The 44,783-nt window shown below is 71.2% G+C and carries 31 protein-coding genes, 1 tRNA gene and 3 pseudogenes; 24 read left to right on the top strand and 11 right to left on the bottom strand.

The window, feature by feature from the left end; all coding sequences use genetic code 11:
* Window positions 1-66: 66 nt before the first annotated feature.
* A pseudogene (locus tag AC08OQ_RS01380) lies at window positions 67-390 on the top strand (recombinase family protein); the annotation flags it as partial.
* A gap of 465 nt (window positions 391-855) precedes the next feature.
* Here the strand turns inward: AC08OQ_RS01380 and AC08OQ_RS01375 are convergent.
* Together AC08OQ_RS01375 and AC08OQ_RS01370 are read right to left on the bottom strand one after the other, a co-directional pair.
* Window positions 856-990 (bottom strand): hypothetical protein, encoded by a 135-nt coding sequence (locus tag AC08OQ_RS01375; protein ID WP_462202632.1) that lies wholly within the window; start codon window positions 988-990, stop codon window positions 856-858.
* Window positions 991-1,142: 152 nt separating this feature from the next.
* A tRNA-Leu gene (locus tag AC08OQ_RS01370) sits at window positions 1,143-1,215 on the bottom strand.
* A gap of 247 nt (window positions 1,216-1,462) precedes the next feature.
* On the opposite strand from AC08OQ_RS01370, the gene AC08OQ_RS01365 reads away from it, so the two are divergent.
* The 5 genes from AC08OQ_RS01365 to AC08OQ_RS01345 all read left to right on the top strand — a co-directional run bounded on the left by AC08OQ_RS01365 (window position 1,463) and on the right by AC08OQ_RS01345 (window position 10,541).
* Window positions 1,463-2,062, top strand: coding sequence for an ANTAR domain-containing response regulator (locus AC08OQ_RS01365; RefSeq protein WP_009399419.1), 600 nt, complete (start codon window positions 1,463-1,465; stop codon window positions 2,060-2,062).
* Window positions 2,063-2,105: 43 nt separating this feature from the next.
* Window positions 2,106-3,731, top strand: a complete 1,626-nt coding sequence (locus tag AC08OQ_RS01360) for a branched-chain amino acid ABC transporter substrate-binding protein (protein WP_476604265.1) — start codon at window positions 2,106-2,108, stop codon at window positions 3,729-3,731.
* Window positions 3,732-4,034: 303 nt separating this feature from the next.
* Window positions 4,035-5,240, top strand: coding sequence for a branched-chain amino acid ABC transporter substrate-binding protein (locus tag AC08OQ_RS01355; RefSeq protein ID WP_462186173.1), 1,206 nt, complete (start codon window positions 4,035-4,037; stop codon window positions 5,238-5,240).
* Window positions 5,241-5,463: 223 nt separating this feature from the next.
* Window positions 5,464-8,226 carry a DNA polymerase I gene (gene polA, locus AC08OQ_RS01350; protein ID WP_476604264.1) on the top strand — a complete coding sequence of 921 codons (2,763 nt, stop codon included), beginning with the start codon at window positions 5,464-5,466 and terminating at the stop codon, window positions 8,224-8,226.
* A 254-nt stretch (window positions 8,227-8,480) separates the two neighbouring features.
* A complete protein-coding gene (locus AC08OQ_RS01345) occupies window positions 8,481-10,541 on the top strand; it encodes a putative bifunctional diguanylate cyclase/phosphodiesterase (RefSeq protein WP_476599175.1) in 2,061 nt (686 codons plus the stop codon).
* Window positions 10,542-10,568: 27 nt separating this feature from the next.
* Here AC08OQ_RS01345 and AC08OQ_RS01340 read toward each other — a convergent pair.
* Window positions 10,569-11,407: pseudogene (locus AC08OQ_RS01340) on the bottom strand (M4 family metallopeptidase); the annotation flags it as partial.
* A 719-nt stretch (window positions 11,408-12,126) separates the two neighbouring features.
* On the opposite strand from AC08OQ_RS01340, the gene coaE reads away from it, so the two are divergent.
* Window positions 12,127-12,798, top strand: a complete 672-nt coding sequence (coaE, locus tag AC08OQ_RS01335; RefSeq protein WP_476599173.1) for a dephospho-CoA kinase — start codon at window positions 12,127-12,129, stop codon at window positions 12,796-12,798.
* A 25-nt stretch (window positions 12,799-12,823) separates the two neighbouring features.
* On the opposite strand, the gene uvrB is transcribed toward coaE, so the two are convergent.
* Both uvrB and AC08OQ_RS01325 read right to left on the bottom strand, forming a co-directional pair.
* A complete protein-coding gene (gene uvrB / locus AC08OQ_RS01330; RefSeq protein ID WP_476599171.1) occupies window positions 12,824-14,953 on the bottom strand; it encodes an excinuclease ABC subunit UvrB in 2,130 nt (709 codons plus the stop codon).
* A gap of 96 nt (window positions 14,954-15,049) precedes the next feature.
* Window positions 15,050-16,552, bottom strand: coding sequence for a PucR family transcriptional regulator (locus tag AC08OQ_RS01325; RefSeq protein WP_476599169.1), 1,503 nt, complete (start codon window positions 16,550-16,552; stop codon window positions 15,050-15,052).
* A 198-nt stretch (window positions 16,553-16,750) separates the two neighbouring features.
* Between AC08OQ_RS01325 and AC08OQ_RS01320 the strand changes: the two genes are divergently transcribed.
* From AC08OQ_RS01320 to AC08OQ_RS01310, 3 genes are all read left to right on the top strand, one after another.
* Window positions 16,751-18,070 (top strand): peptidase M50, encoded by a 1,320-nt coding sequence (locus AC08OQ_RS01320; RefSeq protein WP_476599167.1) that lies wholly within the window; start codon window positions 16,751-16,753, stop codon window positions 18,068-18,070.
* A gap of 168 nt (window positions 18,071-18,238) precedes the next feature.
* On the top strand, window positions 18,239-19,225 hold the full coding sequence (locus AC08OQ_RS01315; protein WP_476599165.1) for a TerC family protein: 987 nt from the start codon (window positions 18,239-18,241) through the stop codon (window positions 19,223-19,225).
* Window positions 19,226-19,750: 525 nt separating this feature from the next.
* The gene (locus AC08OQ_RS01310) at window positions 19,751-20,713 is read left to right on the top strand and encodes a glycosyltransferase family 2 protein (RefSeq protein WP_476599163.1); all 963 of its coding nucleotides are present in this window, start codon (window positions 19,751-19,753) and stop codon (window positions 20,711-20,713) included.
* Between the two features lie 165 nt (window positions 20,714-20,878).
* Here AC08OQ_RS01310 and AC08OQ_RS01305 read toward each other — a convergent pair whose 3' ends face one another.
* Entirely contained in the window at window positions 20,879-21,577 is a 699-nt protein-coding gene (locus AC08OQ_RS01305; protein WP_476599161.1) for an MBL fold metallo-hydrolase, read from the bottom strand.
* Window positions 21,578-21,821: 244 nt separating this feature from the next.
* Between AC08OQ_RS01305 and uvrA the strand changes: the two genes are divergently transcribed.
* Window positions 21,822-24,761, top strand: coding sequence for an excinuclease ABC subunit UvrA (uvrA, locus tag AC08OQ_RS01300; RefSeq protein WP_462186163.1), 2,940 nt, complete (start codon window positions 21,822-21,824; stop codon window positions 24,759-24,761).
* Here uvrA and AC08OQ_RS01295 read toward each other — a convergent pair.
* Window positions 24,704-25,117, bottom strand: a complete 414-nt coding sequence (locus AC08OQ_RS01295; RefSeq protein WP_462186162.1) for an SsgA family sporulation/cell division regulator — start codon at window positions 25,115-25,117, stop codon at window positions 24,704-24,706. The genes uvrA and AC08OQ_RS01295 overlap by 58 nt on opposite strands.
* A gap of 250 nt (window positions 25,118-25,367) precedes the next feature.
* Here AC08OQ_RS01295 and uvrC point away from each other — a divergent pair, with 250 nt between their 5' ends.
* From uvrC to AC08OQ_RS01230, 13 genes and pseudogenes are all read left to right on the top strand, one after another.
* Window positions 25,368-27,494, top strand: a complete 2,127-nt coding sequence (gene uvrC / locus AC08OQ_RS01290) for an excinuclease ABC subunit UvrC (protein ID WP_476599382.1) — start codon at window positions 25,368-25,370, stop codon at window positions 27,492-27,494.
* On the top strand, window positions 27,491-28,360 hold the full coding sequence (gene rapZ, locus AC08OQ_RS01285; RefSeq protein ID WP_462186159.1) for an RNase adapter RapZ: 870 nt from the start codon (window positions 27,491-27,493) through the stop codon (window positions 28,358-28,360). Before uvrC ends, rapZ begins: the two co-directional genes overlap by 4 nt.
* A 7-nt stretch (window positions 28,361-28,367) precedes the next feature.
* Window positions 28,368-29,450 (top strand): gluconeogenesis factor YvcK family protein, encoded by a 1,083-nt coding sequence (locus AC08OQ_RS01280; RefSeq protein ID WP_462186158.1) that lies wholly within the window; start codon window positions 28,368-28,370, stop codon window positions 29,448-29,450.
* Between the two features lie 5 nt (window positions 29,451-29,455).
* A complete protein-coding gene (gene whiA / locus AC08OQ_RS01275; protein WP_476591645.1) occupies window positions 29,456-30,442 on the top strand; it encodes a DNA-binding protein WhiA in 987 nt (328 codons plus the stop codon).
* Between the two features lie 453 nt (window positions 30,443-30,895).
* On the top strand, window positions 30,896-31,903 hold the full coding sequence (gene gap, locus AC08OQ_RS01270) for a type I glyceraldehyde-3-phosphate dehydrogenase (RefSeq protein ID WP_476599384.1): 1,008 nt from the start codon (window positions 30,896-30,898) through the stop codon (window positions 31,901-31,903).
* A 112-nt stretch (window positions 31,904-32,015) separates the two neighbouring features.
* Window positions 32,016-33,218, top strand: coding sequence for a phosphoglycerate kinase (locus AC08OQ_RS01265; protein WP_476599386.1), 1,203 nt, complete (start codon window positions 32,016-32,018; stop codon window positions 33,216-33,218).
* A gap of 33 nt (window positions 33,219-33,251) precedes the next feature.
* Window positions 33,252-34,190, top strand: a complete 939-nt coding sequence (tpiA, locus tag AC08OQ_RS01260; RefSeq protein ID WP_476599388.1) for a triose-phosphate isomerase — start codon at window positions 33,252-33,254, stop codon at window positions 34,188-34,190.
* Window positions 34,108-34,443: an oligopeptide/dipeptide ABC transporter ATP-binding protein gene (locus tag AC08OQ_RS01255; protein WP_476599390.1), complete on the top strand. Its 336-nt coding sequence runs from the start codon at window positions 34,108-34,110 to the stop codon at window positions 34,441-34,443. Before tpiA ends, AC08OQ_RS01255 begins: the two co-directional genes overlap by 83 nt.
* The gene (gene secG / locus AC08OQ_RS01250; protein WP_462187980.1) at window positions 34,444-34,674 is read left to right on the top strand and encodes a preprotein translocase subunit SecG; all 231 of its coding nucleotides are present in this window, start codon (window positions 34,444-34,446) and stop codon (window positions 34,672-34,674) included.
* 74 nt (window positions 34,675-34,748) lie between these two features.
* A complete protein-coding gene (locus AC08OQ_RS01245; protein WP_476599395.1) occupies window positions 34,749-36,518 on the top strand; it encodes an ABC transporter substrate-binding protein in 1,770 nt (589 codons plus the stop codon).
* 257 nt (window positions 36,519-36,775) lie between these two features.
* Window positions 36,776-37,111: an RNA polymerase-binding protein RbpA gene (locus AC08OQ_RS01240; protein ID WP_011436081.1), complete on the top strand. Its 336-nt coding sequence runs from the start codon at window positions 36,776-36,778 to the stop codon at window positions 37,109-37,111.
* A gap of 124 nt (window positions 37,112-37,235) precedes the next feature.
* Window positions 37,236-38,713 (top strand): annotated as a pseudogene (locus AC08OQ_RS01235) (serine/threonine-protein kinase).
* A 236-nt stretch (window positions 38,714-38,949) separates the two neighbouring features.
* On the top strand, window positions 38,950-39,339 hold the full coding sequence (locus tag AC08OQ_RS01230) for an SHOCT domain-containing protein (protein ID WP_462187982.1): 390 nt from the start codon (window positions 38,950-38,952) through the stop codon (window positions 39,337-39,339).
* Between the two features lie 98 nt (window positions 39,340-39,437).
* Here the strand turns inward: AC08OQ_RS01230 and pgl are convergent, their stop codons facing one another.
* The 4 genes from pgl to tal all read right to left on the bottom strand — a co-directional run bounded on the left by pgl (window position 39,438) and on the right by tal (window position 44,149).
* Entirely contained in the window at window positions 39,438-40,235 is a 798-nt protein-coding gene (gene pgl / locus AC08OQ_RS01225) for a 6-phosphogluconolactonase (RefSeq protein WP_462187983.1), read from the bottom strand.
* The gene (locus AC08OQ_RS01220) at window positions 40,232-41,326 is read right to left on the bottom strand and encodes a glucose-6-phosphate dehydrogenase assembly protein OpcA (protein WP_476599391.1); all 1,095 of its coding nucleotides are present in this window, start codon (window positions 41,324-41,326) and stop codon (window positions 40,232-40,234) included. The genes pgl and AC08OQ_RS01220 overlap by 4 nt, the downstream gene beginning before the upstream one ends.
* A 20-nt stretch (window positions 41,327-41,346) precedes the next feature.
* A complete protein-coding gene (zwf, locus tag AC08OQ_RS01215) occupies window positions 41,347-42,879 on the bottom strand; it encodes a glucose-6-phosphate dehydrogenase (RefSeq protein WP_462187985.1) in 1,533 nt (510 codons plus the stop codon).
* A 130-nt stretch (window positions 42,880-43,009) separates the two neighbouring features.
* Entirely contained in the window at window positions 43,010-44,149 is a 1,140-nt protein-coding gene (gene tal / locus AC08OQ_RS01210; protein WP_476599393.1) for a transaldolase, read from the bottom strand.
* Between the last annotated feature and the right edge of the window lie 634 nt (window positions 44,150-44,783).

The following is a 44,783-nucleotide window of genomic DNA, read 5'->3' as shown; positions in this document are numbered from 1 at the left end:
CGGCCGCCCACCGTCAGCCCACGGGCCGCAACTGATCACAAAAGTCGGGTTGGAGTACTAACTTCGATGCGGGCCTCCCGCTCGGTGCGGCGGATGCCGTCCGCGCCGCGACCGCGTTCGTCCGGTCCGACCGTTTCATCGAGGGCAACCTGGGCGGGTGTGTGGAGAACGGCCAGTGATGATCTGCTGGCCGAGGTCGCGTCGCCGGGCCGCCGGTTCGATGTCGTGATCTGCGAGTCGATGTCCCGGATCGCCCGGCGGATGTACGAGAACCTCTCGGTCGAGCGGGCGCTGGAACGCGCTGGGGTGCCGCTGTTCGCCTGGAACGAGCCGATTCGGCTTGATGGCCCGCAGGCGTCGCTGCTGCAGCGGCGGATCAACCAGTCCGTGGCCGAGTACGAGGTGTGGCCGCCGGATGGCCGGCACCCTCCGGCACGGCAGCCCCTATTACCAGTGCCGGCCGCGCCCGAACGACCGCGGCGGCGGACCCGACGCGTACGACGGGCATCCCGGACGTTCTACATCCGCGAGGACGTCATCCTCTACGCCCTCACCGAGTTCTACGCCGACCGGCTGTTCGGCCCCGACAGGACGAAGACCTACCTCGCTGAACTCGCGACGACGGGCGACCGGGAAACCGAGGATCGGCAGGCACGCCGCGTCGCCATGGAGCGCACCCTCGCGGACCTGCCCCGCCGCCAGCAGAACATTCTGCGCCAGGCACAGGACGCCGACCCCGACGACCCGTTCAGTCAGGGGCTGCGGAAGTCCTACAACGGGCTCGAGGAACAGCGGCGCGCCAAAGCCGCCGAACTGGAAACCCTCGACGCTGCCGCTGCGGACGACGTGCAGACCTCAAACCGGCCCACCGTCGACGGCGCCGCCCTGCTCGGCGCGCTGCCCCGGCTGCGCCTGAGCCTCCACGACGCCCCCGAGGAGATCCAGCGCGAGTTCTACGAGTTGACGCAGCTCACCGTCCAGGTACACCACGAGGCCCAGGAAGCCAGCATCATGATCAGACTTCAGGCCGACCGGATCGAGGCGGTGGCCGCTGTCGCCTCGGCGGCGCCGCCACCGGCACCAGTCCGGCTCACCACACGGAATGCATCCGCGTCGTCACTTCGGCGTGTGGATGCTGTACGTACCCCGGGTGGGATTCGAACCCACACTGTCGGTGGTTTGAGCACCGTCTCTCTGCCGTTGGAGTACCGGGGCCGGCGGGTGGAGCGTGTTGGATCAGACGTAACAGGGGCGAGTTGGGGCAAGTGGAACGGGCGGAGGAACCGGGCGGGACGAGGGCGAGGAGATCGCCGTCGAACCTGGCCGGAACCTCTCCTTGAAGACTCTATCCGGGTAGGGTGCGTTTCGACCTCCCGCCCTCCGTGCCCGGGGCGGGGCGGCCACCCCGATCGTCCGTCCTGTCACACTAGGGACGCACCTCCGAGACCAGGAGTCCGACTCGATGAGCCAACCCTCCTCGAACCCGCGCCGGGTTTTGATCGCCGAGGACGAAGCGCTGATCCGGCTCGACCTCAGGGAGATGCTCCAGGAGGAGGGCTACGAGGTGGTCGGGGAGGCGGGCGACGGCGAGATGGCCGTCAACCTCGCCGGCAAGCTCCGCCCCGACCTGTGCATCCTCGATGTGAAGATGCCGAGGATGGACGGCATCGAGGCCGGCGCGAAGATCGCGAAAGACCGTATCGCTCCCGTCGTCATCCTCACCGCCTTCAGCCAGCGGGAGCTGGTGGAACGTGCCCGTGAGGCCGGCGCCATGGCCTACGTGGTCAAGCCGTTCCAGAAGAAGGACCTGCTGCCCACGATCGAGATGGCGATGAGCCGGTTCACCGAGATCGTGAGCCTCGAGGCCGAGGTGGAGGACCTGCAGGGGCGCCTGGAGGCTAGGAAGATCATCGAGCGGGCCAAGGGCGTGCTGCAGACCGAGCACGGCATGACCGAGCCGGATGCCTTCCGCTGGATTCAGCGCACCTCGATGAACCAGCGCCGGACGATGCGGGCGGTCGCCGAGGCCGTGCTGTCGGGTGAGGCGTTGCCGGGCTCGTGACCTCCGTGTCCGTGACCTCCGTGTCCGTGATCCCGGAAGCCGGGTGAGCGATTCGTCGCGGGCGTCTCTCGCGTCGATGGCCGGTTCGATCGGGCGGTGGACCCGGGCCAGATCGCGCACCGGTCGCGGGCGCGCGGCGCTCGCGGCTCTCGCCGTCCTGATCCTCGCGGTGCCCCCGGTCCTGGGGTTCACGCTGGCCGCCAGCCTTGGCGCCGGCGATGACGCCGGCGTCATCCGGGTCGCCACCCTCGGTGTGATGGCGCCGCTGTCCGGGGATCTCTCCACGGACGGGGTGAGCGCGCGCAACGCCGTCACGCTCGCGGTCGACGAGGCCAACAAGTCCGGGGCCATCCCGGGCTGGCGCATCGAGCTGTCCGCCCACGATGACTTGTCCCGTCCGGACAGGGGAGCGCAGGCCGTGGACGCCTTCGTGGCGAACAATCAGGTCATCGGCGTGGTCGGGCCGCTGAGCTCACTCGTCGCGAAGGTGTCCTTGCCCACGCTGAGCGCCGCGGGCATCCCCGTCGTCTCCCCGTCGAACGCGGACCCGACACTGACCGATTCCGGTTCCCGGCCGCGCACCCGGCCCTTCCCGTCCTACTTCCGCCTGGCCGGAACGGACGAGCGCCAGGCCCGGGTCGCCGCCGAGTACGCGGTCAGGACGTTCGGCCGCAAGCGTATCGCCGTCGTCGACGGCGAACCGAGATACGGCACGACCCTGGGCGCCCGCTTCGCGGCGCGCGCCGCCGCCCTCGGCGCGTCGGTGACATCGGTATACCAGGTCCGGGGGGACGAGACGGATGGATCCGAGATCGCCGGCACCGCGCGGGCGATTGAGGAGGACGCCCCCGATCTGGTCTATGTCTCGATGGGTGCGGCCTTCGCCGGGAAACTGCGGGCCCGGCTCGCCGACGCGGGAACGTCGATCCAGGTACTCGGTTCGGACGCGTTGCTCCAGTCCCGCTACACCGACGAGGCGAGGTCGGCGGCCGACGGCGACCTGATCATCGGTCCGCTGGTCCCGCCGACTCGGCTGCCGTCCTCAGGCGCCTTCGTCGCGGACTACTCCGACCGCTTCGGGGGACCGGCGGATGACGAGGGCAGTACCCGCCCAGGGGCCTCGGGCGGCGTGGAATCGCCTGGCACGAGTGGGCGGCCGAGTGGGACCCTGGGCCCGCGGGGCCAGGAGGACCCTGCGGACCTGCGGAGCCAGGAGGATCCAGCGGAGACCGCCTCGCCCGGCCGGGGCGCCACCACCACCCCGAGTGCGGTCCACGGCATCTTGACACCGGCATCGGCACCGGCATCGGGGTCGGGCCTGGAGGAGGGGCCCCACGGGCCGCCGGCCGCCGGTACCCGCGGCACGTCCGGGGTGAACGAGCCAGCCGCGGAGCTGGAGCTGCGGCGGGCCGAGGCCATCCCCGCGGTCGCGGCCTATGCGTACGACGCCGCCAGGGCGATCATCCGCGCAGCGGCCACGGTGCTGCCGGGCCGGACGACCGTGGACGCGGCCACCAGGCACGACCTCGTGACGGCGATCGGGAGCGGCTCGTTCGCGGGGATCACCGGCTCCGTCGCCTTCGACCGCTGGGGGGACACCCGATCGCCCACGGTCGTGCTCTACACGGTACTCGGCGGCAGATTCGTCCCGTTGAAGACGGAGAACTGACCGACCGGCGATGACGCTGCGGCGGCTGCCGCAATGGCTGCGGCGACCGGCATCCTCCGACCAGGCCGTTGCGGGTTCTGCCGGGTCGTTCGCTTCTCCGATCAGGTCGTTCGTTTTCGGACCCACCGGCGAAACCTCCTTCAAGTTACGACACGCTCACGTTGCGCTTCCCTTCCACCCCTCCGAAGGTTACGTTTTCGTCACTATCCGATTTCGATCGGTTGCCAAGATGCGGTGGCGGCGGACCGGGTTCTGACGCCGAGGGGGCGGTGGCGGCAGCGATGTGCTGTGGGAGGGCGTGTCATGACGGGTCCTGGACGGCGACGGGGCGTGCCCCGACCGAGCGTGACGCGGTGGGGGGCCCTCGGATCCGTGGGTGTGCTGACGGCCGCGGCCGTCCTTGCCGGCTGCGGCGGTGGTGCGTCCGGTGACGACGGGAAAAAGGAATACGTCATCGGCTTTCAGGGGCCGCTCTCCGGCGACAACCAGCAGCTTGGCATCAACGCCTACGACGGGGTGCTGACCGCCGTCGAGCTGGCGAACCGGCGCAAGGATCTGCCGTTCAGGCTGCGCCTGGTCGCCTCGGACGATCAGGGTATGGCCGAGCAGGGGCCCACCGCCGCACAGAAGCTGATCGACAATCCGAAGGTCATCGGCGTCGTCGGCCCCGTCTTCTCCGGACCGACGAAGTCGAGTGAGCCGCTCTACAGCAGGGCCGGGCTGCTGTCGGTCAGCCCGTCGGTCACCAATCCGGCGCTTACCGACCTCGGGTTCACCAGCTTCTACCGGGTCATCGCCCCGGACACCGTGCAGGGATCCGCCGCCGCGGAATACCTCGCCAAGGTCGTGAAGGTGGACAAGGTCTACTCTCTCGACGACCGGAGCGAATACGGCACCGGCTTGTCCGGATCGCTCGAGAAGGCCCTGACCGGCCGAGGAATCCGCGTGATCCACGACGGCATCAATCCGACGAAGGACTACACGTCCCAGGCCACGAAGATCCTCGCCGAGAATCCGGATGCCGTGTATTACTCGGGCTACTACGCGGAACTCGCGTTGCTGACCAGGGCGCTGCGCAGCAAGGGGTACACCGGGAAGGTCGTCAGCGGCGACGGCGCGAACGACGACCAGCTCATCCGCCAGGCCGGTGCCGGCAACGCCGAGGGAATGCTGCTGACCTGCCCCTGCGGTGACCCGAACAGCGATCCTGCGGCGGCGGGGTTCGTCGCCGACTACAAGACGATCAACGCCGATGCGCGGCCTGGAACCTATTCCGGCGAGGCCTATGACGCCACGAACGCCGTCATCGAGGTGCTGCGCGGGCTCGGTAGCGGCGCGACGCGGGAGGCCGTGCTCGCCCGGTTCGGCTCGGTCGACGTTCCCGGGGTCACCAAGCGCATCAGATTCCGGAAGAATGGTGAGGTCGAGGGTTCGACGGTCTACGTGTACGAGGTCCGGGCCGGGAAACGGACCGTGCTCGGCCCGGTCAGCTCCCTCGTCAAACCGTGACCCTCGTCAAACCGTGACCGGACGAACCTGACCGATCGGCGGACCTGACCGATCGGCGGACCTGACCGATCGGCGGAGCGACGTGACGGAGCGACGTGGTCGACGCGTCGGTCCGCCCGCTCGCGGCGAAACTGTCCGACCCACGGCCTAAACTCGCCGCGTGTCCGTCACCACTTCGTCCCCCACCTCGTCCCCGTCCGGGAGCCCGGCAGCGTCCGCCACTGTGGCCACCGCGGCCACTGTGGCCACCGCGGCCGGCCCGGCCGCGCCCTCGCCGAGTCCCGCGCCATCGAGCCCCGCGAAGCCGACCCCGGCGACGCCCCGGTTGTTACTGCTTGACGGGCACTCGCTGGCCTACCGCGCCTTCTACGCGCTGCCGGTGGAGAACTTCTCCACCACCACGGGCCAGCCGACGAACGCGGTGTACGGATTCACCTCCATGCTCATCAACGTCCTGCGCGACGAGCGGCCGACCCATGTCGCCGTGGCGTGGGACCTGCCGACCCCGACCTTCCGGCACACCCAGTACGCCGAGTACAAGGCCGGTCGGGCTGAGACCCCGGCCGACTTCGTCGGCCAGGTCAGCCTCATCCACCAGGTGTGCGACGCCCTCGCGGTGCCGGGGGTCAGCGCGCCGGGATACGAGGCCGACGACGTGATCGCCACGCTCGCGACCCTGGGCGCGGCCGAGGGGATGGACGTGCTGGTCGTCACGGGTGACCGTGACGCGCTGCAGTTGGTCGACGAGCGGGTGACGGTGCTGATGACCCGCAAGGGCATCAGCGACATGGTCCGCTTCACCCCCGACGAAGTGCAGGCGAAGTACGGCCTGTCCCCGGTGCAGTACTCGGACTTCGCGGCCCTGCGCGGGGATCCCTCCGACAACCTGCCGTCGGTGCCGGGGGTGGGGGAGAAGACCGCCACCAAGTGGATCCAGCAGTTTGGCTCGCTGGCCGAACTGGTCGACCATGCCGACGAGATCGGCGGGAAGACCGGGGCGTCGCTGCGCGCCCACCTGTCCGAGGTCATCCGCAACCGTTCCCTGACGGAGCTGTCCCGTGACGTGCCGCTCGACGTCGTCCCCGCCGGCCTGCGGATGCGGCCCTGGGACCGGGAGGCCGTCCACCAGCTGTTCGACACGCTGCAGTTCCGGGTGCTGCGGGAGCGGCTCTACGCGGCCCTCGCGATCGCGCCGCCTCCCGCCGACGAGGGGTTCGAGATCGAGCTGACCGTGCTCGGGCCGGGCGAGGTGGCCCGGTGGCTCGCCGAGCACGCCCACAGAGCCGGCCGTACCGGCCTGCACGCCCGGGGCACCTGGGGGCGCGGCACCGGCCTGCTCGCCGGTCTCGCGCTGGCCGCGGCCGGCGGTGCCGCGGCCTGGCTCGACCCGACGCTGCTCACCCCCGCGGACGTGGCGGCGCTGGGCGCCTGGCTCGCCGACCCGAACCAGCCGAAGGCCGCCCACGACGTGAAGGGGCCGATGCTGGCCCTGACCGAGCTCGGCCTGCCGCTCGCCGGCGTCACCAGTGACACCGCGCTCGCGGCCTACCTGGCTCTGCCCGGCCAGCGGTCCTTCGACCTGGCCGATCTCGTCGCCCGGTACCTGCATCGCGACCTGTCCGCCGACCCCGTCCCGGGCGGCCAGCAGCTGACCCTCGACGGCTCCGGCGAGGCCGACCAGGCGCACGCGGACGCCGTGCGGGCCCGGGCCTGCCTCGAGCTCGCCGACGCCCTCGACGCGGACCTTGAACGCCGCTCCGCTGCCACCCTGCTGCGGGACATCGAACTCCCGCTGGTCACGGTCCTGGCCGGCATGGAGCGGGCCGGCATCGCCGTGGACTCCGAGCACCTGGCCGAGCTGCAGAAGCGCTACGGCGGCGAGGTCAGCGCGGTCGCCGCGCAGGCCCACGAGATCGTCGGCCGGCCGTTCAACCTGGGCTCCCCCAAGCAGCTGCAGCAGATCCTCTTCGACGAGCTGGGCCTGCCCAAGACCAAGAAGATCAAGACCGGTTACACCACGGACGCCGACGCCCTCGCCTGGCTGGCGGTCCAGTCCGACCATCCGCTCCTGCCGGTGCTGCTGCGGCACCGTGACGTGGCCCGCCTCAAGACGGTCGTCGACTCGCTGATCCCCATGATCGACGACGCCGGGCGCATCCACACCACGTTCAACCAGACGATCGCCGCGACCGGCCGGCTCTCCTCCGCGGACCCGAACCTGCAGAACATCCCGATCCGGACGGCCGAGGGGCGCCAGATCCGCCGGGCCTTCGTCGTCGGCGCGGGCTACGAGACGCTGCTGACGGCGGACTACTCGCAGATCGAGATGCGGATCATGGCTCATCTCTCGGGTGACGAGGGCCTCATCGAGGCGTTCGGCTCCGGCGAGGACCTGCACACCTTCGTGGCCGCCGAGGCGTTCGGCCTGCCGGTCTCCGAGGTCGACCCGGAGTTGCGCCGGCGGATCAAGGCGATGTCGTATGGCCTGGCCTACGGGTTGTCCGCGTTCGGCCTCGCCGGGCAGCTCGGCATCGCGCCGGACGAGGCCCGGGAGCACATGGACGCCTACTTCGCCCGGTTCGGCGGGGTCCGCGACTTCCTGCGTGGGGTCGTGGAACGGGCTCGCAAGGACGGCTACACCGAGACGATCCTCGGCCGCCGTCGTTACCTGCCCGATCTGACCAGTGACAACTCCCAGCGGCGGCAGATGGCCGAGCGGATGGCGTTGAACGCGCCGATCCAGGGTTCCGCCGCGGACATCATCAAGATTGCGATGTTGGGGGTCGACCGGGCGTTGCGTGCCGGGGGGTACGCCTCCCGGCTGCTGCTCCAGGTGCACGACGAACTCGTCCTCGAGATCGCGCCCGGCGAGTACGAGGCGATCGAGCGGCTAGTCCGGGCCGAGATGACCTCCGCGTACACCATGTCGGTGCCGCTCGACGTGAGCGTTGGCGCCGGCCGCACCTGGGACGACGCGGCACACTGAGCGTTCCTGTCACTGAGCGTTTCTGTACCCCGGATGTCATTTTTGTGCCGAATTATTCCGCTGGTTTCCCGGATTTCCCGTCGTATCCGGTATCGGTCGAGGAATTGTACCGAGCCGTGAAATTGTATCGGTGCCGTGAAATCGCATCGGTGCCAGGAAACTGCTGGCCGTGATGTCGGTCACGCCGGATCGACGGCTATGTTGGAAGGAAACCTGACCCGGTCCTGTCGCCGTCGTGCACCGTGATCTCTCGGATGCGGGGTCGCCGCGACACCCGGGGCGACGTCCCGCTCGGTGCGGTTCGTCTCCGTTCGGCCCGCCTGATCCGCTCGGTCCGTTCGGTCGGGCTCATCGCGGGTCAGTGCGGGAGGAAGCTGTTTTTGATCAGCGGGCGTACGTTCGCCGGCCGTCGGCGTTTTCTCGTGGTCACCCCTGCGATCGCGGCGGTGCTCTTCCTGCTCGCCGGGTGCATTCCGGGCTCCCCGGGTTATCTGCGCTGGGGAAGCTGGCTGGGTCTGGTGGTCGCGGTCGGCAACACTGTCGTCGGGCTGGTGGCTAACCCGAGAGGGCGCTGGATTCCGCCCGTCGCCGTCGCCTCGCTCGCCGCCGCGCTCGCCTTCGCGCTGGCGAGCGCGGCGCCCGGCCGGAACGCGGACACCTACCTGACCTGGTTCCCGGTGCTGTGCGCCTATGCCGCTCTGGTCCCCGTCGGCTGGGCCGTCGCCGGCACCGCGGCCGTCTGCGGTGCCGTCGTCGCCGGCGTCATCGCCCACGACGGACTGGCCGAGGCCGCCGCGCCCATGTTCTCCACCATCGCCGCCGTCGTGCTCGTGGGCGCGGTGGCGAAGGCCCTGTTCCGTGAGGGCCTGCTGCAGACCCGTTCCGATCCCCTTACCCGCCTGGCCAATCGGGGCGGGACGATGGAAATCGGGCAGTCCGCCGTTGCGAAGATCAACGCCGCGGGGAACGAGGCTGTCCTCGTCCTGGTGGACCTCAACCGGTTTCACGAGGTCAACGATGCGCTTGGTCACCTCGGCGGCGACCAGCTGCTGAGGATGATTGCCGAGACGTTGCCGACCCTGACCCCGAGGCCGGTGTTCGTCGGTCGGGCCGGCGGGGACGAGTTCGCGCTGGTGTTCCGCGGACCCGAGATCACCCCGGCGCCGCCCCCCTCATCCGCCTCGCCTCCCTCATCCGCTTCACCCGTCCCGCTCGGCCCGTCGGGCGCGCCGGCCGTCCGCGGCCCCCTGCCCGCGGCCCTAGCTGCCGGGCGGCGGCGCACCCTGGGTCGGCGGGTCCTCCGCCAGATCCAGGGGCCCTTCCAGGTCTGCGGGGTCGACGTCGAGGTGGACGCCTCGGTGGGCATCGCGGTGGCCCCCCGCGACGGCGCGACCATGGCCACCCTGATGAGCTGCGCCGATGCGGCTCTGCTGCGGGCCAAGCGGGTCGGGGAGAGCGTGGGCCTGTGGGAGGCCGGCATCGCCGGGGTGCGGCCCGAGGAGATCGCGTTGAACGCCCAGTTGCGCGCCGCGATCGGCCGCGACGAGCTCGTTCTGTACTACCAGCCGGTCCAGTCGGCTCGGACCGGTGGGATCGTCGGTGCCGAGGCGTTGCTGCGGTGGCGGCACCCGAGCCGTGGGCTGCTCCCCCCCGGCGAGTTCCTGCCGATCGCCGAGCGGTCCCCCCTGATCGCGGACCTGACCCGGTGGGTTCTCGACGAGGCGCTGCGGCAGTGTGCCGCCTGGGACGTGGGAGGCCTGCACCTGCCGGTGTCGGTCAATCTCTCCCCCCGGATGCTGGTGCTCGACGACCTTCCCCGGGTGGTCTCGGACTCGATCGCCGCGCACCGGCTGGCCCCCGACGTCCTCACCCTGGAGATCACCGAGAGCGCCCTGGTCACCCAGCCCGCGCGTGCGGCGACGATGCTGGGTCAGCTGCGCTCCCACGGCGTGGCGCTCTCCCTCGACGACTTCGGCACCGGGTACAGCTCGATGGAGATCCTCAAGACGTTGCCGTTCGACGAGGTCAAGATCGACCGGGGGTTCGTCACGGACGTCCGGGGGAGCCTGCCCGACGCCGCGATCGTGCGTTCCGTGCTCGATCTGGGACATCGCCTGGGGCTGCGGGTCGTCGGTGAGGGCATCGAGGACGAACGGACCTTGACGATGATGGTCGACCTCGGCTGCGACCTGCTGCAGGGAGAGGCGATCTCGCCTCCGCTGCCGGCGGAGCGCATCCGCGAGCTGCTGCGGGCCCGGGCCGCGAAGGCGGGCAAGGTGGTTCCGGGCGGTGACGTCCGATGCCGCCGGGCGTGATGGTCCGAATTACCCGGATGCGCGGAATTACCCGGATGCGCGGACGGCGATGCCGACGGCCTGCCACGCCTCGGAGACGGCCTTCCGCGCGTCCGCACCGAACAGCAGGCCGGCCTGGCGCACGGTCACCGAGGCGAATGCGCGGAACGTCGTGTTCGGCCGGATCTGCGGTGCGCGCAGGGTCTCGTACCAGATGTGGCCGGCCTTCTCCCAGGCGTATTCACCAAGAGCCGTCGCGGCGAGGTAGAACGCCTTGTTCGGGATGCCCGAGTTGATGTGGACGCCGCCGTTGTCGGCGGTCATCCGGACGTAGCGGTCCATGTGGTCCGGGCTGGATGTCGTCGCCGAGCACCGGATCGTCGTAGGCGGTCCCGGGGGCCTTCATCGACCGCAGCGCGACGCCTTGGACGGCGTCGGTGAGCAGCTCGTCGCCGATCAGCCAGTCGGCCTTGCTCGGCGGTCTGGCCGCGGACGTACTGCTTCACCAGGGAACCGAAGACGTCGCTGATCGACTCGTTGAGCGCGCCGGACTGGTTCACATACATCAGCGCCGCCTCGTCCTCGGTGACGCCATGGGTCAGTTCATGACCGATGATGTCGAGTGACACCGTGAAACGCTTGAACAGCTCACCGTCGCCGTCGCCGAACACCATCTGGCGGCCGTTCCAGAAGGCGTTCTCGTAGTGGTCGCCGTAGTGCACGGTGGCGAGCAGAGCCATCCCCTCGTCATCGATGGAGCTCCGGCCGAGGACGTCGGAGTAGAACGCGAACGTCGAGCCCAGGCCGTCGTAGGCCTCGTTGACCGCCGTGTCGTCGATCGCGGCGCCACCCTCCTCGCGAACCACCGCACCCGGCAGGATCTCGGTTCGGATGCAGCGCGGAGCCGACCCCGACGGCGCAGGACCGTCCGCGCCCCCAGCTGGATGATCGCTAACGTGAGGCTGCCGAGGATCAGGAAGGTCATGTTCTCGTCGAGCCAGGTGACAACGCCGTGCGTCCATGGCGTCACGGCACGCGCCGCCGTCAGGTAGAGGGCCGAGGACAGCAGGGAGCCGGGAACCAGGAAGCGCAGGAACCGGCGCAGCGGGACGTCGCCGGCGCCGAGCACCGCGTCCACCGCCGCGTTGGTGTTCAGCAGGCAGAACCACAGCAGCGGGCGCTGGGTGCCGCGGCGGGACAGCGCCGCCACGACGCGGCCGGTGCTGAGGCGCCGTAGGAGCACCGAGCGGATGTTGTTGCGGGCCAGATCGAAGTAGCCGACGTCGATCAGCCCGCGGAAGAACGCGGCGATCAGCAGGGCGGGGACGAACGGCACCGTGCCGCCGACCAGCAGCAGGATCGCCCACGTGGGTCGCAGCGCGACGAGCAGCAACGGCGCCGAATCGGCGAGCGCCGGTGCCAGGGCGAGGCCGAGGGCACCGAGACCGAGCAGCGTGCCGGTGAGCAGGACCGGCCAGAGCCGGTGCGCGACCGGGGCAGCTTCCATCCGCACAGTCTGCCAAGTACGCGAGCTGCCAAGTACGCGAGGGCGCAGACGGGCGGACCGGTCGGGTGGCTGGCTCCGGGAGCTGGCAGACTCGGCGATGTGTTCACAGTAGGTCTGACGGGTGGCATTGGTTCGGGCAAGAGCGCGGTGTCGGCGCGCCTCGCGGCCCGGGGCGCCCTGCTGATCGACGCCGACCAGGTCGCCCGGGACGTGGTGGCGCCCGGCACCCCGGGGCTCGCCGCGGTCCTGGCGGAGTTCGGCACCGAACTGGCGAACGCGGACGGTGGCTTGGACCGCGAGGCGCTCGGCCGGATCGTGTTCGCCGATCCCGCCGCCCGTGGCCGGCTCGAAGCGATCGTCCATCCGTTGATCCGCGAGGAGACGGCGCGGCGCATGGGGGAGGTGCCACCGAGCGGGATCGCCGTGCACGACATCCCGCTGCTCGTCGAGGTGCACGCCGAGGGGACCTACGACGTGGTGCTGGTCGTCGAGGCGCCGCGGGAGCTGCGACTGCACCGCATCGAGGCCCGCGGCCTGCCCCGCGACCAGGCGCTGGCGCGGATGGCGAACCAGGCCACGGACTCCCAGCGCCGGGCCGTCGCCGACATCGTGGTGGACAACGGTGGGAGCCTGGACGACCTCGACGCCCGCATCGAGGAGGTCTGGCAGGACCTGCTGGCCCGCCGCGACGCCAAGGCCGCAGCCAAGACCGGGACCGTCGCCACGGATACCGTCGCCAGCGGCACGGATACCGCCGCCCCAGCCGGCTGATCGTGGCAGGCCGGCGCTCACGGCATCACTGCACGCCGGCGGCGCCCATGCCACGCAGCTCCTTCTTCAGCTCGGCGATCTCGTCGCGCAGCCGGGCGGCCAGCTCGAACTGCAGCTCCTTCGCCGCCTCGTGCATCTGGTCGTCGAGCTGGCGGATGAGCTGCGCGAGTTCGTGGGAGGGCAGGCCGGCGAGTTCGGCGGCGTACCGGCCGGCGGCACCCTCCCTGCCGGCGCGCGACTTCATCCCCGGAACCGGGGCCTTGCCGCGGGACTGCGACCGGCCGCCGCCGATCAGCTCGCCGTCGGCCGACTCGCGAACCATGTCGTCGAGGATGTCGACGACCTTCTTGCGCAGGGGCTGGGGGTCCAGCCCGCGTTCGGTGTTGTAGGCGATCTGCTTCTCGCGCCGCCGGTTCGTCTCGTCGATGGCGCGGCGCATCGACGGGGTGATCGCATCCGCGTACATGTGGACCTGCCCGGACACGTTACGGGCGGCCCGGCCGATCGTCTGGATCAGTGACTTGTCCGAGCGCAGGAAGCCCTCCTTGTCGGCGTCGAGGATGCTCACCAGCGACACCTCGGGCAGGTCGAGACCCTCGCGGAGCAGGTTGATCCCGACGAGCACGTCGAACTCGCCGCGGCGCAGTTCGGTGAGCAGCTCCACCCGGCGCAGGGTGTCCACCTCGCTGTGCAGGTACCGCACCCGGATGCCGAGCTCGAGCAGGTAGTCGGTGAGGTCCTCGGCCATCTTCTTGGTCAGCGTGGTGACCAGGACCCGTTCGTCCCGCTCGGCGCGCAGCCGGATCTCGTGGACGAGATCGTCGATCTGCCCCTTCGTCGGCTTGAGCACGACCTCGGGGTCGAGCAGGCCGGTAGGCCGGATGATCTGCTCGACGACGCCGACGGACCGGCCCAGCTCGTAGGGGCCCGGGGTCGCCGACAGGTAGACCGTCTGGCCGATGCGACCGAGGAACTCCTCCCACCGCAGCGGGCGGTTGTCCATGGCGCTGGGCAGCCGGAACCCGTGCTCGACGAGGTTGCGCTTGCGGGACATGTCGCCCTCGTACATCCCGCCGATCTGCGGGACGGTGTTGTGCGACTCGTCGATCACCAGCAGGAAGTCGTCGGGGAAGTAGTCGAGCAGGGTGTGCGGCGGGCTCCCGGCCTCGCGGCCGTCGATGTGCCGGGAGTAGTTCTCGATGCCCGAGCAGAACCCGACCTGGCGCATCATCTCGATGTCGTAGGTGGTGCGCATCCGCAGCCGCTGCGCCTCCAGCAGCCTGCCCTGCCGCTCCATGGTGGCCAGCCGCTCGGCGAGCTCCGCCTCGATGCCGGCGATCGCCCGCTCCATCCGCTCCGGCCCGGCGACGTAGTGCGTGGCCGGGAAGACGTAGATCTCCTCCGCCTCGCGGACGACCTCCCCGGTCAGTGGATGCAGGTAGGTGAGCCGCTCGATCTCGTCGCCGAACATCTCGGCTCGGACGGCGAGCTCCTCGTAGACCGGGAAGATCTCCACCGTGTCCCCCCGGACCCGGAACGTCCCGCGGGTGAAGGCGAGGTCGTTGCGGGTGTACTGCACGTCGACGAAGCGGCGTAGCAGCAGGTCCCGCTCGATCTCGTCACCGACCCTCAGCCGCACCATCCGGTCGATGTACTCCTGAGGCGTGCCGAGTCCGTAGATACAGCTGACGCTCGCGACCACGACGACGTCCCGGCGGGTGAGCAGGCTCATCGTCGCCGAGTGCCGCAGCCGCTCCACCTCCTCGTTGATCGAGGAATCCTTCTCGATGTAGGTGTCCGTCTGCGCGATGTACGCCTCGGGCTGGTAGTAGTCGTAGTACGAGACGAAGTACTCGACGGCGTTGTGCGGCAGCAGCTCCCGGAACTCGTTGGCGAGCTGCGCGGCGAGCGTCTTGTTCGGAGCCATCACCAACGTCGGCCGCTGCAGGCGCTCGACCAGCCACGCGGTGGTCGCGGACTTCCCAGTGCCAGTGGCGCCGAGGAGAACGACGTCGGACTCGCCGGCCCCGACCCGCCGGGCCAGCTCGTCGATGGCGGCGGGCTGGTCGCCCGACGGGGAGAAGTCGGACACGACCTGGAATGGCGCCCGCGTCCGCTCGATGTCGATGGTGGGCCGTTCGAACGTTGTGCTCACGGCTCCTAGCACACCACAGGCCTCCGACAGTTTCCGCCCGGTCCCCCGCGCGCCCCCCCGGGACCGCGGGACCAGCCGCTGTCAGCCGGGGTGCGGTCAGTCGGCCGAGGGATCCCAGCCGATCAGCCGTGCCCCGAGCACGGCGGTCTGCAGGACGTAACGGTCGGTAGGCGAGGCCGGGTCGTGCCTGGTCAGGGCGTGGATACGGTCCAGCCGGTAGGTCAGGGCACGCACGGACAGGTGCAGCTGCCGCGCCGCCGCGAGCGCCACCCCGCCGGTGGTGAAGTAGGCGTCGAGGGTGTCGATCAGCGGACCGGCGCCGCCCCGCGCCGTGCGCAGCGGCGAGAGCACCGCGTCCACCAGTTCGGCCAGGGCCTCCCGGTCACGCAGCAGGACCTTGTAGATGAGCAGGTCGTCGGCGTGGACGACGTGCCCGTCGAGCCCGAGCCGCCCGGCGATGTCGACGGCGCCGCGGGCCTCCTCGAACCCGATGCGGATCCCGGCGACCCCGCTGCGCCCCCGGCTGACCCCCAGCCGCCAGACCAGCCCGGGCTCGGCCTGCAGCCGCCGGGCCAGCGCCGTCACCGCCGTCATCGTCGTCACCGCCGCGGCCGCTGTGGCCGCCGTGGCCGTGCCCTCCGCCAGCGCGAACGCCGGCAGCGGGGAGAATCCCGCGTCGCCGGTCTTCGGCAGGTCCGGGCGGCGACGCCCACGCGGCCGGGCTCCCGGCGCCGGCCGGCCGGCCGGGGAGGTGAGGTTCGCGGCGGCACCGGCCGGGAACCGGGTCAGGTCGTTCTCCTCGGGCATGAGGCAGACGAGCAGACCGTTCCTGGTGGCGACCAGCGGGTCGGTCGGACAGTGCTCCCGCAGCGTCGCCTCCGCCGACCGGGTCAGGCCGCGGCCGTCGAGAAACCGGCGGTTGCCCGCGACGACGACGACCACGTGCGGCGCCTCCAGGCGCAGGCCGAACGTACCGGCCCGTTCCAGTAGTTGCCCCACCTCCGACGTGCCGGTCAGCAGGTCGTCGACGAGCTCGCGGCGCAGCGCCTCCTCGAAGCGAGCCCGGGCGGTGCGGGCGGCCTCGTAGCCCTCGCAAACGGCGGCGACCACGTCGTCGCTGGCCCGCAGCACCGCCGAGGCCGCCGCCCGGGTCCTCGAGACGGCGCCGACGGCCTCGGCCATGGAGCGCGGGGCATCCGTGGGCTGACCGGGCTGTGCCGGGCCACTCGAAGCCCGGCCGAGCTCGCGGGCCGCCCGGTCGGCTGCCCGGACGGCCGGCAGCGACGGCCAGATCCGCCAGGTCGCAGAGAGGTAGAGGTCGACGAGGGCACGCAGCGCGGCGCCGGACTCCGTCGCCGTCCGGCCGAGCGCACGGAACGTATCCAGCTCCGCCGCGGACAGCCGCCGTCCGCTGTCTGCGGCGGAGGCTAGGACGTCGAGATAGTCCCCGAGCAGGCCGGCGTGCAGCCGGGCGTCGGCGGCGGCCAGCACGGCCGCCCGGGGGAGCCGGGTGAGGCTTGTCCCGGGCAGTCCCGCCGGGGCGTCGTTGTCGACCGCGGTGATCTCAGCTGGCCGGGCTACTTCCTCTACTTTCTCCATCTGCCGGTCTCCTCCCTCGATGATGCCGAACTTCGATGTTGCCGAACCTCGGCAACGAGATCGTAGGCAAAGTCGCAGACTCCCTGCGGTGTCTGCCGGGACGTTGAAGGGCAGGCTAGGCGTTGAGCATGTGTGACACCTGGTCGTGACCGCGGCCAGGTGAAGGGTGAAAGAACTCATTAGGAGCTCTGAGCGGACATGACCACCCATGACGCCACCCGACGGGGACATCTCCCGCCGATCACGGTGCGTCCGGGATTGGCTATCTCGGTGGCGATCGTCACCGTCCTCCTCTCCGCGATCACGCTGCCGGCCACCGTGCCCGGCCGGCCCGGATTCGCCTACCTGTCCGGCGGCCTGATCGGGGCGGGCCTGCTCGTGGGCGTCCTGCTGGCCGCCGATCTGATGCGGGCCCGGTCGGCCCGCCGGTCGGGGGTGACCGCTCTCGGCATCACCCTCGGCGCCTTCGGAAGCCGGCTGGTCCTGGCCGGCGCACCCGACCGCTCCGCGAGCGTGGTGGCTGCCCCGCGTCCGGCACCCCCCCACCCGGCATCCCGCGGCATCGATCTCGCGCCGCCGCCCGTGGTGGCCCTCGATCCCGCGCCGGGGATGGGCACCCAGGTCGGCACCCAGGTCGGCACCCAGGTCGAGGCGCGGATCGCGCGGGCCGGCCTGCTCGTCACCGCCGCCGCCGGGGCCCTGCTTGTCGTGCTCGGCGCCCTGGCACCCGCCGGCACCTGGGAACTGGCCGGGGAGGTGGCCCTGTGGGTGGGTACCTTCGCGCTGCTGGTGACCCTCGTCGACGTCCTCCCCTCCCCGCGCAGCTCCGGCGGTCGGTTGATTGCCGCCCGGGTGGAGCGCCGCACCGGCAGTCGTGCGCGCGCCGAGCAGGCCGCGGCCCGCGCCGGTGTGATCACTGGCTGGTCGCTGATCGCCGTCGGGGTGGTCGGGTCGTTCCTGGTTGGGCTCGTCGCGCTGTGGGCCGTCCTGCTGGGTTGGTTGGCGCTGGGCACCTCCCGGTTCGCCCAGGCGCAGCAGCGGGCCTACGTCGCGCTGGAGGGTCTGACCGTCCGGGACGTGATGAGCCCGCCGCCGCCGCCGTTGTCCGCTTGGACGACCGTCGCGAGCGCGCTGGACGAGGTCGTCCTGCCTTCGCGGAGGGCGGTGCTCGGGGTCGAGGACTTCGACGGATCCCTCGCCGGGGTGGTGCTGTTGCGTGACCTCGCCGCCGTGCCGATGGACGATCGAGGTCTCGCCCGGATCAACCGGGTCATGATTCCGCTGGAGATGGTTGCCACCGCCCGTCCGGACGAGCAGCTGACGGGCGTCACCGGCCGACTTCTGGAGCGGCCGGCCGCGGGCTGCGTCGTCGTCCTCGACGCCGCCCCGGATGACGGTCGCCTCCGCTTGGTCGGAACGGTGGGCCCGGTGGAGCTGAACCAGGCGGTGGAGACCGCCCCGCTGCGCGGGCGCGCCACCACGGTCCGCCCCGCCCACCCCGGCGGCTTCTGGCGCTGACCGCCCGCCGCGGCGGGCACCCGGCTCCCCTCCTACTCCTCGGCGTGACCATCGCCGGGTGAAGTGTGCTCTGACCGACTGCTGGCAACGGGGCCCGGTCGGTCAGGGCGACACCGTTTCGCGCCGCGTGCCCGCGGCGCCGCGTTCCGACACCACTGGAGATCACCTGTGTACGTGCCCCCCTGGGCCTGGGCCGCCTTCGTCGGCGTCCTGCTCACACTCCTGACCATCGACCTGCTGGCACATCGTCGGGCTCACGTCATCGGCTTTCGTGAGGCCGCGTGGTGGAGCGTTCTGTGGGTCTCGCTGGGCATCGGATTCGCCGGTGTCATCTGGGCCTGGCAGGGCCCGGGGCCCGCCGGCGAGTACGCCGCCGCGTGGCTGCTGGAGAAGAGCCTGTCCGTCGACAACCTCTTCGTCTTCGCGCTGATCTTTTCTTATTTCAAGGTGCCTCGCGCCTACCAGCACCGCGTCCTGTTCTACGGTGTGCTGGGAGCGCTCGTGCTCCGTTTCCTGTTCATCGCGGCCGGTATCGCGCTGCTCGAACGCTTCAGCTTTGTCATCTACGTCTTCGGGGCTTTTCTGCTCTACACGGCAGTCACGATGCTCCGGGGCAACGGCGTCGAGATGGATCCGGGCCGGAGCAGGGCGATCGCGCTGCTGCGCAAGGTCATTCCGGTCACCGACGACTATCAGGGGCAGCGTTTCGTGTTTCGGCGTGCCGGGAAGCTGGTCGCCACGCCGCTACTGGCCGTCCTCGTCATGATCGAGACCGCCGACGTCCTGTTCGCGTTCGACTCGGTGCCCGCTGCGCTCGGTGTGACCGACAAGGTGTTCCTGGTCTACACGAGCAACGCCCTGGCCATCCTGGGGCTGCGGTCGTTGTTCTTCCTGCTCTCCGGTCTGATGGATCGTTTCCACCACCTGGCGACGGGGCTCGCGTTCATCCTGGCCTTCATCGGCGTGAAGATGTTGCTCACCGACGTGTGGCACCCGCCGATCGCGCTGTCGCTCGGCGTCATCGCGGTGACATTGATCGTGGCCATCGTCTGGTCGCTGCGTACCACCCCGCCGGCCCCGCGGTCCGTGGCCGAGCCGGAGGGGGTGGCCGAGCCGCGGTCCGTGGCCGAAGGCTCCCAGGCGGCGCCCCGATGATCAGCGGGCGATGGGCCGGCGGGGTCGTCGCGTCGAGCGGCTTCTCTAACGCCGCCGCCCCGTCTCGGGTGAGCGGACCGTCCGGGGCGGTGGCCAGCGCCACGGCACTCGCCGTGGCCTGGCCCTCGGTGAGCATGATCGGCGCAAGGGCCGTGGTCTGGTCGGGAAAGTGCGACTGTTCACCCGGAGGCGGGCCGCCCGTGACGTCAGGCGGGTGACGAACCGGGCCCGGTTCGCCGCGCGTCCGGAAACATATCGAGGAATAGTGTCGCGACGCGCCGGGAACGAGGATGCCGGACAGCCCTGGCTCAGCGGTTATGCTGGTTCCGGCGGGTACTGCGGTACATCGGTGCACGTCCAGCCGCCGGGACGTATCTCTCTGACGCGGGCGAGGAGACGCGCGGGCGGGAATACTCGACGTTCCAGGGCCGATCGTGTGTACTCGTTCGGTGTGAGCTGTGGTCCTTCCTCGCCGATTCTTCCCGAAATTTCGCAGCTCGTTGCGGGCGCACTAGCCGAAGGCGGATGATGCACAGGCTGTTGGCGGTCGTCGTTTCTCACGGGGGATCGACGTCTCTGTACCGGTTGCTGACCACACTGGATGCCATGGAGGAATGCCGGGTATTTCTGGTGGAGAATGACGGGAAATCCCGGCATGATGCGTTGCCGGACGGTGTGCGCGTGATCCAGGGGCACGGGAACGTCGGATACGGTACCGCGGTGAACCTCGCTGTCCGCCGTGCCGTGGAGGACGGGCTGCGGCCGGAGTGGATCCTGGTGGTCAACAGTGACGTGACGGTCCCTGCCGACACCGCGACGATGATCCCGAAGCTGCTCGCCTGGGCCGCGTCGTCCGCCGACGTGGTCGGCTTCCCGATCCGCGGCATGGCGGGCGAGCGGGGGCGGGCGAGTGCCGTCCTGCCGCGCCCGCGGACGAACGCTTACACGGCGGTACGGGGCGAGATCGCCGCGGTGGAGAGGTGGCCGGAACTGCGCTATCCGGTCGGCGCCTTCTTCGCCGTCCGTTCGGAGATTTTCCTACGGCTGGGCGGATTCGACCCGTCGTACTGGATGTACTACGAGGAGACGGATCTGTTCGCCCGGTTGCACGCCGCGGGCGGGCGCATCGTCTGGGCGGACGACGCCTGGCCGGTCGTACATGTGGGCGGGGAGACCGTCGGGCGGTCCGGGCTGCTGTACGCCGAACTCGGCCGGTCGGCCGCCACCTATGCCCGGCGGCACCGTCACGACGTGGGCCGGTCGTGGACCGCGGTGCACGCGGCCCAGCTGACCGTCCTCGCCGCGCGCAAATTGGCCGTGGGCCGGTCGCATGACGCGTTGCGCGCGGTCCGGATCCTCTCCGGGCTGGTGAGCGGGCTGGCCCGGCCAGGCTGGGAGCCCGCGGTCAGCTCACGGTGGCGCGCCGTCCCGGCCGAGACGCGGCTGCGTCTCGGCCATCTCCGCCCGGTACCGCGGACGCCGCAGTAGCGGCAGGATGATCCGATCGGTGATCTTGCCGACGGCTTCCCCGGACAGTAGGCACAGCGTCAGCATCACCTCGTTCCGGAGGAGGTCTCAACGGACTGAGCGCATCCGTGGCGTGAGCGCGTCGAGGCCGAGCTCGCCATACCGGAGCCGGCCTCACCGCCGCCGTCACCAGCCGCGGGTGCGCCATTCCGCCAGGTGCGGGCGTTCGGCGCCGAGGGTGGTGTCGTGTCCGTGGCCCGGGTAGATCCAGGTGGTGTCCGGCAGTGGGCCGAAGATCTTGCGTTCGAGGCCGTCCATCAGCGTCGTAAAGGCCTGTTCGTCACCGAACGTGTTTCCAGGGCCGCCAGGGAACAGGCAGTCTCCGGTGAAGAGGTGGGGGGCGGCGGGATCGGCCTCGTAGAGCAGGGCGATGGATCCGGGTGTGTGCCCGACCAGGTGGATCACCCGAAGGGTGGCCGTCCCGACGGCGACCTCGTCTCCGTCGCGCACCTGCCGCGCGGTGGGCACCGGAATGGCCGGGGCGTCGTCCGGATGGGCGACCGTGCTGGCCCCGGTGGTGGTGACCACATCTGCGAGGGCCTGCACATGATCATCGTGCTGATGGCTGGTGACCACCGTCGCCAGCCCCGCGTCCCCGACGAGCCGCAGCAGCGTGTCGGCCTCGTTTGCCGCGTCGACGAGCAGCTGCTCCCCGGTGACCGGGCAGCGCAGCAGGTAGGCGTTATTGTTCATCGGGCCGACGGCGATCTTGGTGATCGACAGGCCTGGCAGGGTCCGTACGTCGGCCGGACCGCCGACCGTGACTTTCCCGGTGTACTCGGTGTAGCCGGTGCGGCTGGTGTCGCCGCCGTCGGCGTCGCTCATGGTGATCCTCTCCGGAGCGGATGGCGCGGATGGGACGGGAGCAGGGGATAGCTGCCGGTCGTTACGGTCCGTCAGGTGGCACCGGGAGATCTGATGCCTCTGACGCCTCCGAGGTCTCTACCGGATTCGACGGATTCGTCCGGCTGGTGGTAGGTGACCGCCCCCGGAAAAGTGCCGGTCCTCATCCGTAGCATGGCCACACTCGCCCAGGTCCGGTCTTACTGAAGATCATGAGGGTTTGTCGATGGCCGATCGTCTTGTCGTGCGTGGCGCGCGTGAACACAATCTCCGTGACGTCGACCTCGACCTGCCCCGCGACGGGCTGATCGTCTTCACCGGTATGTCCGGGTCCGGCAAGTCCAGCCTCGCCTTCGACACAATCTTCGCCGAGGGGCAGCGGCGCTACGTGGAGTCGCTGTCAGCCTATGCTCGGCAGTTTCTCGGGCAGATGGACAAGCCCGACGTCGACTTCATCGAGGGGCTGTCCCCGGCCGTCTCCATCGATCAGAAGTCGACCTCGCGCAACCCGCGGTCCACCGTCGGCACGATCACCGAGGTCTACGACTACCTGCGGCTGCTCTTCGCCCGCGCCGGCCGCCCGCACTGCCCGAAGTGCGGGCGGCTGATCTCCCGGCAGACCCCGCAGCAGATCGTCGACCGGCTGCTGGAGCTGCCCGAGGGCACCCGCTTCCAGGTGCTGGCCCCGGTGGTGCGTGGCCGCAAGGGCGAGTATGTCGACCTGTTCGCCGAGCTGCAGAGCTCCGGGTTCGCGCGGGCCCGCGTCGACGGCACGGTGGTGCCGCTCACCGATCCGCCGAAGCTGGAGAAGCAGCGCAAGCATACGATCGAGGTCGTCGTCGACCGGCTCGCGATCAAGCCGTCGGCGAAGCGGCGGCTCACCGACTCGGTGGAGACGGCCCTGAAGCTGGGCGGCGGGCTCGTCCTGGTCGACTTCGTCGACCGCGACGCCGACGACCCCGAGCGCGAGCGGATGTACTCCGAGCATCTGGCCTGCCTCTACGACGACCTCTCCTTTGAGGAGCTGGAGCCGCGGTCGTTCTCGTTCAACTCGCCATACGGTGCCTGCCCCGAGTGCACCGGGATCGGGACCCGCAAGGAGGTCGACCCGGAGCTCGTCGTGCCCGACCCCACCCTGTCGCTGGCGCAGGGCGCGGTGGCCCCCTGGTCGGGCGGCCACAACAAGGAGTACTTCGAACGGTTGCTCACGGCCCTTGCCGAGGACCTCAGCTTCAAGATGGACACCCCGTGGGAGGGGCTGCCCGAGCGGGCCCGCAAGGCCGTGCTGTACGGCAGCGGCGACACCGAGATCCACGTCGGCTACACCAACCGCTACGGCCGCAAGCGTTCCTACTACACCTCCTTCGAGGGCGTGATCGGCTTCCTGGGCCGCCGGCACCGCGAGGCCGAGTCGGACAGCAGCCGGGAGCGGTACGAGGGCTACATGCGCGATGTCCCCTGCCCGGGCTGCCGCGGCGCGCGGCTGAAGTCGGAGTCACTTGCGGTGACGCTGGGCGGTCGGTCGATCGCCGAGGTTTCGGGTATGGCGATCGGTGAGTGCGCCGTGTTCCTGCGCGGGCTCGACCTCACCGAACGGGAGCGGGCCATCGCCGGCCGGGTGCTCAAGGAGGTCGACGCGCGGCTGACGTTCCTGCTGGACGTGGGGCTGGACTACCTCTCCCTCGACCGGGCCGCCGGCACCCTGGCGGGCGGCGAGGCACAGCGCATCCGGCTGGCCACCCAGATCGGTTCCGGGCTCGTCGGGGTGCTGTACGTGCTCGACGAGCCGTCGATCGGCCTGCACCAGCGGGACAACCGCCGGCTCATCCAGACCCTGCTGCGGCTGCGCGACCTGGGCAACACGCTCATCGTCGTCGAGCACGACGAGGACACGATCCGCGCCTCCGACTGGGTGGTCGACATCGGCCCCGGCGCCGGCGAGCACGGCGGTCGGGTCGTCGTCTCCGGGCCGGTCGAGAAGCTGCTCGCCAGCGAGGAGTCGATGACCGGCGCCTACCTGTCCGGGCGGCGCCGGATCCCGGTGCCCGACATCCGCCGGGTGCCGACCAAGGGCCGGGCACTGACCGTGCACGGGGCCCGGGAGCACAACCTGCGTGACGTCACCGTGTCGTTCCCGCTGGGCTGTTTCGTGGCGGTCACCGGGGTGTCGGGCTCGGGGAAGTCCACCCTCGTCAACGACATCCTCGCCGCCGTCCTGGCGAACAAGCTCAACGGCGCCCGGGAGGTGCCGGGCCGGCACCGCACCGTCAGCGGGCTCGACCATCTCGACAAGGCGGTCCGGGTCGACCAGTCCCCGATCGGACGCACGCCGCGGTCCAACCCCGCCACCTACACCGGCGTGTTCGACCACATCCGCCGGCTGTTCGCCGAGACGACTGAGGCGAAGGTCCGCGGCTATCTGCCGGGCCGGTTCTCGTTCAACGTCAAGGGCGGGCGGTGCGAGGCGTGTTCCGGTGACGGCACCCTCAAGATCGAGATGAACTTCCTGCCGGACGTGTACGTGCCGTGCGAGGTCTGCCACGGCGACCGGTACAATCGGGAGACGCTGGAGGTGCACTACAAGGGCAGGAACATCGCCGAGGTGCTCGACATGCCGATCGAGGAGGCGGCGGAGTTCTTCGCCGCGGTGCCGGCCATCGCCCGGCACCTGCGGACGCTGAACGACGTTGGCCTGGGGTACGTCCGGCTCGGCCAGTCGGCGCCGACCCTGTCCGGCGGCGAGGCGCAGCGGGTCAAGCTCGCCTCGGAGCTGCAGCGGCGCTCTACCGGCCGGACGGTCTACGTGCTCGACGAGCCGACGACCGGTCTGCACTTCGAGGACATCCGCAAGCTGCTCGGCGTGCTCGGCCGGCTGGTCGACGCCGGGAACACGGTCATCGTGATCGAGCACAACCTCGATGTCATCAAGACGGCGGACTGGATCATTGACCTGGGGCCGGAGGGGGGCACGGGAGGCGGCCGGGTCGTCGCGCAAGGGCCGCCCGAGGCCGTGGCGGCGGTCGAGGAGAGCCACACCGCGGTCTTCCTCCGGGAGATCCTCGGTGACCGGGTCGCCGAGGTGGGACCGGTCCCGCCTTCTCAGGCTTCTCAGGTCTGCAGCAGGTCCGCGAGGACGGCGTCCAGCTCCTGTTCGGTGTGCTCCTGACCGGTCGGGACAAGTCGCTCGGTGCGGTCCAGGAAGCTGCGCAGCGACGACGCCGCGACCACCACCACGGACCGGCGGTCGCCGTGCACCAGGTCGAGCCGCACGCCGCGCCGATCAGCGTCGGGACCGATCCGGACGTCCCCGTCGCCCACCGCCGTCTCCAGGCCGGCGCGCAGGGTGTCGCGTGGTGCGACCCAGCTGCCCTGCGGCAGCGCGGGATGTTCCGGCCTGGACACCAGCGTCATGGACACAGCCAACGGGTCGCGGGCGCCCCAGCAGATCTGGAACACGGTGATCCGCCCACGGCTGGACGCGTCGTCCACGACGAACTCCGCCGTGACGTCCTTACCAAGCACGCGCTGGCTCCCTCGGTTCGCTTGCCCGATGTGTCGAGGGTCGCAGCCCTCCGCCCCGGACGCCAGCGGGGGCTCCCGAAACAGCGGAAGGTGTGTAATCGGTCACGACACTGCCGGGTGGCCGTCGCCGCTCGTCACCCTACCGCCACCATCGGAGGGAACCCGCTGCCAAGCCCGCACGCTATGCGTGATGAAATGGTTACGTGCAGGTGCTGCTTGCTCGGGATGAAGGTCGCCGTAGGCTCGCTTCATGGCTGATCCGGCGTCCTACCGGCCCGCCCCGGGCTCGATCCCCGAGACACCCGGTGTCTATCGTTTCCGTGACGAGCACGGTCGCGTGCTCTATGTCGGCAAGGCCAAGAACCTGCGGGCCCGGCTGGCCAACTACTTCGCCGAGTTGCACACCCTCCATCCGCGCACGCAGCACATGGTCTCCTCGGCGAGCTCGGTCGACTGGACCGTTGTCTCGACCGAGGTCGAGGCCCTCCAGCTCGAGTACACGTGGATCAAGGAGTTCGACCCGCGCTTCAACGTCCGCTACCGCGACGACAAGAGCTACCCGAGTCTCGCCGTGACCCTCCACGAGGAGTTCCCGCGCCTGCAGGTCATGCGGGGACCCAAGCGCAAGGGTGTCCGGTACTTCGGCCCGTATGCGCATGCCTGGGCCATCCGGGAGACCCTCGATCTGCTCCTGCGGGTCTTCCCCGCCCGCACGTGCTCGGGCGGGGTCTTCAAACGGGCCGCGCAGGTCGGACGGCCGTGCCTGCTCGGGTACATCGACCGGTGCTCGGCACCCTGCGTGGGACGGGTCGACGCGGCCACCCACCGGGAGATCGTCGAGGACTTCTGCGACTTCATGTCCGGGCAGGCGGGCCGTTACCTGCGTCGGCTCGAACGGGAGATGCAGCAGGCGGCGCAGGCCCAGGAGTACGAACGCGCCGCGCGGCTGCGCGACGACATCGGCGCCCTGCGCCGTGCGGTCGAGAAGCAGGCCGTGGTCCTGCCCGACGGCACCGACGCCGACGTCATCGCCTTCGCCGAGGACGAGCTGGAGGCCGCCGTCGCGGTGTTCTACGTGCGTGGCGGGCGGGTACGCGGCCAGCGGGGCTGGGTCGTCGACAAGCTCGACGAGGTCACGACCGCGGACCTCGTCGAGCAGTTCCTCACCCAGGAGTACCTCGACGGCACGGGAGCGGCCTCGACCGGGACCGCTGGTTCGACGGTGCCCACGACCACCGCGGGATCCCAGGGGGAGGGCATCCCCCGCGAGATCCTGGTTCCCGCCCTGCCGCCCGGCGTCGAGGCGGTCACCGAACTGCTCGGCGCGGCCCGGGGCAGCCGCGTCGAGGTCCGCGTGCCCCGCCGCGGGGACAAGCGCACCCTGCTCGAGACGGTGGAGCGCAACGCCAAGCAGGCGTTCGCGCTGCACCGGACGAAGCGGGCCAGTGACCTCACCGCCCGCAGCCGTGCCCTCGCCGAGCTTCAGGAGGCCTTGGAGCTGCCCGACGCGCCGCTGCGCATCGAGTGCTTCGACGTCTCGAACACCCAGGGCACGAACGTCGCGGCGAGCATGGTCGTGTTCGAGGACGGCCTGCCGCGCAAGTCCGAGTACCGCAGGTTCGCGATCCGCGGCATCGCCGGCCGGGAGGGTGCCGGCCGGGACGGGGCTGCCGGGGACGGGGCTGCCGGGGACGACGTGGCGAGCATGTACGAGACCATCCACCGGAGGTTCTCGCGCTACCTCGCCGAGCGGTCCCGCGTCGGCGAGCTTGCCGACATCGCCGACATCGCCGACGCGCCGGATGCCGCGCAGCCGATCGATCCGGGGACCGGGCGGCCGCGCCGGTTCGCCTACCCGCCGAACCTCGTCGTGGTGGACGGCGGGGCGCCCCAGGTGGCCGCGGCGGCCCGGGCGCTCGACGAGCTCGGCATCGACGCCGGCCCCGGCGGGGTGGCGCTGTGCGGGCTGGCGAAGCGGCTGGAGGAGGTCTGGCTGCCGGGCACCGCGGACCCGGTCATCCTCCCGCGGACGTCCGAGGCGCTCTACCTGCTGCAACGGGTACGCGACGAGGCACACCGCTTCGCCATCGCCTACCACCGGCAGAAGCGGTCCACGGCCATGGTGGCCTCCGCCCTCGACGAGGTCCCCGGCCTGGGTGACACCCGGCGCAAGGCCCTGCTGCGCTACTTCGGTTCGGTGGCGAAGGTACGGGCGGCGAGCGCCGAGCAGATCGCGCAGGTGTCCGGCATCGGCCCGCGGACGGCGGCGGCGATCGTCACCGCGCTGGCCCGGTCGGCGCCGGGCCGCGCCGACGCGCCCGCCCCCGTCGTCGACCCGCACACCGGAGAGATCCTCGACGCGGAGACCGTCTCATGACCACCCCGACCCTGGATTTGGCGATCATCACCGGGCTGTCCGGCGCCGGGCGCAGCACCGCGGCGAAGTGCCTGGAGGACCTGGGCTGGTTCGTCGTCGACAACCTTCCCCCGGAGCTGCTGTCCACCATGGCTGAGCTGGGCCGTCGTTCTGGTGGGACGGTCAGCCGCATCGCCGTCGTGGTGGACGTGCGGGGCCGGCCGTTCTTCTCTGACCTGCGCGCCGCGATCGCGGCGCTCGACGCGCGGGGCATGCATCCCCGGATGCTGTTCCTCGAGGCCAGCGACGATGCGCTGATCCGCCGGTTCGAGCACGTCCGCCGCCCGCATCCGCTGCAGCGCGACGAGCGGGTGGTCGACGGCATCAGCCGGGAACGGATTCTGCTCGCCGAGCTGCGCGGCGAGGCTGACCTGGTCCTCGACACCACCGACCTGAACGTCCATGAGCTGCGGTCGAAGATCGACGCCGCGTTCGGGCAGCCGAACGCCAACCGGCTCAACGCCACGGTGGTGTCGTTCGGGTACAAGTACGGACTTCCGCTGGATGCGGATCTCGTCGCCGACTGCCGGTTCCTGCCCAACCCGCACTGGGTGGAGGCGCTGCGCCCGTTCACCGGCCGCGATCCGCAGGTGCGCGACTATGTGCTGGCCCAGCCGGGAGCGCAGGACTTCCTCGACCAGTACGCGGCGCTGCTCCGCCTGGTCGGCGAGGGCTACGCCCGCGAGGGCAAGCGGTATCTCACGCTGGCCGTCGGGTGCACCGGCGGCAAGCACCGTAGCGTCGCGATCGCCGAGCAGCTCGGCACCCGGCTCGCCGCGGGCGGCGTGGGGGTCCGGGTGGTGCACCGTGACCTGGGACGGGAGTGAACCATCCGTGAACCTCAGTGGCGTAGCCGCGCGCTCCGACGGTCCGGACCGGGCACCGGCGGTCGTCGCCTTCGGCGGCGGCCACGGGCTCGCCGCCTCGCTCGCCGCGCTCCGGCAGATCACCTCGGCGCTTACCGCCGTGGTGACCGTCGGTGACGATGGTGGATCCTCCGGGCGGCTGCGCGCGGAGCTCGGTGCGCTGCCCATGGGCGATCTACGAATGGCCCTGGCCGCGCTGGCCGGACCGGACGGATGGTCGACCACCTGGGCGGGCGTGTTCCAGCACCGGTTCGGCGGCGACGGGCCGCTCGCCGGGCACGCGGTCGGCAACCTCGTGCTCACCGCGCTCGCCGAGCGCACCGGATCACCGGTGGCCGCGCTCGACCTGGCCGCCGCCCTCCTCGGTCTGCGGGGGCGGGTGCTGCCGCTGTCGACCAGGGGCATCGACATCGTCGCCGACGTCGTGGGGCTGGATCCGGGGGCGCCCACCGCCGAGGTCGAGGTGCGCGGGCAGGCCGCGGTGGCCACGACCGGTGGACGGGTCGTGGGTGTCCGGCTGTCGCCGGCGGCACCGCCGGCCTGTCCGGAGGCGGTGGCCGCGGCGGGCGCGGCCGACTGGATCATCCTTGGGCCGGGATCGCACTACACGAGCATGCTGCCGCATCTGTTGGTTCCTGGGATGAACCGGGCGATTGCGATGTCCCGGGCGAACCGGGTGATGGTGTTGAACCTGGCCGCCCAGCCGGGGGAGACCGAGGGATACACCCCCCAGGCCCATCTCCACTCCCTCGGCCGGCACGTTCCCGGCCTGCGGCTGGACGTGGTGATCGCCGATCCGACCGCGGTGCCCGACCCCGACCTGCTCGCCCGGGCGGCGGCGGACGTCGGCGCCCGGCTCCATCTGGCGCCGGTGCGGATCCCTGGCGCGCCCGTGCACGACCCGGTCCGGCTCGCCGCGGCCTTCCGCGCGGTGTTCGCGGGACTCCCGGAGGCGACCCGCCCGGCGCCCGCGTCCCGGCGGCCGGTCACGCAGTACTCATCGTCCGGCGGACCGGTCCGCCGGACCCCATCCGGTGAAGCCAAGGAGTGATCGGTGTGGCGGCGATGACGGCCACCGTCAAGGACGAACTGAGCCGGCTGCGGGTCGCGAAGCCCTGTTGCCGGCGGGCCGAGATGGCAGCCCTGCTGCGCTTCGGTGGGGGGCTGCACATCGTCGGTGGTCGCATCGTGGTCGAGGCGGAACTCGATACCGGCGCGACCGCCCGCCGGTTGCGTCGCGAGATCGCCGAGGTCTTCGGCTTCCCCTCGACGGTGGCCGTGCTGGCCGCCGGTGGGCTGCGCCGCTCGGTGCGCTACATCGTGCGCGTCGAGCGGGACGGCGAGCAGCTCGCGCGGTCCACCGGCCTGCTCGACCAGCGTGGCCGCCCGGTGCGCGGGCTGCCGCCGCAGGTGGTCACGGGCTCCGCCTGTGACGCCGCGGCGGCCTGGCGGGGCGCGTTCCTCGCCCACGGTTCACTGACCGAGCCGGGTCGGTCCTGCTCGCTGGAGGTGACCTCGCCCGGTCCGGAGGCCGCGCTGGCCCTGGTCGGCGCGGCGCGCCGGCTGGGGGTCCAGGCCAAGAGCCGGGACGTGCGCGGCGTCGACCGTGTCGTCATCCGCGACGGCGACGCGATCGGCGCGCTGCTGACCAGGATCGGTGCGCATGACAGCCTGCTCGCCTGGGAGGAACGGCGGATGCGCCGGGAGGTCCGGGCGACGGCCAACCGGCTGGCGAACTTCGACGACGCCAACCTGCGCCGCTCCGCCCGGGCCGCGGTGGCCGCCGGCGCCCGGGTGCAGGCCGCGATGCGCATCCTCGGCGACGACGCCCCGGAGCACCTGCTGGCGGCCGGCCGGTTGCGCCTCGATCACGCGCAGGCCTCCCTGGAGGAACTGGGCGCGCTCGCGGACCCGCCGCTGACCAAGGATGCGGTCGCCGGCCGGATCCGCCGGCTGTTGGCGCTCGCCGACAAGAGGGCCAACGCGCTCGGTATCCCCAATACCGAGGCGAGCGTCTCCCCGGATCTCCTTGAGAACGCTTGAGCAACAGCGGCCCAGATCGTACCCAGACAGTTCATACCTGTAATGTGGAAAACTGGCCCAGTAGCACCATCGGGATCGGATGGCTCTTCGGGGCTCTTCGGGGTGGGGCCTGCCCGTGGGGCGCCCGCCTGGCCGGTTCGGCCGGCGTCAGCGCGGGCCCACGGAATCTGCCCGGCCCCCGGCCCTGCGGAGGCGCACCGGCGGTGCGGCAGCGCAGCGATGTGATGGGATGTAGTTTCCGGGTGGGGCGTGCCCGCATCGTGTGAGGAGACCAGCATCGCACGGTTCGGATTCCCGCCGATGATGTGCAAACTCGTTAGGCTCCTGCCTTGACAGCGCCACATGAACGACAGTGCCACATGAACGAGAACGTCACAACCGAACGACGACGTCGTGACGGAACGACGGCGTGACTATCGAAACGACGAGACAAGACGGTAGGGAGTCCTGGACGTGGCTACGCGGGTGGGTGTCAACGGCTTCGGGCGAATCGGTCGTAACTTCTGGCGGGCGCTCGCGGCGAGCAACCGGAACGATCTCGAGATCGTCGCGGTCAACGACCTGACCGACAACAAGACTCTTGCGCATCTGCTCAAGTACGACACCACGCTGGGTACGCTGCCTGCTGCGGTCGGTGTCGTCGACGAGGGTATCCGCGTCGGTGACACCGTGATCAAGGTGCTGGCCGAGCGCGACCCGGCGGCGCTGCCCTGGGCCGATCTGGGTGTGGACGTTGTCATCGAGTCCACCGGCCGCTTCACCAAGGCGGCGGACGCGGGCAAGCATCTGCAGGCCGGCGCCAAGAAGGTCATCATCTCGGCGCCGGCCAAGGACGAGGACATCACCGTGGTGATAGGCGTGAACGACGATGCCTACGACCCGGCCAGGCACCACATCCTGTCCAACGCTTCCTGCACGACGAACTGCGTCGCGCCGATGGCGAAGGTGCTCGACGAGGCCTTCGGCATCAGCCAGGGGCTGATGACCACCATCCACGCCTACACCAACGACCAGGTCATCCTGGACTTCCCGCACTCGGACCTGCGGCGGGCGCGGGCGGCGGCGCAGAACATCATCCCGACCACCACGGGTGCGGCGAAGGCCACCGCGCTGGTCCTGCCCCACCTCAAGGGCAAGCTCGACGGGCTGGCGATGCGGGTGCCGGTCCTCGACGGCTCGGTCACCGACCTGGTGGCCACCCTGGACAAGAAGGCCAGCAAGGAAGAGGTCAACGCGGCGTTCAAGGCGGCGGCGGAGGGCCCGCTGAAGGGCTACCTTGTCTACACCGAGGACCCGATCGTCTCCTCCGACATCGTCAACACCCTGGCGTCCTGCACGTTCGACTCGCTGCTGACGATGTCCGCCGGCAATCAGGTGAAGATCGTCGGCTGGTACGACAATGAGTGGGGCTACTCCAACCGGCTGGTCGACCTGACCGCGCTGGTCGCCGCGCGCCTCTAGGCCCGCGCGCCGCTCTAGGCCCGCACGCCGCCGGCTGGCGAAACCCGTCGGGCGGCGCCGGTCCTCCCCGGCCCTTCCTCGACAATTTCTCTCCCCGATGGAGTAACGAAGCGTGAGGACGATCGACGACCTGCAGGTCGCCGGGCACCGGGTGCTGGTCCGCAGCGACCTGAACGTGCCGTTGGACCGTTCCGGTGACACCCCGCGCATCACCGACGACGGCCGGGTCCGCGCCAGCGTCCCGACCATCGCCGCACTGCTGGACCGGGGCGCCCGGGTGGTCGTGAGCTCGCACCTGGGCCGGCCGAAGGGCGAACCGGACCCGAAGTACTCCCTGGAGCCGGTGGCGGGTCGGCTCGCCGAGCTGCTGGGCCGGCCGGTGGCGTTCGCCGGCGACGGCAGCGGTGACATCGCCGGTGCGCATGCCCGCGAGGTGGTCGCCGGGCTCGGGGACGGCGAGGTGGCGCTGCTGGAGAACCTGCGCTTCGCCGCCGGGGAGACCAGCAAGGACGCGGCGATCCGCGCGGCCTTCGCCGACGAGTTGTCGGCGCTCGCCGAGTTCTACGTCGGGGACGCCTTCGGCGCGGTCCACCGGGCCCACGCCAGCGTCGCCGACGTCCCGAAGCGGCTGCCGCACGCCGCGGGCCGGCTCGTGCTCACCGAGCTGGAGGTGCTCCGCCGGCTCAGCAGCGACCCGGCGCGTCCCTACAGTGTCGTGCTCGGCGGGTCCAAGGTGTCCGACAAGCTCGGCGTGATCCGCGCGCTGCTGCCCAAGGTCGACACGTTGCTCGTCGGCGGAGGGATGTGCTTCACCTTCCTGGCGGCGCTCGGTCACGGGGTCGGCGGGTCGCTGCTGGAGACCGAGATGATCGAGACGTGCAAGGAGCTGCTCGCCGAGGGCGGGGAGCGGATCGTGCTGCCGACCGACGTCGTCGTCGCGGACAGGTTCGCCGCCGACGCGGACACCGCCGCCGTCGCGGCTGGCGCCATCCCCGCCGGCTGGCTCGGGCTCGACATCGGCCCGGCGTCGACGGAGCTGTTCGCCGCGCGGCTGGCCGGAGCGGCTACGGTCTTCTGGAACGGGCCGATGGGTGTGTTCGAGCTCGCGCCGTTCGCCGCGGGCACCCGGGGGGTGGCCGAGGCGGTCGCCGCCGGCAAGGGGTTCTCCGTCGTGGGTGGCGGAGACTCCGCCGCGGCGGTCCGCACGCTCGGCATCCCGGAGGATGCCTTCAGCCACATCTCGACCGGCGGCGGCGCGAGCCTGGAATACCTGGAGGGCAAGACGCTGCCCGGGCTCGCGGCCCTCGATGTCTGACTTCCGCGGGACGCCCGGCGCCGGGGCCGGCTGATGGCACTGCTGGGCCGGGGAAGATCTGAGCGAGGTTCCGAGCGAGGTTCCGACAGGGGATCCGGGAAGAACAGGGGATCCGGGAAGGACGAGGACGGCGTGGGCAAGGACAGATCGGCGAAGGGCGCTGCCGGCTCGAAGGGCGCCGTCGGTGTCAAGGGCACCGGCCGACGGGCGCTGGTGGCCGGCAACTGGAAGATGAACCTCAATCACCTCGAGGCGATCGCGCTGGTGCAGAAGATCGCCTTCGATCTCAAGCCCGCCGAGCTGGAGACCGTCGAGGTCGTCGTTCTCCCACCGTTCACCGATCTGCGCAGCGTGCAGACCCTGGTGGACGGAGACAAGCTCGCCATCGCCTACGGGGGGCAGGACCTCTCCCCGTACGCGTCGGGTGCGCACACCGGTGATATCAGCGGGGCGATGCTGGCCAAGCTCGGCTGCGACTACGTCGTCGTCGGGCACTCCGAGCGCCGGGCCGGCCACCACGAGGACGACGCGCTGGTGGCGGCCAAGGCGAAGGCGGCCTTCTCCGTGGGGCTCACCCCCATCCTGTGCGTGGGGGAGCCCGAGGAGATCCGGGCCGCCGGCACCCATGTTGAGCACGTGCTGCGTCAGCTCGAGCAGTCGCTGGCTGGCATCACCGCCGAGCAGGCCGCGACGATCGTCATCGCCTACGAGCCGGTGTGGGCGATCGGCACCGGCCGCACCGCCTCCGCGCAGGACGCCCAGGACATGTGCGCGGCGGTCCGCGGCCAGCTGGCCAGGCAGTACGGCGATGAGATTGCCGCTGGGACCCGTGTCCTCTACGGCGGCTCGGTGAAGGCGGCGAACGCCGGCGAGCTGTTCACCATGCCGGATGTGGACGGCGGGCTGGTCGGCGGGGCGAGCCTGGTCGCCGAGGAGTTCGTCGGCATCGTGCGCAGCGGGCCGCCGGCCTGACGGCGGACGCGTCTGTGTACTCGCCCTGCCGCCGGCCGTCCCGGTGCCGGACCAGGCGAAGCACCGTCGGTGGGAGCGGATACTGTTGCGTGGCGACGTGCCCGGCCCGCCCGATCCCCTCGAGGCGTGCCGGTTCCACCCACGTTGCTGGAAGGCCGAGGAGGTGTGTAGGACAGTGGAACCGCCCTTGTCGGAGGTTCGGCCTGGGCACCGGGTGGCCTGCCACTTCCCCGAGGAGCGGGAGCTGGTCTAGATGACGATCGGTCTGTCGATCGCCCTGATTGTCGCGAGTATTCTGATGATCATGCTTGTGCTGTTGCACCGGGCCAAGGGAGGCGGGCTGTCCACCCTGTTCGGCGGCGGCGTGTCCTCGTCGCTGGGTGGGTCCTCGGTCGTGGAGAAGAACCTCGACCGGTTGACCATCGTGGTTGGGATCATCTGGTTCACCTGCATCGTCGGTCTCGGTCTGCTGCTGAAGAATTGAACGCCCAGTTCGGCCCGCGTCCTGGTCCCGGCCGCGGGAGTGGTCGCGGCCGTGGAGGCCGGCTGCCCCGCCCCCTGTCCGTGCTCGCCACGGTTCTGCTCGCCACGGTCCTGACCGCCACGGTGACCGCCTGCAGCGGCGGCGGCTCGGGGGGCGGATCGCGTGAGCTCGCCGCCAGTCCCACCCCGGCGGCGACCGCCACGCCCCCTCCGCCCGACAAGCCGGGCGGCACGCTGCGGATCGTCACCCAGTGGATGCCCAGCGGCGATCCCGGCTGGGCCGACCAGCCCGGCGAGCGGGCGGTCAGCCGGCTCGTGACCCGCCAGCTGTTCAGCTATCCCTCCGACGAGGACACGACGAAGTCGACCATCCCGCGGCCGGACCTCGCCGTCGGCGCGCCGGTCGTCACCGAGAACGGGCTGGTCTACACGGTGCGGCTGCGTCCCGCGGCGCGCTGGGACACCCCCAACCAGCGCCGGATCACTGCCAACGACGTCGCCCGCGGCATCAAGCGACTGTGCACGCCCCCGAACCCGTCACCGCTGCGCGGCTACTTCACGGCGACCATCGTCGGATTCCGGGAGTTCTGTGCCCAGCTGGCGGCGATCCCGGTTGCCGACGCCGCGGCCTTCGTCGAGAGCAGCACCGTGGAGGGCATCGAGATCGTCGGCGACGACACGCTCGCGTTCCATCTACTGGCCCCGATGAACGACTTCGTGGACGTGCTGGCGCTACCGGCGGCCTCCCCGGTGCCGCTGGAGGCCCTGGCCTACCCGCCGGACTCGCCGGAGTACCTGCACAACCTGGTGTCGGCCGGGCCGTACCGGTTCACGGTCGCTCCCGGCGAGGGGTACCGGCTGTCGCGCAGCCCATCCTGGAGCGCATCCTCGGACGGGATCCGCCGCGCCCTGCCCGACCATATAACGATCTTCGACGGCCTGAGTCCGGAGGCCATGCAGCAGGAGCTGGAGAGCGGCGACGCGGACATGTCGCTCGATGGGAAGATCCCCGACAGCCGGGCCGTGGAGCTCGCCAGGGCGAATGACCCCCGTCTCGTGGTCGACGGGGTCGGGGTCACCCTGGCGGTTACCGTCGGATTCAACGGGCCCTCCGCGGCCGCGCTGCGTGAGCTGCCGGTCCGCCGGGCGCTGCCCTACTGCATTGACCGGGTGAGCCTCGCGGCGGCGCTCGGCGGCCCCGAGTTCGCCGCTGCCGCCACCGGGTTGCTGCAGGAGACGATGACCGGCTATACCGACGCGGATCCCTTCCCGCGTCCGGCGGGACTCGGCGACGCGGCCCGTTGCCGGGAGGCGCTGAGCCACACCCCCGGCGGGCCCGTCACGGCGCTGTCCCTGCTCACCACGGACAGCGCCACCGACGTGGCGGCCGCTGAGGCATTGCGGACCGCCTTCGCCCGTTCCGGCATCCGCCTCGACATCCGGATCCGGACCGGCGAGCGCTACCGTGCGGCCGCCGTCCACCCCACCGGGCAGTTCTGGGACCTGGCGCTCACCACCATCGCCCCGGACTGGTACGGCGACGCGGGCCGCACCGTCTTCCAGCCATTGCTGGACGAGACGTGGGCCGGCCCCAGGCCGGCCGACGGCGGCTACCGGGATCCGGGCGCCCTGCATCTGCTCGCCACGGCGCTGCGGGCCACCAGCGAGGCGACCGCCGCGAGCGACTGGGCTGACCTGGAGCACACGGTGGTCGAGCAGGTCGCGGTAATCCCGCTGGCCGTCGTGCACACCCCGCAGTTCCATAGCACGAACGTCACCGCGTTCACGATCGTGCCGTCGGTCGGCACCGCCGATCCGACCGCGGTCTCGCTGGGGTCCGGATGACACCCGACCTGAACACGCTCCTCCCGCCGAGGGTAACGCCAGGGGTAACCAGGCGGGGGTGGTCGGTGCATCCATGTGTGGCTCTCGCGGCCTACACTCCCCCCAGGACGTACCCGGAGGAACACCCGGGGAAAAGTGCCGGGAACGTCAGGTTTACGAAACCGGGTACGAGGTTCCGCGGCGCTCGAGGCCGCGGAATCGGCAGGCACGGTTTCCGTGCTACCACCCATGGGACGAGACGAAGGAGCACGCGGGCCGTGGCAGGTGGCAACGCCATCCGGGGGAGCCGGGTCGGGGCAGGACCGATGGGAGAGGCGGAACGGGGCGAGACCGCGCCCCGGCAACGTATCTCCTTCTGGTGCGCCAACGCGCACGAGACGAGACCGTCGTTCGCCGCGGACGCGGCGATTCCCGACACGTGGGATTGTCCGAGCTGTGGTTTTCCGGCGGGACGGGATCGGGACAACACCCCCGCCCCGCCGCGCACCGAGCCGTACAAGACCCATCTCGCCTACGTGCGGGAACGACGGAACGAGAAGGACGGCGAGGCGATCCTCGCCGAGGCGCTCGCCAAGCTTCGGGGCGCCTCCTAGCCCGGGAACGGGCTGCCGCCGTTGCGCCGCCGCCGAGGATGCTCCTGTGACTGTGGATGATGTCGGCATCGGCCGGATCGTCGCCGGGCGGTACCGGCTCGTCGAACGGATTGGCTCCGGTGGGATGGGCACCGTGTGGCGGGCCCACGACGATGTGCTCCGGGTCGAGCTGGCGATCAAGGAGATCCGGGTCTCCGCCGACCTCGACGACGACGAGCGTGCCGCCGGAGTGGAGACGGCGATGCGCGAGGCCCGCAACGCCGCCCGGCTGCGGGGGAACCCGCACGTGGTCACCGTCCATGACGCCGTGGAACACGACGGCCTGCCGTGGATCGTGATGGAGCTGGTCCGGGCCGGCACACTCGCCACGACGGTCAACCGGGACGGTCCCTGCCGCCTGAGCGTGCCATCCAGGTCGGGCTCGCGGTCCTCGACGCCTTGGTCGCGGGCCAGCAGATGGGCGTGCTGCACCGGGACGTCAAACCATCGAACATCCTGCTGGCCGACGACGGCCGGGTGCTGCTGACCGACTTCGGCATCGCCACCCACGCCGCCGACCCGACCCTCACCGGCGGCGTCGGCAGCGGCGGGACGCCCGCCTACATGGCGCCCGAGCGCCTCCTCGGCGGCCCCGCGACCCTGGCCGGCGACCTGTTCGCCCTCGGCGCCACCCTCTACTTTGCCGTCGAGGGGGTCTCACCGTTCCAGCGCGACACGCTGCTCACCACTATCGGCGCCGTGCTGCACGCCGATCCGCAACCCTTCCTCCGGGGCGGCAGGCTGTCGGCAGCGATCGCCGGGCTGCTGGCCAAGAACCCGGCGAGCCGGCTGCGCGCGGAGGGAGCGCAGGCGTTGCTGACCTGGGCCGCGTCCCACCCGGCCGATTCCGCCCCGGTATCCTCGCCGTCCCCGGTATCCCCGCCGTCCCCGGCGCCGGACGCGGTGATCCGGCGCCGGACCGGGTCGCGACCCGGTCCGTTCCCGCCGGCGTGGCCAGGGACGGCGCGGCCCACCGGTGCGGTCGGATGGGCCCGGCCGTGGCGGGCACCCCGGCTGATGGCCGGGGCGATGATCGTCCTGGTGCTGCTCGCCGCCGTGGCCGCCGGGGCGTACCAGCTGTTCGGCGCGGACGGCAGCGGCGACGACGGCGACCGGCGTCGCGCCTCGCCGCCGACGGTCGCCACGCGGGATCCGGCGGGGGTCGGGTCGCAACCGGGTGCCGAGGCTGGCGAGGCGCTGCCCCCGGGCATGATCGGCAGCTGGAGCGGATCGGTGACGCAGGCGTTCGTGCACTTCAACGCCGAGCTGGTGCTGCGGGGCGGCCGGATCGGCGAGGTGATCGGCACGAGTGCCTACCCGGAGAGTGGGTGCGCCGGCGAGCTCGTGCTGCGGGCGGTGTCCGGCGCCTCGGTCCGGCTCGAGGAACGTCTCACCCGGGTCGGGGCATTGTGCTTCGCCGCCACCTGGCTGGACCTCGTGCTCCATGGCGACGGCACGCTCGACTGCTCGTATCCGGCGACCGAGATCAGCTCGGCGGGGCAGGCGACCATGCGCCGCTCAGCGCCCGCCGTGTCCCCATCGTCCCCCGCGCCCCCAGGCTGACCGGGGCCGCCGGCTGGCCGGACCGCCGGGTGAGCGGGCTGCCGGGTGAGCGGGTGAGTGCGCTGGGCGGTCCACCCCCGGCGGGTGAGGCGGCGCGACGGCGGGACGGCCCGGCGCGGGTATGAACGGACCGGGTCAGAAACCGGGTCCGGGCCGGAACCGGGGCCCCAGGACGCCGGGACGACCGTGGCCCGCCCAGGCCACCGCCCGACCACGGCGTGGACAGGAGGTACTCCGTGGATCCCGATTTTCCGCTGCTCAGCGTCTTCCTCTATATGCTGTGGTTTTTTGCTTTCATCCTGTGGCTGTGGCTGCTGCTTGTCGTGATCATGGACGTGTTCCGCAGCCAGGATCTGTCCGGATGGGCGAAGGCCGCCTGGACGGTCGCGATCGTGGTGCTGCCCTGGCTTGGCGTGATCGCCTACCTGATCGTGCGGGGTGGCAGCATGCACGAGCGCAGCCGCGCCGCGGCGCAGCGCGACGAACAGGCCTGGCGCGCCTACCTCCAGGAGGCCGCCAGGACGACGAGCGATGCCGACGAACTTGGCAAGCTCGCGCACCTGCGAGACCGGGGGATTATCAGCGAGGCCGAGTTCGAGCGGGGCAAGACCAAGATCTTGACCTGACAAGATCCTGACCTGATCCGCCGGTGCCGTCCCGTGGGCCCGGCACGCGTACCGGGCCCACGGGACAAGTCTACGGGACAGGTCGTCCGCGGACCGCGTCACTGCCAGCCGGGCAGCCGGGAGGCGGCGGCCCGGTCGGCGAGCCACAGGCTGCGGTCGCGGCCGACCGCTCCCGTCGCCGGGATCGTGATCGGTCCCGCTCCGGAGAACGACGCCGCGACCGCATCGGCCTTCTCCTCCCCGGCGACGATCACCCAGACCTCGTGGGCGGACTGGATGGCCGGCAGGGTCAGTGTGACGCGTTCCGGCGGTGGCTTGGGGCAGTCATGCACGGCCACCACCGGCTCGGTCGCGACGACCGCGGGGGAGCCCGGGAACAGCGAGGCGACATGGCCCTCCGGGCCGAGCCCGAGGAGCACCACGTCGAAGCTCGGCACCGCCGATCCGGTGACGGCACGGGTGGCCAGCAGCGCGGCGTACTCCACCGCGGCGGACTCCGGGTCGGCATAGCCGGAGGCCGCGGCTCGTCCCTCGACGTCACCGCCCGCGGTCGGGGCCGCCAGATGGCCCATCGGGAAGATCCGTTTGGGATCCACCGGGATGTGATCGAGCAGCGCCTCCCGCGTCTGCCGCTCGTTGCGGTCGGGCGAGCCGGCCGCGACGAACCGCTCGTCGCCCCACCAGATGTCGACCTTGCTCCAGTCCACCGCGTCGAGAGCCGGGTTCGATCGCACCGCCCGCAGCAGGGCGATGCCGATGCCACCGCCGGTCAGGACGAGTGAGGCCTCCCCGCGGGCCGTCTGGGCGTCCACCAGCCGGGTGATCAGACGGGCCGCGGCGGCCCTGGCCAGTACCCCGGCGTCACGATGGAGGACGAGCTCCGGCTCGGCCGTCATGCGCCACCCACCGCCCGTTCGTTGTTCGAGGCACTCGTCGGGGCGGTGCCCGGGGCCGCGGTGCCCGGGGCCGCGGCGCTCGACGTCACGGTGCTGGCGGCCAAGGCGTCCGTGGCGCCCACGGTCTGGTCCATCGGGTCCCGCCAGATGTGCTCTCGGTGCGGCGAGCGCCTGGTCAGGTTCGGCAGGCCGCTCCAGGTACCCAGGGCCTCGGCGTAGACGGCGTCGTCGTCGAGCCGGCGCAGCTCCTCGGCGAGCAGGTCCCCGACGCCCCGGTCGGACAGGGGCAGTACCCGGTCCGGGTACCCGGTGCGGGAGATCATCGCCGACTGGGAGTCGGTGCGGGAGACGGCCAGCCGGTCCCCGTCGAGGGCGACGGCGACCGCCGTGATACCGGGCCGGCCACCCGTTTCGTCGACCGTCACCGGGACGGCGAGCCTGTTCTGGAGCCAGCCGGCGAACAGCTGGGCGCTCGGATCGGCCCGGCCGGCGGTGATGACGGCTGAGTCCGGCCGCTCGCTGACCACCGCGTCGAAGGCGGCAGCGAGCAGGGTGCGCCAGGGCGACAGCCTGGTCCAGGACAGGTCCGTGTCGCCGGGGGCGAAGTCCGCGGCCCGCTGGAACAGCGCCGACAGCGGGTCCGGGCTGGCAGTGACGTCGGTGACCCGCCGGTCGGCGAATACGCCGAGCGGGTCGTAGGCGATCCGGGTCGGCGGCTCGTCGTGCCACCAGGTGACCACCGGGGCGTCCGGTGCGAGCAGGGGAAGCACGACCGATTCCGCGTGCAGCGCCAACCGGCCGGACATCCGCATCACGACCGCCTCGCCCGGGCCGAGCCGACCGCCGATCGAGACCTCGGCGTCGAGCCGGGGATGCGGCACGTCGACCTGCCGGCGGACGACGATCAGTAGCCGGCACGGATGGGCGGAGGCCGCCAGCGTCGCCGCGCCCTCGGCGGCGCTGACGTGCTTTTCGTCAACGACGACGACGAGGGTCAGCGCCAAGCCGAAGGCCAGGGCTCCGGCCGCCCGTCGTTCGGCGGAGAGGGCCTTGACCACCTCAGAACCGGTGGTGTCCCACAATGTGGTCACGAGGGGCTCCTAATCCATGGTCATGGCCGCCGCCACCGGCGACCGTCGTGGGCGAGCATCTCGTCGGCGGCCGCCGGGCCCCAGGTGCCGGCCCGGTAGCGGTGCGGGGTGGTGCCCGCCCAGTGCCGCTCCAGCGGATCGACGATCCGCCAGGACTCCTCGACCTCCGCGTTGTTCGGGAACAGCGTCGCGTCGCCGAGCAGCACGTCGAGGATCAGCCGTTCGTAGGCCTCCGGCAGCGCCTCGGTGAACGCCTCACCGAACAGGAAGTCCATCGCGACGTCCCGGACCTCCATCGCCGAGCCGGGGACCTTGGAGCCGAACTTGAGCGTGACCCCCTCGTCGGGCTGCACCCGAATGACCAGTTGGTTGTTGCCGAGCTCGGTGGTGGCGGTCTCGTCGAACGGCAGGTGCGGCGCCTTCTTGAAGAAGATGGCGATCTCGGTGACCCGCCGTGGCAGCCGCTTGCCAGTCCGCAGGTAGAACGGCACCCCGGCCCACCGGCGCGTCTCGATGCCGAAGCGCACCGCCGAGAAGGTCTCCGTCCGCGACTGCGCGGGGATGTCCTGTTCGTCGAGGTAGCCCGGGACCCGCTCCCCGGCGAGCCAGCCCTGCTCGTACTGCCCCCGTACCGCGTAGCGGGTGAGGTCCGTAGGCAACGATACCGCGCGGAGCACCTTCAGCTTCTCGGTGCGGATGGTCTCCGCGCCGAAGCTGACCGGCTCCTCCATCGCGGTCAGGGCGAGCAGCTGCAACAGGTGGTTCTGGAGCACGTCCCGGGCGGCGCCCGTCTCGTCGTAGAAGCCGGCCCGGGTGCCGATCCCGACGTCCTCGGCCATGGTGATCTGCACCGAGTCGACGAACTGGGAGTTCCAGATCGGTTCGAACAGCGTGTTGGCGAAGCGCAGCGCGAAGAGGTTCTGGACCGTCTCCTTGCCCAGGTAGTGGTCGATGCGGAACACCCCGGACGGGGTGAAGACGTCGTCGACGAGCGCGTTGAGCTGCCGGGCCGACTCCAGGTCGTGACCGAACGGTTTCTCGACGACGACCCGGCGCCAGCCGCCCGAACCAGCGGCCGAGGAGAGCCCGGTGCGCTGCATCTGCTTGAGCACGACCGGGAAGGCCAACGGCGGGATCGACAGGTAGAACGCCGCGTTGCCACGGATACCGTGGGAGTGCTCCAGGCTCTCCAGCGCCCGGGCGAGCCGGTCGAACGCGGCGTCGTCGTCGAAGGACCCCGGCAGGAACCGCACGGAGCCCGCCAGCCGGTCCCAGACCTCTGCACGGAAGGGGGTGCGGGCGCCCTTCTCGGCGGCCTGCCGGGCGAACTCGGCGAAGTCCTCGTCGGGCCAGTCCCGGCGGGCGAACCCGAGCAGGACGAAACCCGGCGGCAGCAGGCCGCGGTGGGCCAGGTCGTAGACGGCGGGGATCAGCTTCTTGCGGGCCAGGTCGCCGGTAGCGCCGAACACCACCAGGGCGCTCGCGTCCGGCAGGCGCGGCAGTCTGCGGTCACGTGGGTCCCGCAGCGGGTTGGTACTCACCGTGGGCGCCACCCGTTCCCCCTTCGTTCTGCTTGTGGTCTCTCCGAGGTTGTTTCACCGGGGACCGTCGGGTGTCCATGAACGACGCTGAGACGATCATCACGGCCGTGGCGACCGCCACGGCCACGGCCGGCGCCAGGCCTTACGCGGACGAACCGGGTGAGCCCAGGTGCGCCGCGATGGTGTCCAGCAGCTGGGTCCACGAGTCCTCGAACTTCTGTACGCCCTGGCTCTCCAGGGTCTCGATCACGTCGTCGAGATCGATTCCGACGGCCGTGAGCTGGGCGAACACCTCGTGGGCCTCCTCGTAGCGGGGGCGGATCGTCTCGCCCGTCACCGACCCGTGGTCGGCGAACGCCTCCAGGGTTGCCTCCGGCATCGTGTTGACGGTTCCGGGCGCGATCAGCTCGGTGACGTAGATCGTGTCCGGCAGGGATGGGTCCTTGGTGGACGTCGACGCCCACAATGGGCGTTGGGGCTTCGCGCCCGCCGCGGCCAGGGCCGCCCAGCGGGGAGTGGCGAACGCCTTCTCGTACCGCTCGAAGGCCAGCCGGGCGTTGGCGACGGCGGCCCGGCCGCGCAGCGCCTTCGCCTCCGGAGTGCCAATCTTCTCCAGCCGCTGGTCGACCTCGGTGTCCACCCGGCTGACGAAGAACGACGCGACCGAGGCCAGGTCGGTGATGGCGCGCCCCGCGGCCAGGGCCTTCTCCAGACCGGTCATGAACGCGTCGATCACGGCGTCGTACCGGTCGAGTCCGAAGATCAGCGTCACGTTCACGCTGATGCCCTGGGCGAGCGTCTCGGTGATCGCCGAGAGGCCGGCCCGGGTGGCGGGAATCTTGATGAACAGGTTCGGCCGGTCGACCAGCCACCACAGGGCACGCGCCTCGGCGAGCGTGCGCTCGGCCTCGTGGGCGAGCCGGGGATCGACCTCCAGGGACACCCGGCCGTCGACGCCGCCGCTGGCGTCGTAGACGCCGCGCAGCACGTCGCAGGCGTCGCGCACGTCGGCGGCCGTGATGGCCCGGACGGCCTCGCCGACGTCCACACCGCGGATCGCCAGGTCGTGCAGCTGCTCGTCGTACAGGTCGCTCGAACTGATCGCCTTCTGGAAGCTCGAACTGATCGCCTTCTGGAAGATGGTCGGGTTGCTCGTCACGCCGACGACGCTGCGGTTCTCGACCAGGTGGGCGAGGTTGCCGGTGCGTAGGCGGTCCCGGCTGATGTCGTCCAGCCAGACCGCCACTCCGGCGGCTGAGAGCTCGGACAGGGGATTGCTCATCGGGCTGACTTCCTCTCCGCGGGCGGTGGCGTCCTCACCATGTCTCCAAGCTGTCCTCCGATGGGCGCACCCCCTTCAGGGCACTACCCTCTGGGGCCGGCTCCATCCCAGGCTGTTTCCAGTCTGATCCCAGTCTGCGGATCCCCGTGACAGTCGGGTGGCGGTTGGGAGAACAACGCGCACGACGAGTGGAATCCCGGTCCCTGTGGTTCATGCCCGATGCCCGCCGTCCATGCGTCATACCCACCGTCGCTGTCCGATGCCCCACGCCAGTACATGTCGGTCGCCGCCGCCCGGGGGGCCGCGTGGCGCGGTTGTGAGATGAGGACGCAGGGCGGCGGCGGGGGTCCGGGCGCGGTCGACGCGCGTACGCAGCGCCGCGGCGGCTAGACTCCGACACGTCGTAGAACACCGCCCGCTCCGACTTTCGGGGCACCGTCCCGCGTGGGTCGCCCGTCGATCCCGCCGATCGCGAGGTCGCTCTGTCTACCGAGGCCGTCCTTCGTCGCCGGCATGTCCCCGCCCGCGGACCGGGGCGGGCGGGCGCCTCCAAGCCAACGACCGCACCGGCGCCGGCGCTCGAGCCGCCCGGTGTTCCCGCACCGGCGCCGGGGGTTGGCGGCCCGCCCGCCCC

It is taken from the genome of Frankia sp. CcCS3 (assembly GCF_977927575.1).
The sequence above is the reverse complement of the archived record's forward strand: the minus strand, read 5'-3'. Positions and strand labels throughout refer to the sequence as shown.

Bases quoted from the DNA above. Each gene is read 5' to 3' on its own strand.
- AC08OQ_RS01365 (WP_009399419.1), top strand. From the start codon at position 1,463: ATGAGCCAACCCTCCTCGAACCCGCGCCGGGTTTTGATCGCCGAGGAC.
- AC08OQ_RS01355 (WP_462186173.1), top strand. From the start codon at position 4,035: ATGACGGGTCCTGGACGGCGACGGGGCGTGCCCCGACCGAGCGTGACG.
- AC08OQ_RS01345 (WP_476599175.1), top strand. From the start codon at position 8,481: ATGCGGGGTCGCCGCGACACCCGGGGCGACGTCCCGCTCGGTGCGGTT.
- AC08OQ_RS01325 (WP_476599169.1), bottom strand. From the start codon at position 16,552: ATGGAGAAAGTAGAGGAAGTAGCCCGGCCAGCTGAGATCACCGCGGTC.
- AC08OQ_RS01320 (WP_476599167.1), top strand. From the start codon at position 16,751: ATGACCACCCATGACGCCACCCGACGGGGACATCTCCCGCCGATCACG.
- AC08OQ_RS01310 (WP_476599163.1), top strand. From the start codon at position 19,751: ATGATGCACAGGCTGTTGGCGGTCGTCGTTTCTCACGGGGGATCGACG.
- AC08OQ_RS01305 (WP_476599161.1), bottom strand. From the start codon at position 21,577: ATGAGCGACGCCGACGGCGGCGACACCAGCCGCACCGGCTACACCGAG.
- uvrA (WP_462186163.1), top strand. From the start codon at position 21,822: ATGGCCGATCGTCTTGTCGTGCGTGGCGCGCGTGAACACAATCTCCGT.
- uvrC (WP_476599382.1), top strand. From the start codon at position 25,368: ATGGCTGATCCGGCGTCCTACCGGCCCGCCCCGGGCTCGATCCCCGAG.
- rapZ (WP_462186159.1), top strand. From the start codon at position 27,491: ATGACCACCCCGACCCTGGATTTGGCGATCATCACCGGGCTGTCCGGC.
- tpiA (WP_476599388.1), top strand. From the start codon at position 33,252: ATGGCACTGCTGGGCCGGGGAAGATCTGAGCGAGGTTCCGAGCGAGGT.
- AC08OQ_RS01255 (WP_476599390.1), top strand. From the start codon at position 34,108: ATGTGGACGGCGGGCTGGTCGGCGGGGCGAGCCTGGTCGCCGAGGAGT.
- secG (WP_462187980.1), top strand. From the start codon at position 34,444: ATGACGATCGGTCTGTCGATCGCCCTGATTGTCGCGAGTATTCTGATG.
- pgl (WP_462187983.1), bottom strand. From the start codon at position 40,235: ATGACGGCCGAGCCGGAGCTCGTCCTCCATCGTGACGCCGGGGTACTG.
- tal (WP_476599393.1), bottom strand. From the start codon at position 44,149: ATGAGCAATCCCCTGTCCGAGCTCTCAGCCGCCGGAGTGGCGGTCTGG.